The sequence below is a fragment of the Flavobacterium sp. WG21 genome, from assembly GCF_000335775.1.
GTDB lineage: Bacteria > Bacteroidota > Bacteroidia > Flavobacteriales > Flavobacteriaceae > Flavobacterium > Flavobacterium tructae.
This window is the reverse complement of the sequence record NZ_AMYW01000018.1, coordinates 1-57,671: the sequence shown is the minus strand read 5'-3', so window position 1 is coordinate 57,671 and position 57,671 is coordinate 1. Positions and strand designations below refer to the sequence as shown.

Genomic DNA, 57,671 nt, shown 5'->3' with positions numbered 1-57,671 from the left:
CGTATCCCGTATTCCACAATGTAGTGAAAGAAGTGTTCGATACGTCATATCTGTCCGGTTCTGTATACTGAACTTTAGCCCAATGCTGCACAAATAGTAACGATGCATTAAAATTATTGTCGGCTCCCCAGTACAAATCGGCTCCCTGCTTTAACGTGCCTGTCAATAGATAAGGCGCTAAAGGTGTTTCGGTTGCATTTGGATTTTTATTAATATCATCCAGAGTGTCACTACAAGAGGTAAGTGCTACCGCAAATAGTGTTATATAAGCTATTTTTTTTAGCATGATTTCGCGTTTTTAGAATTTAAGATTAACATTCAGACTGAAGTTTCTCGTAGTTGGTAAGGACAAGCTCTCCAATCCCTGAGCATTTCCGGTGTTAAAAGCGGTTTCAGGATCAATGTTTGGTGCATCTTTGTAAATAAATAAAAGGTTTCGGCCTACCGCAGTGATACTTGCTCCTTCTAGTCCCAGTCTTCTGGCAAATTTCTTATTGAAATTGTATCCCAGTTTTATTTCTCTCAGTTTTACGAAAGTCGAACTGTAAATATAGGCTTCACTAATATTGTAAGATGCTTTATGAAACTCCTGCGCACTAATCACCTGAGTATTTGGGGTTCCATCGGCGTAAACTCCGTTAAATAGAACTCCGTCATCATACACCGTTACCCCATTTGGTGCTCCACCACTGGTTACTAATGTTTTTGGATTGGCTGTACTGTTGCCAGGGTAGTAGTAATTTAAACCTCCGTTTGCTGCATCGCGACCAGCAAGTGTCTCAGCCAGTACTCCGGTATAAGTACCTGTTCTGTTGGTTCCCGAAAAAATATCTCCGCCCACACTGGCATCGATAAGAAATGAAAATTCAAGATTTTTATAGCTCAAAGTGTTGGTTACACCTGCTAAAAAGTCCGGAGTATAATGTCCCAATACTCTTTTTTGAGGATCGGCTTTCGGTAATCCGTTAGCTCCAACTACTATATTTCCGTTTGCATCACGTTGATACGCTGTACCATAAAGTGCTCCATAAGCCTGTCCTACCGACGCCAGTACATCAACACCTCCTGATGTACCAATAGTATAGTTTTGGATTTGTTTGTCATAATCCAAAATCTTTACTTCACTGATGTTTTTTGAATAGTTAACTCCTACATTCCATTTAAAATTTTCGGTTTGAATCGGAGTTCCGTCTAACTGAACTTCAATACCACGATTGTTTATTTTACCCGCGTTGATTAATTGCGAATTATAACCACTTGAAGCCGTAGTTTTTATTTCTAAAATTTGGTCAAAACTGTTCGTATTGTAGTAAGCTACATCTAAGTGCAGTCTGTTTTTCCAGAACGAAGATTCTATACCCAATTCCGTAGAACGAGTGGTTTCCGGTTTCAGGTTCTCATTCAGTTTTTTCTTCGCTGAGGTTTGAATAGGGTTTCCGTCAAATGCAGTTTGAAAATCGTAAACCGTAGACAATTGATACGGATCTGCATCGTTTCCTACTTCAGACCAGCCTCCGCGAAGTTTTAAGAAATCAAGTGTGTTACTTTTCAGATTGAAAGCATCAGAAACTACAAAACTACCATTGAAGGAAGGGTAAAAATAAGAACGGTTGCTGCTTGGTAATGTAGACGACCAGTCATTACGGGCAGTTACGTTTAAATAAGCATAGTTTTTATATCCAAACTGTGCTGAAGCATAGGTGCTGTACACTCTTAATCTTGATAGTGAATTCGACGAAGTCAACGGATCTCTTGAATTCGTTAAGGTATACAAATCCGGTACGGCCAAACGTGGTGCTTTTTGATAATTATTGGCATCACTGTGGTTACGAATATTGAATCCAGCAAGAGCATCCACACTAAAGTCTTCGTTTAGTTTTTTGGTATACGTAAAAATCCCTTCTGTATTTCTTTCGTTTACCGTGTAAGCATCTTCTGCATAGGATCCAAATGGGGTTCCGTTTGTACCATACTTAATGGTGTATTTTCTACGATCGTTGTAATAATCAACTCCGGTACGGAATTTAAAATTAAGTCCGTCGATAATTTTAGCATCCAAATGAATATCTCCTATTATACGGTTACGTTGTTGGCTAGTGGTGTTATAATAGGCATTCCAATAGGGATTGCTGTAATAGCTGTTGTTCCAGTTTACCTCTCTGTTGTTCTGAAGCTGATCGATATCTACCTGGCGTCCGAACCAAAGGAACTGCAGCATCACACCAGCGGCACGGTTACCTTGCGGACCACCCGGAAGTGCGGGTGCATCAGTCACAATATAGTTAGCCGTTACCCCTACTTTTATGTTTTTAGAAATTTGGTAATTTGTATTAACCGTAAAGTTTGTTTTATTTGTTTCACTGTTAGGTACTGTACCCAATTGTTTTTGATTGTTTATTCCTAAACGAAAATCTGATTTTTCATCCGATTTAGCGATGGATACGCTATTATCGTAGGTAATACCAGTGTTGAAAAAGTCTTTTACATTATTCGGATGTGCTACAAAAGGTACCGCAACACCATTAGAATAGAACTGTGGAATAAGACGACCGTCTAATTTAGGCCCCCAGCTTTCATCAACTCCATCATTGATTCCGCCACCTTTACCGTCTACATAACTGAACTTTCCGTTTGATCCTTGTCCGTATGAATTTTGAAATTTAGGTAAAGTAGCCACCTGAGAAATTGTGATTCCGGAATTAACGCTTATCCCCAACCCTTTTTGACTTTTTCCAGATTTTGTTGTGATAAGCACAACTCCATGTGCAGCACGTGATCCGTAAAGAGCGGCAGCATTAGGACCTTTTAATACACTTAGGGATTCAATATCCTGTGGATTTAAATCGGCAATAGCATTTTTAAAATCACGAGTGGTACCTCCGGTACTTCCTAGTTGTGAGTTGTCTACAGGAACTCCATCGACCACAAAAAGCGGCTGATTATTTCCGGAAATAGACGTTTCACCACGAATGATGATACGCGAAGATCCCATATCACCCTGCGAATTGGTAATACGAACACCGGCAAGTTTACCACTAAGGCTGTTTAGAAAATTGGTTTCTTTTGTGTCTGACAATTCCTTGCCCTTAACTGCCTGCGTGGTATATCCCAGAGATTTTTTTTCTTTTGTAATACCAAGTGCCGTAACCACTACTTCTGACAATGCATTCTGTTCCTGAGTAAGAGTAACCACAACTGAATTTTCATTGGCTGTAACTTCCGCTTTTTTATAGCCCAAATAACTTACAATTAGCGTATAAGGAAGTTTTTGCCCGGTTTGAAAGTAAAATTTACCGTCCATATCCGTTACAACCCCGTGAGTAGTTCCTTTAATGTTTATCGAAGCTCCAATAACGGGCTCCTTTGTAACAGCATCGATTACAGTTCCTTCGAGTTTCGACTGGATTAAGGGTTTAACTTCCTGTGCTTTAATACCTGCGGAAATTAACAAAATACATAATCCTATATATCTGTTTAATTTTTTTTTCATTACTTTGTTTTAGTTTAATACATAAGGTGCCCCGAAGTCGGATTTACTCTGCTCGTGCTTTCCTTATAGAGATGTACAATTTCTTTAAGCTTCACCATTTCTGTTCCCGCAGAAATGGTTCTTTTTTTAACAGCTATGCATTCGTTTCTTCATTTTTTATTATTTTGGATTACTATTTTTTTAATGTGTCTGTATAAAAGATTTCAATCTCAAAAAAGGACTTCGTCTCACTGAAATTATAGCGTTAGATTAAAAATCACATTATTGTCTGACTACTTTTAAAGGAAACTTATCTCCTATTAATTCTTATTAGTTAAAAACAGTAGTTACTATTCTTCTCTTTAATCTTCACTAATCTGATAATTTTATACTCTACTAATTTGATAGAACAAAAATAAGTTAAAATAACGAAAGCCAAAATTTTAACTCTTTTTTTTATATAAAAAATGTTAAATAAATCAACCTTCCAACGATAAACAACTTAAAATAAAATAGTTAACAAACAACTGTTTTTCCACTTCTGTGTAGGATTTTTTCTAAAGTGATTCTGTAAAGTGCATTATATTTTATACTTTCTTAAAAAATTACTTCTAACACTTTTATTTAATGTGCTTCAAAATAAGGAACAGTGAAGTAAAAGATGTAGTATATAAACGTTACATTTAATAAACCGGACAGGTTTCAAAAACCTGTCCGGTTTGATATAAAGAAATAAAAAAATGAGACCACCTTTTTGCTTAGGCGTCTCATTAGAAGTTATTAGCTGTTATTAGTCAATTTATAACTTTATTCAATTGGGTATAATCATCAAGAATTAATTATACCCAACAGATAAAGATTTTTTTTCTTGGCACGAGTAACAGAGCATCCATTGATGTCCGAACTTATCCGTAAGATTCCCGAACAAAGCTCCATAAAAAGTCCTTTCTAACGGTTGGGTAGCCTGACCGTCTTTAGATAAGTCAGCATAAACTTTTCGTGTTTCTTCTTCACTGTCAAACGTGAGCATCATCGAGAAGGCATTTCCTTTTGTCAGGTTTTCGGGAGCCATATCCGATCCCATAATGGTAAGAGTGTCGCTTTTAAGAGTGGCGTGCAAAATACATCTTCTCATTTTCTCCGGCAGCTCTTCCCTTATTGGTGAATCGGCTATGGTTTGCAGTTCGAGTTCGCCACCAAGACATGCTTTGTAGAACAACATCGCATCTCTGCAATTACCGTTAAATGTTAAATAAGAATTAAGCTGTGCCATTTTAATAGGGTTATTGTTGTGGGATTTTCGCCAGATCCATATACAGCACTTCCCAAAGGTGTCCGTCTAAATCTTCGAAACTGCGCTGCTGCATAAAACCATAGTCTTTCGGCTCTGCAGTTTCTTTACCTCCTGCTTTTAAGGCATTATTGATCATTTCATTCACTTCGTCTACACTTTCTACTGACAAGGAATTAATTACCGAAGCTTTCTCGAAAGCATTACCGATTTCTTTATTGATAAACTCACTGAATTTATTATGAGTCAACAACATCACATAAATTTCTTCGGTTAGAACCATACAGGCTGCTGTAGCATCTGTAAATTGAGGATTATTTGTAAATCCGATTGCTGTGTAAAAAGACATTGCTTTTTGTAAATCTGCTACCGGCAGATTGATGAAAATTTTTGTTGCCATTTTGTGTGATTTTTTAATTGTTAATTGATAGTACAAAGATGGAGCAGAAATCACAGAATCCACCTACACAAAAACGACAACAAAAAGGGCATTTACGACAAACTATCTTTATCTTTGAAATTGCATTGAAATCAATTGTTGTATTGCAATGATTCCGGTAAAGTGTTGCATTCAACAGTCAACCAAGTAAAATCAAGGGCTCAGCAACAGTCAGTCAATTATAAATCTTTAACGTAGTTTGATCTAACCTATAAAAAACCATGATAAAAAAAGTAAGCATTCTTGTTCCTGAAAGTTCGGTTCTGCAGGCAATTGCAGATCCGCAATACTTATTTTCGGCTGTAAATCAATTTATGACCGCCTCCGGCAAAAAATTATTGTTTGATGTACAATTAGTAGGTTTAGAGAAAGAAGTAAAGCTTAATAACGGATTGTATTCCGTTAATACGTCTCAGCTCACAAAAGATATTACCGCCACTGATTTGATTGTGATTCCTGCCTTATTTGGAGACATGAAAGCTGCGATTGCTCAAAATCAAGGACTATTACCCTGGATCAGCGAACAATATCATAAAGGTGCCGAGATTGCATCATTATGTGTTGGAGCATTTTTGTTAGCTTCCACTGGTCTGTTAAACGGCAAAAAATGCTCTACCCATTGGGGATTTCAAAATGAGTTTAGAGAAATGTTTCCCGAAGTAGAAGTCATAGACGGAAGTATAATTACCGAAGAACATCGTCTTTATTCCAGCGGAGGTGCCCATTCGTACTGGAACTTATTGCTTCACTTGGTCGAAAAATATACCGACAGAGAGACGGCTATACTTGCCTCCAAATATTTTGCCATCGATATCGACAGAGACAGTCAGGCTTCTTTTGCTATGTTTCAGGGACAAAAGAATCATAACGACGATGCCATTAAACAGGTTCAGAATTTTATTGAAGATAATATTCAGGAAAAAATCACCATTGATGAATTGGCCGAAATGGTATTGCTGGGAAGAAGAAGTTTTGAGAGACGATTTAAAACCGCAACCAACAATTCAGTTTTAGAATACATCAATCGGGTGAAAATTGAGTACGCCAAAAAAAGTTTCGAGACCAGCCGTAAAAATATCAATGAGGTAATGTATGATGTAGGTTATACCGATACAAAAGCATTTCGAACCATTTTTAAAAAAGTAACAGGATTAAATCCGTTGGAATATCGCAATAAGTATAATAAAATGGCGGTTAGCTGATTACTTCTACTTCTTGTCAATCCCTTAATTTAACACATAGAAAAACAGTTTTTTACTCTAAAAAAAGACGTTTCACTTGCTTTGAGGCTCCCAATAGTTACTTGCGAAAAATTGCTACAAAAAGAATTTTAAAATAGCCCCTAAAAAAGCGACGGTCGTAAATTAAAAAATCACTATTTTTAACTAACCTTCAACCCTTTTCTATGACCGATAAATCACAACTTCGCAGTTCTATTTTCAGACACCTTGACGGCCTGGCTGTTGCTCCGGTTGCAATTGCGCTACAAAATCATAAAGTTTTAGAGTATATCCTAGATCAAAAGCAAGTACAACTATCGCAGTTAGCTACTACTTTTAAAGCAAATGAAGGTTATCTGAATGTGGGTTTGAGAATTCTGGCCTCTCAGGGCTTTTTAGAATATGAAGTAGATAATCGTACACAGGAAATAACCATCATCACAAACGAAAAAACAGAAATTGCTTTTTCGCTGTTTCATCTCTATCAGGATGTTGTTGATTTACTCCAATTCTCCGGGCAGTTTCATCCACGACTGTTTGACGACGTACCCTTTGAAAAACTCAATCTTATTTTTGAAAAATATAAAAAAGGATATGGAATATCACCTTCTGATGATCCTTTAAAAAACAGTCTACAGGAACAGGTTTTAAAACACGTCGAAGGACATTTGATAGGTCCCACGATTGTACGTTTGGCCATGAAAGGAATGTTTCACAAATACTTTATGGAGACTTCTTTCCAACCCGAAGAGTTTCATAAATCTCCTGAAAACTTTAAAAAAATACTGGACTTTTTTGTACATCTTGGATGGTTTTTGGAAAAAAACGGCAATTATCAGTTTACCGAAACCGGTTTGTTCTACGCTAAAAGAGCCAGTGCTTACGGTGTTACAGTTTCTTATTTACCCACCTTTGCCAAAATCGAAGAATTGATTTTTGGTGATCCTTCAGTTTTAAGAATGATAGCGGATGGTGAAAATGAAATTCACGTAGATCGCGAAATGAATGTTTGGGGAAGCGGTGGTGCTCATGATACTTATTTTAAAGTGGTGGACGAAATTATTGTCAGCCTGTTTAATTTACCAATCGAACAGCAACCTAAAGGAATACTTGATATGGGTTGTGGTAATGGTGCTTTTTTACAGCATATTTTTGAAGTTATCGACAGGCAAACTTTACGTGGAAAAATGCTTGACGAGTACCCTTTGTTTTTGGTTGGTGCCGACTATAATCAGGCAGCTTTAAAAGTAACCAGAGCCAACCTTATTAAAGCCGATATCTGGGCGAAGGTGATCTGGGGCGATATTGGAAACCCTCAACTGCTTTCGGAGGATCTGAAAGAAAATTATAATATTGATTTGAGAGATTTGCTTAATGTAAGAACTTTTCTAGACCACAATCGAATTTGGACAGATCCCGAATACATCAACAAAGATAGAATCAGTACGTCTACCGGTGCATTTGCTTACAGAGGGAAAAGAATCAGTAACAATCTTGTCGAAGACAACCTTCTCGAACATTTACAAAAATGGTCTCCTTATGTACGTAAATTTGGCTTACTACTGATTGAACTGCATACGATCAATCCCAAACTGGCAGCCGCTAATATCGGAAAAACTCCTGCAACGGCTTATGATGCTACTCATGGCTTTTCGGACCAGTATATTGTGGAGATTGACGTTTTTAATAAAGTCGCAGCAGAAGCCGGATTATTTCCGGATCAATCGATTTTTAAACGATTCCCGGATGCCGATATCGCTACAGTAAGTATCAATTTATTGAAGGGGAATTAAAAACTAAAACTCAAAATTATTATTGTTTTTAACTTTTTGAGTATAATTCATTTTAACGCATAGGAACTTAGATTCAACATCTATAAAAAAGCATTTCGGCTCATTTAAATACACCTAATATCTGGTGGAAGAAATGTATTTTCTTTTTTTTCTTTTAGATTAAAATCTATGTTTCTATGTGATAAATCATTTTTTATCGATTAAACGCAACGCGATATTTAAATATTTTTTTAGTCGTTTAACATAATTACCCCCTCAGCCTTAGAATTCTTAGTTACATCAATAGTTGTAGTCTGGAAAATTACTGCTCTTTACCTCTATCCCTTATACATAAAAGAGTCTCTTCAATAACAAAATATCTGTCTAATTGAAGTCCTTCAGAGTATTGAACTCTTTGTACTTCTTAAAAATTAGATAAACTACTACAAAACAGGTATTTATACGTAATTTAAATCTGCTTAGTTATTGTAATTTTATTCTTATTAATCAGATTCAACACTGCACTACAGTATCGTCTACACGCCTTCTACAATTTATTTTGTTCGAACATTATATTGAAAAAGTACTACTGTAATTCTCTCTTCACGCCTCAATTTTTACGATAATCCAATCCCTTTTTTTGAATTATTTCAAACTGACCTATCCATATGAATTACAAATCCATATACCAACAATTATCTATTTATTAACCCCTTAAACCACAAACAATGAACTTAAAAGAAAAACTTAACGAAATTGGCCAAAAGCCGGACATGATTTTAATTATTACTGATGAGCAGCGCGCTACTCAACATTTTCCACCGGGATGGGAGGAAGAAAATCTTCCCACACTGACTTTTCTAAAAAAGAATGGTTTTAGTTTCGACCGTGCATTTTGCAATACCTGCATGTGCTCCCCTAGCCGTTCGACCTTATTTACAGGTTTATACCCTGCGAAACATGGCGTAAGTCAAACGCTAACCGAAGGTGGTCTATTGTCGCCTCAGGAGCCTACACTTAGCAATGCACTACCTAATATTATGAATACTCTTTGGGCCGATGGATATGATGTGCAATACCGAGGAAAATGGCACATGAGTAAAGGTGTTGCTCCTAATGGAACTAAAACAAACTACGAAGATTTAACGGCTGCCGATATTTCACTCTTTGGGGCTATGGGCTGGATTTCTCCCGATGCCGGTGAAGATGTGAACCCACTTAATTTTGGGGGTGGCTACGCCAATCACGACGCCAGATACACTGCCGAGGCTATCCAATATCTAAAAGAAGTGAGAGCACAAAGAGCTGCTGGAAATCATAAACCCTATTGTTTGATTCTTTCACTCGTAAATCCTCATGATGTATTGGCTTATCCCAATACAGCAGGTACATCAGGATATCATCCGGACAGCTGGTCAGGTAGAGAAATAGGACTTCCTGCTACTGTAAACGAAAATTTACTGGAAAATAAAAAACCTATGGCTCAGGAACAAATTCTGATTAATATGGCTTTAACTCTTGGAGCGATCAATAGTACCGAAGATAAACTGAATTATATTAATTTTTATGGCTATTTGTTAAGTCTTGCCGACAAACAGTTTGGCTACCTGATCGACGAATTGTACAGAGAAGATGAACACGGCAAAAAACTAGCCGATTCAGCCTTAGTTACAATGACATCCGATCATGGAGAAATGGGACTCGCTCATGGCGGATTACGTCAGAAAACTTTTGTTGCTTATGAAGAAGCTTTAAGAGTTCCGCTTGTCATATCTAATCCGATATTGTTTAAAGATCATCCTGTCAAACACTCTATGGCTTTAGCAACCTTAGCAGATATTTTTCCAACTTTTATTGATATGGCCAACATATCCAATCCACCAACGGGACTTGCTGGTACCAGTTTACTGCCAATAATGCAGGACAACACTCCTGTTCAGCACAGTATTTTGTTTACTTACGATGATATCAAAGCAGGTTCTAACAGTACCTGGACAATCGTAAGAGCTGCGAATCGCATTCGATGTATCAGAACCGAAAAATGGAAATTCGATTATTACTTTGATGCCGCTACGGCCTACTTCAAACAGTATGAGTTGTATGATTTAGTTAATGATCCGTTGGAAATCACAAATCTGGCCTACGATCCGGCTTATAGTGAAATCAGACACGAATTAGAAGAGCAACTGCATCAGCTGGAAGTAGAGAAACTTTGGGTGAATGCGCCAAAAGATGTTTATAGTACGACAACGTTTAACTAAAAACAGTTGCAGGACACAGTTCCAAAAAAGTATAAAACAATAACCCGTTGGGTGATTTCCCAACGGGTTAAAACAACAATCAAAAAAGAAAAATTATGTCAGAAAATATAAATCTGGAAGTCAATACGGCAAAGTATACGGATTTCAATTATCCTAATGGCGGAGAAACCAGCATACAAGGCGTAAGAGGCGTAACAGGATCTGAAAATGTATACATTTCAGGCAGTTTAATAGGCCTTAATGATATTGTTCAGGGCTTAATTTATGAAGGACCACTTAATGGAAGCGGTAATCAGGGCAAATGGAACATTGTAAATTTTCCAAGTACACCAACAGCAACGGTTATCAATACCTCTTGTTACGGTCCTAATAACGGACATCAAGGCAAAGTACAAATAGTAGGCTCCTATAAAATATCTGCCTCTTCGGGTAAAGCTCCAAGCGGAAATCTTGGTTTTTATTACGAAGGTCCGGTAGATGGTTCAGGAACCTGGATTCAAGTGTCGCCAAATGACGGTAATACCAATAATGTATTTGTTCATAGTATAATGGGCGGAATCGCTGTTGGAAATTATGATGTAGGGAACGACAAGAATGGATATGCATTTCTGTATGATGTTGTCACTAAAGAATACATTGATTTTAAAGTTCCGGATTCCTTAACGACTACTTTGTACGGTATCTGGCACAATGGCGATGATCATTATACTATGGCAGGCGGTTATTCGAGTGCTAAATTAGGGGAAATAAGCCAGGCTTTTCTGGTCGATTATAATTCCAAAACAAAGCAAACGAGTAATTTAAAATCGTTTAGTTATAAGAATGAAACGATTTTGTCTGTAGTTACACATTTTGAAGGTATCACTGCATCCAAAGACAATGGCTATCATATGCCGTCTGACTGGATTAGTGTTAACGGAAAAGATATGGGAGCTTCCTTTGTTGCCGTAAATCGAAATTCAGATGGCACATTTGGAGAAGCCAACTGGGTAGATATTGATTTTCCGAATGCTGACAGTACAAGTGCTAATACTGCTTATCAAAATAGTATTTTAGGTGTTTATACGGTCAAAGATGATTCGGGTACCGTAACAGTCTCTTCGTATGTTGCAAAAGTTCATCCTTGAAAATAGAGTAATAATCATCTAAGTTGAAAATTTTAACGCGAAACACGCGAAGAATTTTAGCTGCATACACTTAGAAAAACAAAGTTCGCAAAGCTATATCTGAACAAAGCTTTGCGAACTTTATGCTTTTCACATAAAACCTTGTGCATAAAAAAACTTAGCGTACTTTGCGTTAAATGTCAAAGTCTGCAAAGCTTTTCTTTTATAAAAAAAGAAATCGCCTCAAGTTTTACATTGAGACGACTTCCTTCAATTTTATACACTCATTAAAGTAATAAGTATTTCACTCGAAAAATATTAGTTTTTAATTATTTTTCTGGTAACTACTTTTCCATTTTCAGAGATAAACTGAACGATGTAAATTCCCGGAAGTTGTTTGGAAATATTTACACTAAATTCTTTTTGTTTATTTGTTTTTTCTTCAAAAACAACTGTATTGAAAATACTTGTTATTTTTAATGTTCCCTGCTCCTCACTATTGACCGCTATTTTAAATACTCCGTTTGTTGGATTTGGATAGATGGCAACAATACGAGATTCAGGAGCTTCAACAAGTGACGTGGCGCCAGCTTTAGCATTCGGTTTAGCTTTTACCAGTGCAAAACGCTCTCCTCCTTCAAGTTCTCCGCTTTTAGCATCTTCCTGAACAAGGTCTAAGGTAATTTGCTCTTCTATAGGGAAATCTTTTGCCACTTTGAAATCAAATGTGATTCCGAAAGTTTCATCGATATCAATAGGCAGGTTTGCTATGGATGCTTCTCTGGAAGTAATAAGGATCTTATTTTTATCTAAAATCTGTACGCCTTTCAAACTTCCATTGGCCAATGCTCTTTCAAATAGTTTTGGATCCAGTGTAGCTTCAACTGTACCGCCCAAATCAAAGAAATTATTCTTCAACTGTTCGTTAAATCCTCTGTCTATAAATCTCACGTTGATATTTTTAGATCTGATTCCTCTGATGAATACCGCAGTTGGAGGGACAAAATCAGTCGTATTCAGGTTGTAAACACTTAAATTTTTCCAGGCAATATTGTTGTTGTTTTTGGTATTTACACCTATACCCACATTAGTTTGTTCATTAAACATCGGATCTTCTGATGATTCTATTCTTGCCGCTAAACAAAAGTGATGTACATCGTAAGTGAAATCAGCAGGATTTGGTGGATACCAAGGAATCACTACTGTAGCATTTCCACCTGCAGCAATTGCCGGGATAGCTACCTCTCCGATATAATCACCATGCAATACAGATCCTACATAAAAATTAACAAAATTGGTAGGCCATGTTAATCCTGAAGAAGCTTTTGCAAAATACAGTTTCACTTTTCCGGATGCACTGGCAACGGTTCCTTTATTAGTAACTTTAACGTAAACTCCGTTTGGAGAACTTAATTTAAACTCAGGATTTTCATGTGCAGTTCCTCCATCAATAGTTTGTCTTACCCAAATATCATCACTGATCCACATAGGTCCTGAATCCGGATTTGGTTGTAATCCCACATCAAACGGTCTGTCTTTGATGTAAAGATCCGGTACGGTAATTCCGGTTACTACTGTTGAGAAATTCTGACTTCCATTAACCAAACTTCCTTTGTGAGTTACTGTGATAGTATATGTTCCCGCTGCGCCAACAATTCTGATGCGCTCAAAAGGATCTCTGGTATTGTCTCCCAATCCGTTTGTTGTTGCGGTAAGCAATCGGTAGGGAAAATTAGTTCCCGCCCCATTAGTCACACGAATGTCTAAATCGTTTATCAATTTTGCTGTACCAATATTTGGTGTACTTCCTGAATAAGCAACACCGGCAGGATCTGTCCATGAAATAGAAGCAATTAACGGATTAACTCCGTCTGAAGTTACCGACAATGTATAAGTACCACCATTCGCCAGTGTACTTTCCTGAACAATAGACGCTGTTCCGTTTTTTGTAATGGTTTCCGCAGCAAACTTTGCGTTCAATAAACCCCATCCAAAAATAGCATCAGGACCAACAGCTCCTGCATCGTCTGCGGTATGGAGCGCCAATCCTTTTAGAGTGGCAGCACGCATAAAGTTTCCGGTCAGATTTTTATAATGTTGTTGTAGCAAAAGTAGTGTTCCGGTTACATTTGGAGCTGCCATTGAAGTTCCGCTGGCATTACCATAACTGCTATTGGTTAATGGTGTTACCGGATTTGTAAGTGTAGCTGTCGAATAAACAGAGGCTCCGTTTCCGGCAAGATCCGGTTTGATTCTCAAATCATCTGTAGGTCCTTGACTGCTGGATCCGCTAATGGTAACACTTGTTAAAGCTCCTGTTGAACTTATCACAGCGTCATTAGCATTAGCAATCACCAGATTGTTTTTAGAGGTCGAAAATCCTGTAAGTTTATCATAAGCGGTAAAACCACCTAACGGACTTGTATTTGCAGTGTTATCTCCGCCATCATTTCCGGCTGATTTCACCTGCAGGTAGTAAGGAGCATTAAACATCAGATTGTCCCAGTCTCTGGCAGTAGTTTGATAAGCACCAAACTGCCACGGAGCGATCAGAACTGTTCCAGCAGAATTTCTTGTAGCCCATCCATAAGAATGATTGGAGATCAACATTCCGTTTGCCGCTGCTGTAGTGGCTTCAGACAAATCGTTAGTCCATTCGTTCGTTCTGGCATTTCCCTGAAAGGCCATTCCTTTAGATGCCGCTACAGTACCTGCCGCAACAATAGTACCTGTAACGTGATTGGCGTGTTGGCTGTTGTTACTCCCGGCAACAATAGCAGTAACCCCATCGTTAATTGACACTCTTCCGCCAAACTCATTGTGAGTAGGAAGTGTAGCACCGCCATCCCAAACATAAGCCGTCATGTTTTGTCCGTTAAGGTTCAGTCCTAAACCACCACCAGAATTCAAGTAATTTGCCCGAGTGGATTTTGCGGCATTTACATTTTCAGTAGCAAAATAGATAGGCGTTTTGCCATCGGCACTTACATCAACTAATTCGCTTGTGGTTCCATTTTTATTACTAAATGAAGTACGCCAGCCATTAGTTTTCGCAAGATTACTGATTCTTTGTTTCTTCTGGTCCGCCTCGGTTTGGTATCTCTGACTCAGAGACTGAAGTTCAGATACGTTACTTCCGGACCTAATTTTTGCAATATCATTCTGGGTTTGTGCGTAAGTGGCTCCACAGACACACAGCAACATAATTTTGTATAAATTTTTCATATAATTTGATTTAAGGGGTGAATCATTCTTTATATCTCAAAAATCTTTACAACTAAAAAGGAGGGCTTCTGGTTTCCATAATTTGAATGGTTTAAAGGTTAAATAATTGGTAGAATATTGTAAGATTTAACATTGCAGTAAGCGTATCCATGAAAGTGCTATTTACCTACAAACTTACTATAGTTTGTAGGATTTTATTTCAAACACAACAAAACTCGCTAAACTAAGCGAAGCAGAAAAGAGTATAAATACCTGATTTAAAGATAATTAATAAGAAAGAGTTTTTATAGTACAAAATCTTCTGAACCAAAATACAATTGTAAGAATTACAGTTCTTAAGGGTTGATTTCAGATCGACTCCCTGCTCTTGCCCTTTCAGAGCACTACTCCTGCTTAACTTATATCAGAGTGCGTTGCACCATGCCGGTGCTTTTGTGCTTTCAGCCTTTATTACCTCAAAAAAAACCTCCAGAATCAATTGATTCTGGAGGTTAAAAAATTTAATCTCACTTTATTAACTAAACAGTACGATTGATTAAAACCATTAAGGATAATACTTGCTCTTCAAATAATTATTGATATTATTCCTTGCCATTTGATCCCATAGCGAATTTCCATTTTGAAGCTTGGCATTCGATGCATAATTTCTAAATCCCTGCACCGCAACTTGTTCCAAGCTGTCTTTCTCCGTCATAAAATAATCGGTACCAAACAAAATTTGATTGCCATAAGATTTATTGGCCTCATCAAAAAACACTTCATAAAGCGCATTGTTTTCTTTTAAAAGACATTCTGCTACATCATATGATATATCTGTATAAACATTTTGATGCTGAGACATCAAGTTTTGTATCTGACAAAACCAGTTCTTTCTTAACACCCCGTATGGATTGATTTGATTGCTCTCTTTATTTTTTCCTTGTGTTACTTGTATTTGCTTCACTCCACCAAAATGTGCAAAACATATTTTAAGGTCTTTAATGGTATTCAACATAGACTCATACGAATGTGGCTCAAGAAAATAAGAGCAGCTACTTCTACAGCTTTTTCGGTCGTTTCCATTAAAGAGATTTCCGAACAAACCTCCTTTCTCCTCAATAAATTTCGGTACTGTATTCGGTGCTCCATGTATATTTCCAGTATACGGGTCAATGGGATTTAGATTACGTTTAATATAATCTTTATCATAATTATAAATTCCACCCAAATAATAAGTGTGTGTCATTATTGGAACACCATTGTCGGCAGCCCATTCCATGGTCTTCCTAAGTTTTGCGTCAAAAGCATAATGTCCGGTACTTGGATACATTTTTAGTCCCTGAAACGGATATACATACGTTCCGCCCACTTCGATTTTAGTTTCGAAATAACGCTCGACCGTTTTCTGAATTTCGGCTCCACTGCTTTTCCATCTTGGATCAAGTCCGAAAAAAGGCAAAATATTCGTGGGGTATTTTCTTTTGATATCAATCACTTCCTCTATTTGTCCCTCGAAACCGCTAACAGATCTGCCAACACCTAAATATTCTAAGTTTTGACATAGCGTAATAAACTGAAATGTTTCGTTAGGGTATCGGGACATTAAATCTTCAAAAATATCAGTCTGGTATTTACTTTTACCAATTTGAAGGAAGGTAGCATATCTTTTGGCCATCCCTTTATTACTGCTTGCCAACTGTCTGATCAGCCAGGCACCAAGGTCGGTGTTCGTAAAATTATCAACTCCTTTTGCCAAAAATGGAGGCATATACAATTCCAGGAAGTTTTTTGGCGCATTATTCATGGTGAATATATGCGTATGAGCATTTTTGTAATTATTTTCCATAATCTATACTTCTTTAATTACTGTTTGTGCTGTAGAAGTTGCTTTCTTCAAAATATCAAACCAAAACGGAGCTCCTAAACTTGCCGCAAAGGCCGAGATAATGATCCCCAGTATTTTAAGCAGAATACAAGAGAAGGTGAAACAATCTTTTTCTGAACTGCTTTTCACATCGGCACATTGCGCTTTTTTCCACCCAATAGGCAAATCTAAGTTGGTTTTTAAACTATCTATTTGTTTGGATAAACCCTTAATATCTTTTTTGGTTGAATTTAGGGCTGCAGTATCAGTTGCTGTAGCTTGTCCCGGCGTACCATATTTTGCGCTGAGTACTTCTAATTGCATCTTGTTCTTCGTATAATAATCAATCATGGCGGTTCTTGCCGTTGGATTAGTATCATAATACTTGAACAAAACGATACTGTCAATATTAATGATACAGCTCACCAGAAGCCCGATAATAAACAAGCGCTTTCTGGAGAGTTTTTTATACCATACACTGGTTCGGTCACTAAACTGATCAAACCAAATGGTGACTTCTTTAATCAATTCTTCATAAAGGACCTTTTCTACCGTCCCATTTACCGAACCGGAAGCTCTAATTTTGGCTTTGTTCATGGCATTTTTCAGCATCAGAATCAAATCACTTTGTCCTAAATAAGTAATCGCAAATTCAAAATTATTCAGCAGGTCATTGCTGTACTTCTTCTCATGATTTACCTCATCGTCCTGTAACAGTATTTTGGCCGCCTGAGCATTTGCAACCGTATCCACCAGCACTTCTGCGAGAGTTTTGGAAGTAATTTCGGTTGGAGGTGCTTTTTCCGATTTCGTCAATAATCTGATATTGCTGTTGTTGTACATTAACAATCCCCAATTGATCTGATTGGAAAAATCAAATAGCTTTTCAATAATTTTACTTCTGAAAAACCGACCTCTTTCACTTTTTATTTGTACCGTTAGTTCAAGAATCATACTGCACAATAAGGCAAATAACGCCCAGCTTATGATCAGTGAAATAGCGACCTGAACAATAGTGGAGGAAAAAAAACTGATGTCCATTATCTCTGAATTTTAAGTTTTGCTTACTCTTTAAAGGATTTTTAGCATACTCCTTATTGGATGACCTTGGAAAGTAAAAATTCAGCTCTTAACTATGAAAATAGCTAAAAAACTTAGCCGCTTACATTCCATTTATTAGCCCGTAAACTCCCAACAAGTATAAGCAAAAAAGCACAATTATTAATAAGTAAATACACCTGTTTTAGTATGTCTGATGTCATAATTTAAAATCCGATATCTTTATTTTGTTCTTTAACGGAGCGTGACTATAAAAATGTGAGATGTAAGATACAAACCATAAACTAAAGATAAAAACACGTATTTTTACTTTTAGCAGACCGCTCTAAATACCTTACTTTTGAAAGTATTGATTTATAAATGATAAAACCTACCGAAATGACAGACTCACTAACTGTTCTTGAAAAGTTATGGAAACGCACTTTACAGCCGGACGGTTCAACCGTTCAGACTGATGACGAAACCTGGAATGCAGAAATTAAGGCTTTGTTCCAATTGGGTATTGGTATGGAAGACACTTTACAGTATTTGTATTTTGAAAAACCTGATTTTGATACTTTTAAAATATGGATCAGTAACAGAAAACGAAATATCAATTATGAATCTGAAGGTATTACCACTGATGTTCTCTCACAGGAAGATCTCGAATTCTGGAATGAAAACGGTTATGTGGTTCTAAAAAATGCTATTTCGGAGAAAGATTGTGAAGATACACAACGTGCCATTTGGGATTTTCTGCAAATGGATCCTTTTAAAGAAGAAACCTGGTACGAAAGACACGAAGATCAAAAAGGCCTAATGCTTAATTTTTCAGATCATGAGACTTTAAACCGAAACCGTTTTTCAACGAAAATTAGAAAAGCTTACGAACAGCTTTACAACACTGACCAGATTTATAAAACTATCGATAAAGTAAGTTTCAACCCTCCGGAAACCAGAGATTTTACCTTCTTGGGAAGTCCGCTTCACTGGGACATGAGTTTAAGACAGCCCATTCAGTTTGAAATACAGGGACTACTCTACCTCACCGACTGCGGACCAGAAGATGGTGCTTTTCATTGTGTTCCCGGATTTCATAACAAAATAGACGATTGGTTAAACAACCTTGATCCGAATGTCAATCCCAGAGAAGAAGCTATCAAAACATTGAAGTCGGAGCCCGTGCTCGGAAAAGCAGGTGATTTTATCATCTGGAACAGTGCATTGCCTCATTGTGCCACACCTAATAAAGGTCAGAACCCACGCATGGTGCAGTATCTTACCTATTTACCAAACGATCACAATATTGCAGGAGAATGGATATAGACGTTTTCTCCTAATGGCAACCTCGCTAATCTCATTTCATTTCGAAATGAGATTTTTTTTTAACTCTATTGTCAACAGAACAGCTCAGCTGTCACACCATTCAAAATCCAAAACAGATAGTATTTAAAATTTTCAAAAGCTATTTTCTATTGTTTTAAGACGATTTTGTACTAACGGGCACTTAAATCACCCGAAGAAGTCACCGTATTTTATGCTTTTTCACCTCTTTTATTTTGTTAAATTTTTCTTAAATACAGAACTTAACTTACTTATTCGTTAAATATCTAAAAGACTAATAAACAATTAGCTAAAACCTTTTAGCTGAAGTTTAAATTCACATTGATAATCTTTTACCTACTTAATTTCTATCCATTCTGTAAAAAAAATACTATTACTATATTATTAATTATTATTTTTACACAGTCTAAATAAGAATAGTGATATAATAATCCTCTTATTCCTTTAGACAATGGATAACACAAAGAATGAAAAACAAAAATACCAACGCCTCTGTCCAAAAAACAATACTAACTTGTTTGCTTGTTTTGTATATAAGTTTTGTTCAGGCTCAAAACAGTTCCGATTTTAGCGGTTTTGTCTATCATGCCGGAAATCCGCTTCCAAAGGTTCTCGTAACACTGGAGTCTTCAGGCAAGTCAGTAGTATCAGATCGTACAGGGTACTTTTCATTTAGCGGTGTATCCAATGGAACCTACAACATCAGAATCACCACTATGGGATTTAAAGATTACATCCGACAGATTGTTTTGAATGGCTCCGCTATGAAGCCACTGCACATTACTATGGAGCCGGGTATTGATCTGAATGAAGTAAGCGTAAAAGGCCGTTCCAAAAAGAATAATCCTGAAAGTCTTGTCAATGCTCAGTATAGTGCGATGCCCGTAACCATAATTGATCGTAAAACCATAGAACTAATGGGCAGCCGAAGACTTGATGAGGTTTTAAAAGAGCAAACCGGAATCGCAATTGTCAACAATATTAGTGGTGGAGCACGATCTGTAGGCGTTCAAATGCAGGGCTTTGGCAGCGAATACATCATGGTCCTTATTGACGGTCAGCCTATGGTTGGACGCAACAATGGTAATTTCGATCTTTCGAGAATCAGTGTGTCTAACATAGAACGTATTGAGATCATAAAAGGAGCATCTTCCAGTCTTTACGGCAGTGAAGCGTTGGGCGGTACCATTAATATTATTACCCGACACGGCGTAGTTGATCCGCAGCTACAGACTTCTGTAAGTTATGGTTCATTGAACATTCTTGATGCCACTGTAGAAGGTGAAACTCCATTCGCACAAAATAAAGGAACCGCCAATATAGCGGCAAATTATTATCGAACCGACGGTTTTAATACCAATTCAAAATACATTAAAGGCACCACTTCTCCACCCTACGACAATTATAGCTTACAGGGAAGATCACGCTATCAAACCGGTGCTGAAAGTTATTTAAATTTAAGCGGTCGTTACGGTCTGCGACGTTCTTTTATGCAAAAGGATTTTGGTCTTGGACACATTTCCGGAGATCATCAGGACGAGCAGGATCTTAACCTTTCACTTTCGCTCGATCACCGTTTCAATAGTAACTTAAGAAGCATTACGCGATACTACCTCACTCATTATACTGCCGATATGAGTGTGGCCTGGCAGCAAAGCAATAATGCTGTTAGTCAGGATGTTTTTAAACAGACGCTTCACCGCGTAGAACAACAATTCTCCTACAGCAATAATAATTCATACCAGCTTGTTGGCGGGATTGGCGGAAGTCTGGAGAATATGAACGATAAATCGCTGAATGGGGTCAATTCTCTACAGACTTTTTTCTCTTATGTTCAGGGCGAATGGTCTCCTGTTCAGAAAGTAAAAGCTGTAGGCGGACTCCGTTACGATCACACTACTAATTTTGGCGGAAGACTCAATCCCAGTTTTGGATTACAATACTTCATTACCCCTAAACTGACTTTTAAAACAGGTATCGGAACAGGATTTAAAGCTCCTGATTTTAAAACCAATTATCTGGTGTTCTTTAATCCTAACGGAAATTATCTGGTTATTGGTAATGCGGTTCTCGCTCCTACACTACAGCAGTTAAAAGAGGACGGTCAGATTAGCGAAATCAGGCAATATGTGCTCAATCAAACTGCAGGAAATCTTCAGGCCGAAAAAAGTACTTCGTACAATGCAGGGTTAGTTTTGGAACCTTCCAAAAAGTTTAAAATAGAAGGAAATCTTTTTTATCATAAAATAACCAATCAAATTAATAGCATTCAGGTCGCTACAGGAACCAATAATCAAATTATTTATACGTATCAAAACCTGCCGAAAGCTGTTAACAAAGGATTTGAAATTGCTTTAAAACTCAGTCCGATAAAAAATCTGGAAATAAGCGCCGGTTATCAATATTTAATTGCTAAAGATCTTAGTATCAAAGACAGTATCAGTGCAGGTAAATGGCCTTATAGCCAAAACATACATGATCCTGCAACCGGAAATTCGTATAAACCCCGTCCGTCTGATTACTGGGGTATCGAAAATCGTTCCCGCCACATGGCCAATACCTCTATTTTCTATCGCTACAATCCGTGGAAACTTAATGCAAATATCAGGGTTAATTTTAGAGGTAAGTATCCTTTCGGAGATCGAAACGGCAATCAATTCATTGACCAATACGACATTTTTGTGAAGGATTATTGGCTTACTAATGCCAGTATAGAAAAACAACTGTTAAAAGACCATCTCAGTATTCGATTTACAGCTGATAATATTTTCAACTACACCGATCCGCTAATGCCCGGACAGCCCGGAAGAATAGTACTTGCCGGCATAAGCTATCGTTTTTTTAAAGATCAATAAAACTATAATTTACATTAAATATTTCATCATGATAACAAATCATATATTCAAAAAATGGCCTTTAGTACTACTTATTGTAGGTATGAATTTTATTTCCTGCAGCAGTACTGACGAAAATCCTACAGCCACTCTGACGGATGGCAAAAGCACCATAGTTTCAGATCTTGCCGGAGATACCGGAGCTGCTATGAGCAGTGACACAAAGGGCAAGGAAAAAAGAGGGTTTCATACTTTTCTTTTTCGCTTTAGCGATCAGAAACAAATCTGGCTGCATACAAAAGCAGATTCTTTACAATTCATGAAAACAAACGACTGGGACATTGCTTTTACAGGGCCTTACAATAGTGAAGTTTTTATAAACAATACAAAATACCAATACAATCCCGGTTACGGTGGTCCGGCAAAAAATACAGCGGTAGTGTTATTGAAAGAGGCTTATAAAAATGTCAATCAGGCGCCTTCAGATACTGATTTTAACAACAGTGAAGTCACTAAAATTGGATGGTCTTCCTCTGAAAGCTCTACAGGTTGGTTTTATTACAGCCTGAGCAGTCATATCATGCAGGCTATTCCGGATCGTACTTACGTGCTGCGTCTGCCTAATGGAAAATATGCAAAGCTACAACTCATAAATGCTTACAAAGGCAATCCCCCTGCTGTAACTGATTTAAACTGGCCTGCTCCCTATTTTACTTTCAAATACTTTGTACAGCAGGACGGGAGTAAAAATTTAAATACCAATTAATTTAATAACATGACAAAAATCAAAACCCTAACCCAAAAAATGCCCGGAATCCTACTGGCCGTTTTTCTTCTAACCGTTTTGTTTACAGCCTGCTCAGCAGACGAAAATAAGGCAACCGATCCGAAAACCGAAATTCCTTCAACAGGTTTATTTTATAAAGTAATACAGGTAAAAAACTATCAAGGGAGTACTTCTGATGCAAATCCTACTGCTCCTTCAGCAACACTTTATTACAGTCTTGAAGAAAACAAAGCTGTAGAGGGATCTTATAAAAAAACCCGAAAATGGGATCTGGCTTTTGGCGGACTTTACGCGAGCTTTTTATCCGGAAACAATGGCAGCAACTCACAAAACAACGGCTCTCTTGCGGGAGGTATAGGTGGAATCACGATTGTAGCCAAACCTTTTAATGAAGTTATCGATATTCCTGCAGACAGTCAGTTTAAAACCGGAATTGACCTTATTGGTACTGATGACGCGGGCTCATTTGGAAACGGAACAGGATGGTACTTGTATGATTTTGGAGGTGAAGTGGTATCGGATGGAAAGAATCCGCAGAAAGCACACGTGGCCTATGCACTTGGGGAATCGCTTAAAATTGCAAACGGTACTGTAATTCCGGCCAGAACGATTATCCTGAAAACCGCTAACGGTAATTACGCAAAAATCAAAATGATATCTGTTTATAAAGATGTATACAGCGCTAAGGATTGGTTTAAAGACACCCCGCACATGTATTACACTTTTGAATATGTAATGGTACCGGCGGGAAGTACCAAATTTGAAATCCGATAACCAATTTAATTCACATGAATACTAAAATTACCCCATTAAAAACAAACTTATTCACTTCAGCTTTTACCCTACTTACTCTGTTAACGGGATGCAGCAGTGAGGAAGAAAGATGGACAGATGTAAAAGAAGCACCGATTACAGAAATAGTTACCGGTCTGGATGCTAAAAGAATTGTATCTTTTCGTGTAACCAATCCGGGCACCACTCAGGCCATTCATAGTGCTGTAAATAATCTCAAGAAGACCATTACAGTTTACCTGCCTTCCTATTATGAGTATCAATATCTTGAAGCTGCCATAACATTACCGGCAAATACCACTATTTCTCCTGCCGCAAAAGAACTTATACCTGTTTTTAGCAAAACTCCGGTAACCTATACCACAAAAGCGGCAGATGGAACAACAGCGGTTTACACGGTGAATGTTGTCATACAACAGCCTAAATTAGTCGTAAATGAAGTGTCAAGTCCAACAGAAACTTTCTCGATTAGTACTGATAGTCCGCTTACGGTAAAAGGGCAAAACTTCCTGCCGTCTTATGAGGTGACAAAAGTGTTTGTGGTAGACGCGCAAGGCAACAAAAAATGGCAAATGAAACAATACAATGAAGGTTTGGATATTGGAAATTTTTATGTCATGTATGTTTTTGCAGATGCTGCCAATACAACTATACCACTTAAACCTGATACTGATTACTGGTTAATGATGGAAAGTTACAATCTGTCAGCTACCATGAAATATCCGTTCAGGATCACCAATTAAATTTAAGAAAATAAAAAATGCCTGTTTACACTGCGAGGGTAATGAAAGAAGCCAATTAATCTATCAAATATAAATCATTATGAAAAAAATAATTCTATCAATTTTAGCAGTGGCTGCTATTTCATTTACATCTTGTAGTACTGACGAACAAAATGCCGAAACACAAGCGGTAGCAAAAGAACAATCGCAAGGATCAAATTTAACTAAGAAATCTGCTTTAGCTCTTTGTACAGTTACTTCTACCTCTGTTACGGTAAACAGAACTGCTGCACCATCTTCTACCTATACGAACTGGACTCCTGTTGCGGCTGCAATTGGAGGTGTTAACGTTCAATGGGAAGGTATTTACGGAGGTTCAATCCGTCCGGTAGGTAATGCCGGTAAATGGTATGTGGGTACTGTTAACTTAAATCAGACTTGTGATGACTGGGATAGCTGGAACTCTGCTATTGTAGTTAAAAACGCATCTGGTAACGTAGGTACTTCACCGGCAGATCCGTACAATGTTTTAGGATACAACGGAACTATATCCGGAGCAAATTATGGCTTAGGATACTACTCTTACAACATCCTTACACATGTTATGACTCCTGCAAAAGCTATTGTAATCTGGAGAACTAATTCTGGTACAAATTCACAATCAGTTACGAGTCCTGCATCAGCATTAGAAGCTTACCTGGTTAAGGTAACCAGCATTACTCCAGGATCTTCAAACAGTACTGTAAACTATAACTGGACTCAGGTAAAATAATTAACAACAGCGTAAAAAAGAACATGGGAGCACGAAATAGATAAAAGTAACTGCAGCAAATGCTGACCGGCGATCGACTGCAAAATACCCTATTCCCTAAATCATTCCCCCATGACCACAAACGGCTCTGTAAAATTACCGTAAGCATTGTAAAACAGGCATTTTAAAAAATAATAGCCCGCTTATTCAATAAGTAGCAAAACTAATAAATAAAATCAAGTAAAAATTACATAGACAACACAATCATGACTAAAAGAATACATAATCCTGTCTTTTTATACCAAATGACCCTGCTTTTTATGGCATTGGCATGTGTTTCGTGCGAAACGGAGTATATCGACAAGGTAAATACTATTCCGGCCGATGTTATAAAAGTTCCGGGTTACACCCATATTGAATCTTTTACCATCAAGGATACTGAAAATAATGCGATTAGTGCAGCTCTGACTGAGGAAAATATAGTAATTACCTGGAGCAATCATATAACACTTCCTGAAACGGTTAAACCGGAAATCATTCTGGGTACCGAGGCTACTATCGCTCCGGCATCTGGTGCAGAGGTCGCTTTTAAAGACGGTACTGTTTATACCGTTACATCAAAAGCAGGTACTACAAAAAAATATACCCTAAAAATAGATTTCAGACAAAAGGAACCGCGAACATGGACTTCAACTCAGGAAGAACCGTTAGCCAAAGGTTTTATGGCAAAAATGACCAATCGTGGTACGAGCGATCCGGCGATCATCAATGATTTATGGATGAGTCTTAAAGATACCAGAGTTTACTTTGTATCTGTTGCCGATCAAAAAACAGAATACACAGCAGAAATCGTGTACTTAGGCAACGGTGAAACTGCGGCGCCTTTTCTTGAATATGGAGTATATTACTTTCTTCCGGAAAATATGCCGCTGGGATTATATGATCTTCGTATTAAAAATGGAGCTTACACCCTTCAGAATGCCAGTGTAGAAAACAGATTTAAGATTGAAGTAACAGAACCTGACTATTTCAAAACAGAGAGATTTGGTTTTCCAACTACAAAACGTTCAGGAGAAACTCTTGAAGTACGAGGCGGTTTATTAAATGAACTTACTGCAGTAGAAATTTACAATACCAGTAACACTGCTGTCACCTATCCTTTAGAAATTGTAAGTCTTACTTCTTATAAAGCTGTACTGAAAATTCCGGCCGCAGTTCCTGTCGGAGCTTACAACAGAATGAGATTTAAAAGAGGTGCTGCAACCTCAAATCTAAGTTATGCCGTAACTGTGCAATAGTTTTAAAGCTTTAATAATTGAAAATGCAAAAGCCTTTAGCTGCCCTGAGCGCTAAAGGCTTTTTTAGTATTACTTGATTTAGTTTTTTAAGACTGTCTCTTGAGATACAATGCGGCCGACTCGCTCATCGTAATTAAGGAAGCTCCCAAAATCACAATGTCTTTTAGAACCAGACGCCCTCTGCCTGACAAATAAGGAAAGCCATATTGCTCATCCGTTAAATGCGGCACCCAACTTTCGGGTGTAGTTACTAAAAAAGATAATGTCCCTATAGTCAGTATAAAAACCAATATACTTCCGATCAGACTTGCCAAAGGTGCCCATTGATGAATCGCTACCAGAATCCCTATTCCGATTAACAAAATTCCAAGTCCATTGGCAAACCCATACGTATTGTTGGCGATCTGCCATTCGTGGTTTTCGGTAACCAGCTCCCCTTCTTTATTGACAAATTCCTTGTACTCAGAGGGCTGATTGTAAAAGAAAGACATAAAAGGGCTGTTAGCTACAAAAGGTACGATTCCGTCTGCTTCGTAGGTAAAGAACTTAAGTCCGCCAATCCATAAAAAAACAATTACGATTCCGGCACGTACTGCTTTTTTTCCCAACTGATCTAAATTTGCAATTGTATTCAAAATGGTATTTTTCATTGCTGTAGTTTTTAAATTTTTTGTTTTTAAATAACACAGCAAAACTACCTTTCGAAGGTTTGGCAAAGAATGGACGAAAAAGGATATTAACTAGACAAATCTGCCACAATTGAAATTCCGGTTGTTTTTCGAAAGGTTTGCGGAGAAATGTTTGTTCTTTTTTTAAAGACCCTGCTAAAATAGTATTCGTCCTGAAATTTCAAAGCAAAAGCAATTTCTTTAATACTCATTCTGGTCAGGTGCAGGTGTTTCTTAGCTTCAAGAATTTGTCGTTCCTGAATCATTTGCGTTGGAGTTTTATGGAAGCGTTTTCTGCATTGCTTGGTAAAATTATTAGAAGTCATCGCTAATAAGGACGCATAATCACTTGGTTTGTGAAGGGTCAGAAAATGCTCCTCCAAAAGTAGCCTAAACTGATCCATTTTTTCATCTTTTTGAAGTTCCTGCTTCTCGATGCTGTTCATTTTGATACTGCTCGATTTGGCTAAGAACAACTGAATATAAGCTCTCAATACAATCTCGGAAGGAGTTTCCTGCTTTAGTTCATCTGTAATCTGATCCATTAATTGTGCATATAATTGATGCTGGTCAACAGTTAATGGTATAGAAGGCTCTAAATAAATATTATTGAAAAGTAAGCCATTACAAGCAACTTCATTTCTATGATATTCAATACAATAGAAGTCGCCATGAAATTGTAAAACACTATATTTAAGAGGTTTATTTTCTTTTATATAAATAGATTGTTGAGGTGTTGAGAACAAAAGAACCGGGCCTCTAAAATGAAAAGAGGCAAAATCAGCATGAAAAATTCCCTCGCCTTCACTAACGAACAAAACAGTATACTCGCTAAACTGAACAGGTTTATTCAAAACAAAATGTTCTGATTGATCTGTTCCTAATAAAAATGTGCCCTGTTGGGAGAATACTTTATTCATTTCAATAATTTTAGTGCTTCTTTCTCTTTTTACAAAATTAAGAATGAATTCTGTTTTTATAACATCAAGCCTCTGTAAAACCATCCTAAAAATGAATAGTGTCTTTCCGGAATGTTATCCTATCCTCAATTTTTAATATTTTCTTAAAATTTTAAGAATCCTTTATTTTGCAAATGCCTATATTTGACCCATATCAAATAGAAGTTGTCTTTACAGACGACAAGCTACAATTCTTTACTGCATACATGAAACCATTAAAGTTCATAGGTATTATTTTGCTGTTCTTACTCCCTTTTTTAAGTGGAGGAGAATCTGGTAAACATACTGCTGAACTTACGATTTGTCAGCTTCAGGAAAACTTCACTGCTTCAGAAGTACCTCAATTTTCGTCTTCCGCTTTGGTTAGTCCCAAAGATCTTGACATTCATTTCATTGTCAAAAAGAAAATCAAACACCGTGCTACAACTTCAGACAGCAGTACTTTAAAAACACCGTACTATACCAAATTAGTACCATTCAGAATTTTCAAAAATCGCTTAATTTATGGTATGGCCACTGTCTACCAGATTCAGCGTCATACCCATCTGCACCTGTACCAGTTATTCTAGGTCATAATCCGTTTCATTTTTATATTCCTCTTATGCAATGCACTTTCTGTGTTTTATTGTAAAAGACAGCTTGTGATATAAAAATATTTTATCCAAACGTTACTGCTCTCTAAAAGCAGTAGTCGTTACAATATCCCTTATTTAATATTTAAATTATTCACGACTCCCTGCAAATCAATGTTGGGGAGCACCTTCATTTATATACCCCTATTTAAAAATTCATTATGAACACTACAAAAAATCAATTCTTGTTAATTGTTTTATCTGTTTTATTTCTGAGCTCTTGTGGAGATAAAACCAAAAAAGAGACTTCGAAAATCAAGACACTGCCTGTCTACAAAGTCACCTTGCAGGACACGATCGTTTCTAACCGTTTTGTGGCTGATGTGCACGCCAAAAACAATGTAGAAATACACGTTCGCATTCCCGGATTACTGGATAAGGTTTATGTGAGCGAAGGACAAAAGGTACATAAAGGACAACTGCTCTTTAAAATTAGTGATGTCGAGCTACAAATACAATTACTAAAAGCTCAGGCCGTCTACAAAAGTACCATGGCAGACCTTAGAATTGCCACAGTCGAGCTTGAGCAGGCACAAACCCTGTTTAACAAGAAAGTAATCGCCGATAAAGAACTGGAACTTTCTAAAGCCAAATATGAAGCCGCTTCTGCCAAAGTTGCCCATGCAGTTGCCGAACGTAAAGCAATTAATCAGCAGATTAGTTTCACCACTATCAGAGCTCCTTTTGACGGAACGATCGATCGTATCCCGTTCAAAGAAGGCAGTCTTGTAGAGAATGGCTCTCTACTGACAACCGTTTCTCAACTGGATGATATCTACGCTTACTTCTCAATCCCTGAAAATATCTATTTCCAAATGATGACCGACAAAAGCCTGAACAAACCTGGAGGCGATATTACATTAGAATTACCAAATGGGGTCGTTTACAACCAAAAAGGCGAATTAAGAACTGCCGACGGTGAAATTGACCGACAAACAGGTTCTATTCAGTATAAAGCAAAATTTCATAATCCGCAAGGTTTTATCAAACACGGAACATCGGGAAAACTAATTATATCAGAACCTAAAAAGAATGTGATTCTAATTCCACAGAAAGCTGTTTTTTCGATTCAGGACAAACAGTTTGTATTTCTCGTGAACAAAGAAGGAATTGTAAAAATGACCAACATTAGTATTGGAAGTACGCTTGACGATGTGTTTATCCTCAACAAAGGATTAAAAAGTGATGACCTAATTGTACAAGAAGGAACTCAATCACTGCGGGACGGTGACAAAATTAACATCCAAAACGCAAGCTTATAGTTCCTTATTAATTAGTATCAAAAAAATATAAAATGATAGAGTTATTTATCAAACGAAAAATACTATCGCTAATCATTTCGGTTATGATAGTGCTCCTTGGTATACTGGCCTTGTTTCAGTTGCCTATTACACAATTTCCTGATATTGTTCCGCCATCTGTAACGGTAACGGCTAAATATACAGGAGCCAATGCCGAAGTTTCGGCCAATGCCGTCGCACTGCCCTTGGAGCGCGCTATTAATGGTGTTCCCGGTATGACCTACATGTCAACGGTCACTTCAAACGACGGTCTGACGCTGATACAAGTCTTTTTTGAAGTCGGAACCGATCCGGATCTCGCAGCCGTAAACGTTCAAAACCGTGTGACTACTATACTCGATGAGTTGCCGGAAGAGGTAATTCGTGCCGGAGTAACGACCGAGAAAGAGGTGAACAGTATGCTAATGTATCTGAACATTACGAGTACGGATAAAACTCAGGACGAGCAATTTATCTTTAACTTCACCGATATCAACATTCTACAAGAACTAAAACGTATTGATGGTGTTGGAAGGGCTGAAATTATGGGACAAAAAGAATACTCAATGCGGGTATGGCTTGATCCTCAAAAAATGCTCTCTTATGCTATATCAGCAAATGAGGTAATTGCTTCTCTTCAAAAACAAAACATCTCTGCTGCACCCGGTAAAGTAGGTGAAGGTTCCGGACAATTGGACAATCAGCTTCAATATGTGATCAAATACGGAGGAAAATTCTACGAACCCAAACAGTATGAAGAAATTCCGATTCGTGCTAATTCAGATGGAACCATCCTAAAATTAAAGGATATCTCTAAGATCGAATTTGGATCGATGAGTTACGGAATGGTTTCTAAAACCGATGGTAAACCTTCGGCTTCTATTATGCTAAAACAACGTCCGGGTTCAAATGCTTCTGAAGTAATTGCCAGCGTAAAAGAAAAGATGGCCGAACTTCAAAAGACTTCGTTCCCTCCCGGAATGGATTACAATATTGCTTACGATGTATCGCGCTTTCTGGACGCATCGATCGATGAGGTTTTAAAAACACTCGTCGAAGCCTTTATTCTGGTAGCCTTTGTAGTTTTCATTTTCCTGCAAGACTGGCGCTCTACTTTAATACCGGTTTTAGCCGTACCAGTAGCGCTTATTGGTTCGTTTGCTTTCATGTCGATGATGGGCTTTTCGATCAACCTGCTAACCTTATTTGCTTTAGTTCTATCGATCGGAATTGTGGTCGACAACGCCATTGTAGTAGTCGAAGCCGTCCATGTTAAAATTTCCGAAGAACATATGGCTCCACTTCCGGCAACAATAAGTGCCATGAAAGAAATTACGGGAGCTGTTATTGCCATAACCATAGTAATGAGTGCTGTGTTTATTCCTGTTGCCTTTCTTAGCGGTCCAGTTGGAGTTTTCTACAGACAGTTCTCTTTAACCATGGCGATTAGTATTGTAATCTCAGGAATCAATGCACTTACTTTAACTCCTGCGCTCTGTGCTATTTTGCTTAAACCTCATAATCCGGACGAGAAGAAGACTTCTTTACTGAATCGTTTCTTCGACGGTTTTAATAAATGGTTTGATAATGTAACCGCAGGTTATATCAGAATACTGGCCAAATTTGCAGACCGTACTACCGTTACAGCCGGATTATTGGTTTTATTCTGTCTGCTTACCTGGGGAACCAGCAAATTTGTTCCGGGTGGTTTTATTCCTTCTGAAGATCAAGGGATGGTTTATGTAAGTGTGACTACACCTCAGGGCGCCACTGTAGAACGTACTGAAAAAGTACTGGATGAGGTTACCCGATTAGCCAAAGAAATTAAAGGTGTCGACAACGTGACCACTCTTGCCGGATACAGTATTGTAACCGAAATTGCAGGAGCTTCTTACGGAATGGGAATGATCAATTTGAAAGACTGGAACGATCGCGATATCTCGGTAAACGAATTTATCACCAAACTGGGAGAGAAAACAAAGAACATTTCTGATGCTCAGATTGAGATTTTTGCACCGCCAACGGTACCCGGTTTTGGAAATACGAGTGGTTTTGAACTTCGCTTACTGGACAAATCCGGGGGAACGATTACTAATACCGATGCCGTAACTAAAAATTTCATCAAGGAACTAAATGCTTCGCCTGAAATACAAAACTCTTTTACCAGTTTTGATGCTACTTTCCCCCAATATTTAATTCATATTGATTACGATCAGGCTGCCAAAAAAGGAGTTTCGGTAGACAATGCCATGTCGACTCTGCAAACGATGCTGGGTTCTTTTTATGCCACCAATTTTATTCGTTTCTCACAAATGTATAAAGTAATGGTTCAGGCCAGTCCTCAATTTAGGAAGAATCCCGAAAGTATTCTGGATATGTACCTTAAGAATGATGCCGGCGAAATGGTTCCGTTCTCTACTTTCATCAAACTGGAACGTGTGTACGGTCCCGAAGTTTTAACCCGATACAACATGTACATGTCGGCTATGATCAACGGAGAACCTGCTGACGGATATAGCTCCGGTGAGGCAATTGCCGCTGTAGAGAAAATCGCTGCCGAAAAACTTCCGAGCAGGTTTGAACTGGAATGGTCGGGTATGACGCGTGAAGAAATTCTGTCCGGCAATCAGACGATTTACATTTTTGCTTTATGTATACTGTTTGTCTATTTACTTCTTGCTGCCCAATACGAAAGTTTACTGCTTCCGTTTCCGGTACTTTTAAGTTTACCTGTAGGGGTGTTCGGATCGTATCTAGCGCTTTTAATGGTTGGACTCGACAATAACATTTATGCTCAGGTAGCACTCGTCATGCTGATCGGATTACTCGCCAAAAATGCCATTCTGATTGTAGAGTTTGCAATGGCGCAAAACAAAATCGGACGAGATATTACCGAGGCTGCCATCGAAGGAGCGCGACTGCGTTTCCGACCTATTTTAATGACTTCTTTTGCTTTTATTTCAGGACTGATTCCTTTATGTATCGCCTCGGGTGCGGGAGCCGTTGGTAACCGATCGATTGGTACCGCAGCCGCCGGAGGAATGTTCATCGGAACGGTGTTTGGACTTGTTATCATACCGGGTCTTTATATACTGTTTGCCAAATTTGAAAAAGCACTGAAAAAATAAATACAATAATGAAAAAATCAATAAATCAATATAAAGCAGCTACTGATCAAAACTATAAGTTTAAGTCATTTTCACTCTTACTGGTAGCCGGAATTCTGTTATTGACAGCTTGTTCTGCTCCAAAAGTTAATGATAATCTGACTGCTAAAACACTGCCCAAAAATTTCGATGTTACTTCAAAAAAAGCTGCTGACAGCGGAACTACTTTTGTTCCGCTGCAAACAGCCACTTATTTTAAGGATGAAAAATTAGAACAATTATTAGACAAAGCCATGGCTCAGAATCCGGATTATTTAATCATGGAACAGCGTATTCTAATAGCCAACTCGCATCTGAAAGCAGCTAAACTGGCTTTATTGCCTTCATTGGATTTTCAGGCCGATGCTTCGGGAACTCGTTATGGAAAATATACCATGGAGGGCGTTGGTAACTTTGATACTAATTTGTCTCAAAATATATCCGACAGACAACGAATTGCAACGGGTACTACTCCTAACTTTTTTCTGGGAGGAAAAGTATCCTGGGAGGCTGATATATGGGGAAAACTAAGCAATAGGAAGAAAGCGGCACGTGACCGATATTTTGCCTCTCAACAAGGAATGCGATTGCTGAAGACTAAATTGTTAGGCGATATTGCAGAGCTGTACTACGAACTGGTAGCCTTAGACAAACAAGCACTAATTTACAAGCGAAACCTTGATACCCAACAGCATGCACTGCATATCGTTTCGGCACAGCGATCTGTTGGAAAAGCCACAGAACTTGCTGTACAACAATTCAATGCGCAAAACAACAATATATTGGCAGAGGCAGAACAATTAAATCTTAAAATCGATCAGGCAGAAAAGGCGCTACTTACGCTGCTTGGAGAATACGGCGGAAAAATCGAAAGAAACACTGATTTTTCATCGGGTTATCTTAAAGTCTTAAATCAAAAAATAAGTGTAGACTCTATCATACACAAAAGACCCGATGTATCGGAAGCTTACTTTGAATTGAGGGCTACAAATGCAGATGCCAAAGCGGCTCGTGCAGCCTTCTTTCCAACTCTAAATTTAGGCGGATATGTAGGAATGAACTCTTTTTCTTTTACTACTTTTTTTGACAGCGGTTCGTTTGCCTGGCAATTATTAGGCGGAATCACTGCTCCGATATTCAATAAAGGACAAATCAAACAGGAATTTTTTACTGCCAACCGAAGACAGGAAATTTCTTTTCTACAATATCAAAACACTATTACAACCGCTTATAACGAACTAAGTGCTTTACTGCACCGAACTGAAGCTTTTGAAAATGTGCTGAAATACAAATCTAAAGAGATTGAACATCTTGAAATTGCTGTAAATGTTTCCAATGATTTGTATCTGAGTGGTTATGCCAATTACCTTGAAATCATCAATGCGCAAAAAAACAAATTGCAGGCCGAACTTGATTTTGTAGAGATTCAGTTGAAAAATGCAAATGCACAGATCTTACTTTACAAAGCTTTAGGAGGTGGGATGTGATAAACATTCTGTTTCAGGTTTCAACTTGAAACTTGAAACTTGAAACCTGAAACCTGAAACTTAGAACTTAGACTTTGGACAAGCTTTTTTAAAACAAAGAACCCCGTTTCTGTACCGAAACGGGGTTCTTGTTTTTTATGCATTATTTATCGTTTACTGTAAAAGTATTATTTGTAAAACGAGATTGTATCTGTTAGGTTTTCTCTGTGTATAAAAGCTGTAATAAACTCCTGGACTTCGTTAGTACTTTCAGATCGTGTTTCAAAAGAGTTAATATGAAATTCATCATCCTGATCCAGAATATGTATGATTTCTGTATACCCTTTAGAAATTAAACTTCCTTTAAGTTTTATAATGTTCAACTGTTGGCGACCATCTAATTCCTTGCGAACTTTTAGTTTTATAGCTTTTTCCATAATAGATGTTTTAAAATGACAAACCTTTAACCTCTACTCAAATTTAAATATTATTCTTTTGAATGCTTGTTAAAAAAATAAACATAAGCTATTATTTATCAACAAACTATAAACAATTGATTAACAAGTTGCCACAGTCCTGATTACTGGAGATAAAAAAATCGTTCGTCGAAAACTATTTCTACTACACTTTTTGTTTTTTTGAAAGTTAAACGCCTTAATTTCAGTAATAAAATCTGTTTTTCTACATTTTAGAATTATTTAAAAATTCAAAAAAGGTCCATTACAACCTATTTTAATGCTTTATACAAGATCTCAACCGGATGTTGTGCTTTTCTACCCGTACCATCAGTAATCTGATGCCTGCAGCTGGTACCTGAGGCAGAGATTAGAGTGGCTTCTTCTTCAGAACGAATGGTTGGAAACAAAACCAACTCGCCAATTTTCATCGACAACTCATAATGTTCTTTTTCATAGCCAAAAGACCCAGCCATACCACAGCAACCACTCGGAATGTTTAGAACCGTATAATTTTCGGGCAAAGCCAGTATTTTTTTAAGAGGCACCAATGACGATAAGGCTTTTTGAAAACAATGTCCGTGCATGCGTACACGTTCCTGCCTATCGGTAAAATTACTTGAAGAAATTCTGCCCTCCTCCAGTTCTTTTGCCAAAAATTCCTCGATCAGGAAAGCTTTTGCAGCATAGTTTTTTGCTTTCGCTTTTAATTCTCCTCGGCATAAATCGGGGTATTCATCTCGAAAAGTCAAGATCGCTGAGGGTTCAATTCCGATCAGAATACCATCCTGTGGAATCGCCTGCTCAAAATCTCTAATGTTTTGTTCGGCAATTTCACGGGCCTCTTTCAGCATTCCTTTCGAAAGATAGGTTCTGCCGCTAATCCCAATTTTTGGAATTTCGACCTGATACCCCAAACGATTCAGTAATTGTACCGCGGTCTGCCCTATTTCGACATCATAATAATTTAAAAATTCATCATTGTACAGATATACTTTTCCGTTACTAAAATCCCCTTTTTGACGATACGTTTTCATCCACTTGGCGAAAGTAATTTTATGCATCAAGGGCAATTTTCTTTCTGTAGCAAATCCTGTTGTTTTTTTAACCACATTCCCCAAAGCTCCTTTTGTGGATAAATTATACATCCACGGAATCGCGGCAAACCATTTGTTTATTTTGGGAGTATTCCCGATAAGTCTGGAACGAAATTTCACTCCATTTTTATCGTGATATTGTTGTAACGTTTCAGCCTTTAATTTGGCCATATCCACATTCGAAGGACATTCTGATTTACAGCCTTTACAGCTCAAACACAAATCCAAAACGGCAACAAGATTGTCATCATCAAACTTGTTAGCCTGGGTAGAGTTGGTTATCGTCTCTCTCAGCATGTTTGCTCTGGCGCGCGTGGTATGTTTTTCGTCCCGTGTGGCCATATAACTCGGACACATGGTACCACCGCTTTTTTCGGTTTTTCGGCAATCTCCGGATCCGTTACACATCTCAGCAGCACGTAAAATTCCATTGTGTTCCGAAAAATCAAAATAAGTTTCCGGCATCGGGGTATCCTGTCCGGCAGTATACCTTAAATTTGTATCCATCGGTGGTGTATTCACGATTTTACCGGGATTGAAAATACCCCATGGGTCCCAGGTTTCCTTAATCTGAACAAACAATTGATAGATTTCCTCGCCTAACATCAGCGGAATAAATTCCCCTCTAAGCCTTCCATCTCCATGTTCACCGCTTAAAGAGCCTTTGTATTTTTTAACCAAATGTGCAATGTCTGTCGCAATAGTTCTGAAAAGCGCCGTCCCTTCTTCCGTTTTTAAATCAATAATCGGACGAAGATGCAATTCTCCTGTTGCCGCATGCGCATAGTGCACACAATTTAGATTTCGCTTTTTTAAGATCGCATTAAAATCTTCGATAAAATCCGGTAAATCGTTTACATCTACTGCTGTATCTTCAATTACGGCAACCGCTTTGGCATCACCGGGAATATTAGACAGCAAACCCAGTCCTGCTTTACGCAAAGCCCACACTTTATTGGTATCCTCACCATAAACAACTGGGAAATGATACCCTAAATTTTTAGAACGAAGCAAAGCTTCCATTTCTTTGGCAATGGCGTCAATTTCTTCAGGAGAATCTCTTAAAAATTCAACGGCTAAAATTGCCTGAGGATCTCCCTTTACAAAAAAACGATTCTTGCTTTGCTCAATATTTTCTTTTGTACATTCCAGAATATAATGATCGATTAACTCCACGCTATCCGGTTGAAATTTTAAAGCCTCAATATTGGCTTTAAGTGATTCATTAATGCTTTCAAAATGAATGCACACCAATGCAGAATAAGGTTTTAATGCGTCGACCAAATTCAATTTTATAGCAGTCGAAAAGAACAAAGTTCCTTCTGATCCTGCTATTAATTTACAGAAGTTGAATTGCTCTTCTGAATCTTTAAAAGGCATTGTATCGGCCAGTAAATCTAAAGCGTAACCGGTGTTTCTTCTTGGAATTGATTTTTTAGGAAAGTGATCTTCAAACAAAATTTGGTTTGATGCTGACGATAGTATTTCTTTGACCTGAACATAAATGGCCTGTTCCAATGGACTTACGACGTTAATTCCGTTACATTTATCTTCAAATTCAGCATTGGTTAACGCGCCAAATGTGACTTCGTGACCATCGGCCAAAAAGCCTTTGATTTCAAGCACGTGTTCGCGGGTCGATCCATAAATAACGGATCTTGCACCGCAGGCATTGTTACCCACCATTCCGCCAATCATACAGCGATTGCTCGTCGAAGTTTCAGGTCCGAAAAACAACTTATAAGGTTTCAAATGAAGGTTCAGTTCATCACGTATAACTCCGGGCTCGACCCATGCCGTTTTAGCGATCTCATCGACCGATATAATTTTGGTAAACTCCTGCGAAATATCTACTATGATTCCGTTCCCCACAACCTGTCCCGCCAACGATGTTCCGGCAGCACGCGGAATTACACTGCTTTTATACTCTCTCGCAAAAGCAATGATCTTCTGAATATCTTCCTTTGTTTTTGGAATAGCAACTGCGAGCGGCATTTCTTTATAGGCACTCGCATCAGTTGCATAAAGCAAGCGCATGGTATGATCGTAGAATAATTTACCTTCTAATTGTTTTTCGAGACTTTCAAGAGGAATGGTAGCCTCAGAAAGAATAGTATGGTTATTCATTTTAATACTTTATATTAAGTAAAGTGTCATTTCGAGGAACGAGAAATCACAAGCGGGATCCCGTTCAGAATGGAAACTTCTTTGTCGGGTTTCTAGTGTGATTTCTCGTTCCTCGAAATGACAATATTGTGTGTAATCGTTATCTACAATTCGCTTAAAGCAATATCTAATAATCGCACCATTTCATCAGCATTTTGTTTGTTGAATGTCATAGGAGGTTTTATTTTCAAAACATTGTGCAATGGACCATCTGTGCTTAATAAGTAGCCATGGGCTTTCATTTTTTCTACTACAATATCTATTTCGGGAACAGCAGGTTCCATGGTTGATCTGTCTTTTACCATTTCGGCACCAATAAACAGACCATGTCCGCGAACATCACTAATAATTGGATATTTCGCCATTAATTTCCTAAGACCATCCATTAAATGATTTCCGGTTTCCAGAGCATGCTGTTGCATTTCTTCTTCCTGAATCACATCCAATACGGCCAATCCTGTAGTCATCGATACGGGATTACCGCCAAAGGTGTTAAAATACTCCATTCCGTTGTTGAAGGCATCCGCAATTTCTTCCGTTACAATCACCGCAGCCAGAGGATGTCCGTTACCAATTGGTTTTCCTAATACCACGATATCCGGAACTACATTTTGTAATTCGAAGCCCCAAAAGTGGTCTCCGATTCGTCCAAATCCAACCTGAACTTCATCAGCAATACAAACTCCTCCGGCAGCTCTGACATAATCATACGCTGTTTTTAAATAATTTTCCGGTAACGGAATCTGACCTCCTACTCCCAATAAGGTTTCACAGATGAATACCGCAGGAGCTTTGCTCTCTTCTTTCAAGTCCTCTATTATTCTTTGCACATCGGCAGCATATTTTTCTCCCGCATTGGTATCACCATATTTATACGGGCCGCGATACAAATCAGGATTAATCGCTTTGTGTATCCACGGCATTTGACCAAATCCACCTTTACTGTCAAATTTATACGGACTCATTTCCATTGCAACGGTAGAAGTTCCGTGGTAGGCATGATCTAATACAATAATATCTTTTTGTTTGGTAAAATGACGGCTCATTCGAATCGCCAGATCATTGGCCTCACTCCCCGAGTTAACAAAGTAACAAACACTCAGCTTTGAAGGTAAGGTTGCAGTAAGTTTTTCGGCATAAGCTGTTATAGCGTCATTTAAATATCGGGTATTGGTATTTAAAGTGGCAATCTGTTTCTGCATTTTTCGAACCACGACCGGATGACAATGTCCCACATGCGAAGGGTTATTGACACAATCTACAAAGGTTCTTCCCTTATCATCGTATAAATATTGCAAAGCACCTTTTACAATTTTTAACTTATCCTGATAACCAATGCTTAAATTACGTCCTATTTTCTTTTTTCGAACTTCCAATAAATCACTGTAATCGTCAGTAGTAATTACTCCTTCAAAACCACAGGCTTTTCTAAAAGCATCCTGCGCTTTGATTGGATTAATCTGAATCAGTTTAAACAATAAATTCCACGCCGGTTTTTCGGTTATAAAATGGTGTTCGTTGTTGCTGTCTAATGAGGCATTATAAGCGGATTGTGTTACACTGATACAAAGTCTTCCGGCAATCAGATAATACAATACATCCAATTCCTGCTCGGTTAAAGCATACGATTTATGGTACCCTTCAACGATCAATGCTGCAACCGCCAGCGGATCTTCTTCATCCAGCATCGCATACGTACAGGCTATCGCTAAATTGTTGATTAAAGCGGTATAAACCATATCGCCAAAATCGATTAAACCACTAACACGATTGTCCTGTACCAATACATTATAATCATTGGCATCGTTATGTACATAAGCATGACGCAAGCGATGCAATTGAGGCAAGACTTCTGTATCAAACTGCAATAGGAAATAGCCAGCAATACGCCTTTTTTCGTGATTTAGAATATATTTTAAATTGTCCGCTGCTTCACTCGCACGACTGATGTCCCAAGTATAATTGCGATGCATGGCAGGATGTGAGAAATCCTGTAAAGCATGATCCATCTTTCCTAAAAAGCTCCCCAGGTCATATTGTAATTCTTTTGTTTTAGCTTTTTCATCCACCCAAAAAACACCTTCCAAAAAGTTCAGTATTCTGATATAGTACGTTTGAGAATTACCGACAATTTTAGTCAGTTCTTCTCCATATTTATTGATACTGAAATGCTGAAAACAACTTGAAACAGGGCTCTTTTTTAGATGCTGAATGATATTAATCTGCGCTTCTAAAAAAGGAAAAGGGTGACTTTCGTTTGAAACTTTTAGAATGTACTTTTCATTCTTCTCATTTGATAAAAGAAAGTTCAGTTCGTCATATCCATTTAATGCTTTTACGGTAACGGTTAATCCGTAATGTTCTTTTACTAAATCCTGAATAGCTGCTTCTGAAAAAATCATTGATACTATATTAAATTGTTTTTATTTTATTTTTTAGTCGCGACCCCGAGCGATAACGAACGGACGAAGTAATTCACGAACTACTGTACGCAAGCCACTTAAAAAATTCGTGAATTAGTGGCAGACTTTTACTTTATTTCCAAATAATCGCCTGAGCCGGTTGTAAAGGATTTTGTCCGACCAATATTTTACTCCCCTGAGGAATTGCTAACTGTATCGGCTCATTGGTATAATTTACTCCCGTATAAAACCCGTCTCTCCATTCTACAAAAACTCCTTTTGGCAAATCTTCGATAGCAACTTTGGAACGTTCGTAAACCGATCTCACTACTCGTCTTTCCAGATCACCATCTTTACTCTCTGCTCCTACATACGTAACCGTTCCTTTCCCCAGTTTTCTCGTAATTGCTGCTGCTTTTCCCTTATAAAACTGATCAGCATACGTTGCTAAAACTTCTGTTCCTGGTTTCGGACTTAAAACATCTGCCCAGGTATTCCATTTATAAGTATTGTTTCCGGAACTTATGGTTCCATTTACATCCGCTACAAGCATATCAAAAAAGTCTACATCAGCACCAATTAACGGAACGATTGGCGCACTCCATTTAGCCTCAAAGAAATGTCCGTTTTTATCTTTCTGACCGGTACGGCAGGACAAAATCAGGTTACCACCATTTTCTACATATTTCGTCCATTTTTCTACCAATTTCTGATCGATCAGCTGATAAGCCGGTGCTACAATAAACGGATAAGCCGAAAAATCATCTTCTTCTGTAATAAAATCCATTGGCGCCCCAGTCGATTTTACTGCTGAAGTATAGGTATTTCGATGTCTCCACGTACTCCAGAACTCCGTTTGTTTTTGGTTCTCCAAATCCCACAGATTCTCATGACTCCATAAAAATCCTGTTTTTCTTTTGGCAAGATCAGCAGGAAGTACCGCTTTCGGATTGTACTCTTTTCGAAGCAGTTTCATATCTTCGATTGACTGTACAAACTCTTTTCCTCCCGTAGTCAAGGTTACGCCATCCGTACCTACGATTCCGTCGTGATACATTTCACTGCTTCCCAGTGGATGTCTGTATCGATAAGTGCAGGTGAAAGAGCAGCCTCCTCCAAAAGCTTGTGAAATCCACATATGAACGGTTCCCGGAAGCAATTGCGGATTAATACTCGCCCAGTTCACTTGTCCCGGCTGCATTTCCATAACTCCCGTAACCCCATTAATCGATCTGTAATAATCATTGGCTTCGGATATTTTATTCGGGTGCCCCATTCTAAAGTTCTGACCTCCTAACTGATTTCTCCCACTCACCGGATACATAGTGTAGGTGGCAAAATCCATCTTATCGGTTCTTCTTGGGTCTGCACCATAAACTACATTCGTATAATTGGTCGTAATCCATTGCTTTGGATCAACATATTTTCGAAGTGTTTCTGCCTGTAAATTCAAATATTCGGCTTGTGAATCTGCCGTGAATCTTTTGAAATCTAATATGGCATGCGGACTCAATTTGTCTTCAAAATAAATCTCAGCATTTGGAATAGCAATCTGTTCGAAGTTGTTATAGCGAATACTCCAAAAACTTCCCAGCCACTCGGCATTCAATTTTTCGATTGTACCGTATTTTGCCTTTAACCATCTTTGAAATCCTTTTTGCGCAGATGGACTAAAATCATCCGGAGCTCCCGGCTCGTTATCCACTTGCCAGCCCATAATGTTTTTATTCTTTCCGTATCTTTTCCCAAGTTCAGTCACTATCTTTTCGACAAATGCTCTGTACTTTTCATTTGAAACCGATTGATTGGCTCTGTTTCCATGCTCTCTGCGACGTCCGCTTGCATCTACCAGATAAATTTCAGGGTACTTTTCCCCCATCCATGCCGGCGGAGTTGGTGTTGGGGTGCAAAGAATCACTTTTAAACCTTCTTTTTCGGCGATTGCCAAAGCGTCATCCAGCCATTTAAAATCATACTTGCCTTCTTCCGGTTCCATATACGTCCAGGCAAATTCGGCAAAATGTGTAAACTCAAATCCCAGTTTTTTGATGTTTTTTAAATCGCGTTCCCATTGCTCTCTTGGCCATTGTTCCGGATAATAGTAAACACCGATCTGCATCAAATCTGGTTTTGAGAAAAAACGCTGTGGATCTTTTTTTTCTGTCGCTGTCGTTTTTTTACTTTGAGAAAAAATGGTTGTTGTACTACAGCCCGCAATAAGCAAAGCCGTTGCAACTATTTTGGTAAGTGATCTGTTGTGGTTGAACATAATTTGTACTATTGGTGTTAATCAAATTTAGATAGTTATTTTAAGCTGTCGGATGCAAATTGTAAATTTTTATGAAACACATAGAAACATAGGTCATATTCTTAAAAAAGAAACACGTTTCTCTCACATAGCTTATGTGCATTAAAAATAAGTGAAACGTCTTTTTATAACATTTATAATCTATGCTCCTATGTATTAAAATATTATAACAACTTATATACTACTTATCTTCTAAAAGCAGCATTAAATAATGGGAAGCCGACCAGCTAAAATTGTAAGCTTCTAGTCCTCTTCCGGTAATGGGCTGGTAGTTTTCTCTGATAGAAGTTCCTTTGTCTAAAACTCCTTCGGCATTGTAAATTAATTTATGAGCCAGTTCGTTTGCTTCTTTCACATAGCCGTACTTTTCCAATCCGTTTATACCAAAATAACTTTGATCAAGCCAGACCGGTCCTCTCCAATACCCATTGTCCGGTTTGAACTTTGGATGATTGGCTGCCAGTGTAGGTAAAGGAACAAAAGTGTTCAGACTGGCCGTATCAAGCATGTTTTGTTTGGCTAACTGTGCTTGCTCAGCGGTAGCAACTTCTGCCCAAACAGGCAAATATCCTTCACACCCCATTGCTTTTATCAAGGTTTTACCATCGATAGTTGTATCGTAAAACCAACCTGTAGCAGCATCCCAAAACTGATTTTGAATTTTAACTTTCAAAGCAGTACTTTCTCCCTTCCATTTTTTCGATTCTTCAGTTAGTTTTAAAACTTCTGCCATCTTCTGCAAATAATTTTTCTCGGCATATAAAAAGGAATTTAAATCTACACTTTCCTGATCTAACGAAAAGGCTTTTTCTCCATTTTTCAGAATTTTACTGTCGTCAAAACGAACGGCATTATCCATTCCGCTTTCCCATTTTGCTGCAATCACAGTTCCGTCTGTAGAACCAAATTCACACAAACCATCCTGATCGTGATCGCGGTCTTTGTACCACCAATTGTGATATAATTTCAACTTCGGATAAAACTCTTTTATGAAATTAATGTCTTTTGATTTTTCATAAATTTTCCAGATGGCCCAGGCTGCAAGCGGTGCTTTAGTATTTCGGTAATTGTTTTCTTCGAGAAGATTGTTTCTGTAAATACAGTCCGGAATAAACCCGTTTGGCTCCTGATAATCAAACAAAGCACGCATCTGATCTTTTGCCAGTTCTGAATTGTAATTAGCAACTGCAACGGCGTGTTTCCAACTGTCCCACGCCCAGAAACCATGAAACCATTCGTAATTGTAGCTCGGAAAAAGTCCACCGTGTTTCAAACCTTCGGCAGCAATTCGGGTATTGTTTTGTAAAGTCAATAGCAGTTTAGCAATCAAATTAGAGTAAACTGCCTCTTTGTAAATATTTTTCTTCCTGGCAATTAACTGCACCAGTTGATTTTCTTTTTCTTTTTGTGTGTTGTTTAGTAAGGTATTGAATGCTGTTTTAGCAATGTTTTCATTTTCGGTTTTCCAGGAATACTGAGAAAAAATGAAGGTTTGAGAAACCACTATTTCCTTAGTTTCATTTGGTTTTAGAACCAGTTTCTCTGTCTGAGCTTTGTACCCCTGATTCGTAATTTCAATTTCAGGAGTGCTATTCAAAAACTGAATGTACCCTGTTGCTGTGCTTTTAGCTGAAACAATTTTTAAAGTTTTATCTTCTTTTGAAAGTTTTAAATCATTTAAAAAAAGTGTTGAGTGGTAGGACGGAAAAAGGGTTACTGTTTTTCCTGATGTGTTGGTAATGCTTGTTTTTTGTAAAGCCGAATGACCGGACAAATAAACCAACTGCTGTTTTACCGTTAACTTTTCGTTTTTAAATGACTGTTCCAAATGACTGTTGTAGCTGTTCTGGTTCACCAGTGTATTTTTCCATTGAATGGCCTCTTTTTTGTTTTCATCCGTAAGCTCTAAAGAAACAAACGAAGGACTTAACCAGACACCATTTTGTTCTGTCATTAAAAAAGGCCCGGAAAATCCGGCCTGTATTACAGATGGTTCTAAAAATCCAAATCCAAACCAAGCCCCTTTATCTGAAAACGCCAGTGATTTTCGATCTGTCGCATTTAGGGGGTTCCCTTTATAGTTTATGCTATTTTGGGCCGCTTCTAAATTTGGATATTTCTTCTGAGACCAGCCTGATTGAACTATAAAAAAGGACGCAAGAATAAAAAGTATTTCCTTTTTTCTCATGTTATTTTGTTTTTATGATGTGTTAGAATTGATAAAATGAAGTCAGCACAAACAATCGCTGCCTTACTTATCAGATAAAAAGAATAGCCCGAAAATTAGGCTATTCTTTTTAAAGTTATATCAATTTCATTTCTATTTTAATCCAATATTTTCATATTATATCGGTATTAAAATCAATTCATTGAATTAATTTGTTTGTAATTCCGTTAATGGAATTGGGTAAAAATTGTTTTTTGCTGCATCAAAACCGCTACGTCCTACTGCATCAAGTGCTGCTTTCGTTTTTCCCCAACGACGTAAATCATAAAAACGGTAGTTTTCTAATGGAAATTCTATGATTCTTTCGTGTTCAATCTGAGCTTTAACAGCTGCTGCAGTTGTTCCGGTCATGGCTGGCATATCAGCTCTTTCACGAACTTTATTGATATACGGAATAGCTTCTCCGGTACGCCCTAACTCATTCAGTGCCTCAGCCTGCATCAACAGTACATTCGCATATCGCATCAAAGGAATGTTGATTGCCGTAAACTCCTGATTCATTTTGTCCTGAGTACTTGGAATGTATCTGCGGTATACCGGTTTGTCCTTTCCTTCAAACTTTTCATCATAAGTAGTGCCTAATACCAAAGGATTATTGGCATCATTAAAATAAGGATCTTTAAAGAAAATAGTACTGTAAAAACGCGTATCATAATTTCCTGTCGTCGCAATTTTTCCTTCTTTTTTGAATTCGTTTACCAACATAGGGCTTGGCAAAATTTCGTCCCATCCGCCAAGTTCTCCCGCTGCCATCCAATAATGAAGAGCATTACGGTAGAAAGCACCGTTAGCAGTAGTTTCAGAAAATTGCAATTCAAAAATAGACTCTTTACTGTTTTTTACGGTACCGTCAAACATCGATACATAATCTTTAACTAACTCATACCCCTGAACTTTATTCAATGCAGTAAGCGCTTCGTTTAAAAAAGCTTGCTTTTGAGCTGTTTCTTCATAAGCTCTGGTTAAATATGCAAATCCAAGGTAGCTGTTGGCTGCTCCGCTTGTTGCACGTCCTGTTTTATCAGAAGTTTGCTTCGCAGGAAGTATGTCTGCCACCGCTTTAAATTCTTTTGTGATAAAATCCCAGGCCTCCGATCTTGTCGATAACGGAACATTTAAATCGCTTTCTTTGGTTACGTATTTATCTCTAACATAAATTTTATCCCAGTTCAAAAGCAATTTCATGTGGTAATAAGCACGTAAGAAACGAGCTTCCGCCTCAATTTGTTTACGGTCAGCATCTGTTATGGCAGAAGCCGGAACCTTTGGTAATTTATCAATCACCTGATTGGCATTACTGATCCCTCTGTAATTAATTTTCCAATAACTGGTAAACTGACTATTCCCGTTCGTATAAGTAAAAGTTGAAAGTTCCACCCAGTTTTGGTAGTTCAAAGCATCGCTTCCCAGTTCGTTGATGTCTTCACGATAGGCTTCTACCGGCCATTTTATTTCGGCAAAAGACCATTCGTTGGTAGCGCATTCAAGCTGTCCGTAAGTGGCCGCTAAAGCAGATTCGGCATCGGCCTTATTTCTCCAAAAATTCTCTGAGGTCAATTGGTCTGGAGATTGCTGCTCCAGATAATCACTACAGCTTGTTATAGTCAGCAAACCTATAGTGGAAAATAATAAAAATATCTTTTTCATGATGATGTCTTTTATAAAATAGAATTAAAATATATACTGAATACCCGATACAAACGATCTTGTAAATGGATACACAAAACGATCAATACCGGTATTAAGTACCGAAGCACGTGAAAACTCAGGATCAATACCTGAATAATTGGTGATCGTAAATAAATTCTCTGCACTGATATAAATTCTAAGCTTGTCTATTTTTGCTTTGCCTAACATTTTGCTTGGTATCGTATATCCAAACTGCAATTGACGCATTCTTATAAAATTTCCACTTTCCAGAAAACGATCTGACTCACGACTGTTTCCGTTAGGATCCTGTAATACTGCTCTTGGAATATCACTACGGTTATCCGGTGTCCATGAGTTTAATGTAGAAGTTAGCATATTAGTTCCTGAACTCATAGACTCGTAAAAATAACGGTTTCCGTTGTACAATTTATTCCCCCAGCCGCTTCCAATCAATGCTGAAAAATCAAATCCTTTGTAGCTGGCTCCCAAAGTAAGGTTAACCTCAACTTTTGGTAATCCTGTTCCGGAGTAAGCTTTGTCATTATCGTCAATAACTCCGTCTCCGTTTATATCTTTAAAACGAATATCACCCGGCTTTGCATTTGGCTGTAATAAAACACCGTTTTTATTATGAGCATTTACCTCCTCAACCGATTGAAAAATACCATCTGTTTTGTACAAATAGAATCCACTAATTGGACTTCCTACACGTGCCTGAGTTGGAAAATGTTCGTCACCAAACTTTAATCCTTCACCATAAATGGTCTGACCTTCATTTGCTAATGATATTACTTTGTTTTTAAGAGTTGTAAAATTCAACCCTGCATTGTATTTGAATTCATTAACCTGATCGCGATAATTTACTTCAAATTCAAAACCGCTGTTGCTAATCTTCCCTACGTTAAGAATCGGATCATCCACTCCGGCAGATGGAGCCATTTTTTTCGTAATCAACAAATTATCCGTCACATTGTGATAGTAGTTCATCGAACCGCTGATTTTTCCTTTCAAAAGAGTATAATCAATACCAATATTTTTAGAATCTGTAGTTTCCCACTGTAAGTTTCTGTTTTCTAATGCAACCGCAATACTTCCCGGCCAGGGATTACTTCCAACTCCCTGTACATAGCCTGAACCTAGCTTGTTACCTGTATTAATTAAGGTATTAGCAGAATAGTATCCTAAAGCAGCTTCGTTACCCAATTGTCCCCAGCTGGCACGTAGTTTTAAAGTAGAGATAAAAATATCTTTCGGGAAAAAATCTTCCTGCTCGATTTTCCATCCTAAGGCGATAGATGGGAAAGTTCCCCAACGGCTGTCTGCACCAAACTTAGAAGAACCGTCTCTTCTAACGGTCATTTGCAATAAATAACGATCATTATAAGAATAGTTTAACCTTCCGAAGAAAGAAACACGATTGTATTGAAACTTTGAACCGTCTGCAGTATAAGTCCCTCCTCTTCCGGCTCCGATAGTTTCAAAACCCGGATCAAGAAATCCTGACGGACGGTCGATAGAAACCAACTGTCCATTTTCTACAGTATAATCAGTTGTTTTTCCTTCAACACTTACCTGATTCCAGTTGGATGCCTGACTGTTAAAAGTATTACCCAGCATTAAACCAAAAACATGTTTTCCGAAAGTTTTATCGATAGTAATAATGTTATCTAATATCTGCTCATTCCAAGTTGTTCTCAACTCCGATTGCAAGGGATAAAGATGTACCTCTTTTGGATTAGCAATAAATGGAGGAAAATGAGCGGTTTGCTGGTTATTTTTCACACGATAAGAATAGGCCAATTTATATTTGAACCAAGGTGCAATATTGGCCGTTGCAGCAATATTAGCTGTAATATCCTGCCCTACATTATTACTTTTTCTAAAATGCTCTTCGGCAACCGGGTTCGTTCCGGCCGGCAAACCATTTTTGTTAGTCAATCCATAACCGTATTGTTCATTATCATCATAAACCGGAACTAACGGAGACATTGTATAAACTTCTTTCAACTGAAAGTTAGGCAATGCATTTTGTGTTCCGATATAAGCCATTTTTCCATCAATATCAAAAATAGATTTTTTGAAACTTACCCTTGCACTTCCTGTTTGAGAACCAAATTGATTGTCGATAATAATTCCTTTTTGCTTTACAAAGTTTCCGTATAAAGCAAATTTAAAATCACCTTGTCTTCCCTGAACTCCCAAACCGTAGTTTTGTGTAAATCCGGAACGAAAAACTTCATCCTGCCAGTCTGTATTAACATCAGACGGAGCCGTTATATAAGCCGGAAGCGCTTTTGGTGAAGTTGCATACTTGTTATACTCATCATACATTCTTTTATGAACTGTGCGATATCCGTCAGCATCCAATAAATCTAATGTTTTCGATGGATTGGTGATACTTAAAAAAGAGCTGAAATCTATTTTTACACCTTCTTTTTGTCCATTTTTAGTGGTTACGATAATCACACCATTTGCAGCAACAGATCCGTAAATAGCAGCCGCAGCACCATCTTTCAATACCTCCATCGATTCAATATTGGTTGGATTTATCGTATTAATATCTCCCTGGAATCCGTCAATAATATAAAGTGGTTCTGTAGCTCCAAAGGTATTTACCCCACGGATTTTTACGCTCACAGAGGCACCTGCCACACCACCGCTTTTCTGCACGTTTACCCCCGCTACTAAACCCTGAAGTGCTTCAGAAGGGCTTGTTGTCGCTCTGGTTTCTAAACTTTCTTTTTTAACAGTAGAAATAGCTCCCGTAACGTTGCTTTTCTTCTGAGAACCATAACCAATAACGACTACTTCATTCAGTTTATTGGTTTCTTCCTGCATGGTAATATTAAGTTCACCACGATTGTTTACGGCCTCACTTTTCTCTATAAATCCCATATAAGAGAAAACAATAACCGGATTCACAAGACTTGATGAATATACCAAAGTATAATTTCCGTCAATATCTGTTGCAGCATTGTATTTAGAGTCTTTAATAGAAATACTCACACCCGGCAGCGTATTGTTCTTGTCATCAGTAACTTTTCCGGAAATGGTCTTTTGTGCTTGATTTGCTTGCGCAAAATTGATGTTTGGCAACCACAAGCATAACAATAAAGGAAGAAAATAGAACTTCCTAATGAGTAGTTTTTTCATTTTGGTAATGGTTTTGGTTAATTAAAATTTCGCTTTTTTTAGTTTTTTTTATTTGTAGGCAAGCACTTTATGAGACATTCGATTACAGAACTGCCTTATAAAGTGCGGTATTCTCTTTGATTTGACTTTTAGAAAAACGGTTGGTATTCGTTTATTTTATAAGTCAAACTTTATTCCTTGTGCTAATGGCAGACTAGTAGTATAATTAATGGTATTGGTTTGTCTGCGCATGTACACCTTCCAGGCATCGGAGCCGGATTCTCTCCCACCGCCTGTTTCTTTTTCTCCGCCAAAAGCACCGCCAATTTCAGCACCGGAAGTACCGATGTTGACATTCGCAATACCACAGTCAGAGCCTGTAACCGATAAAAATAATTCGGCTTCTCTTAAATTATTAGTCATGATTGCTGAGGATAAGCCTTGTGCTACACCATTTTGAATAGCGATCGCATTCTCGACAGTTCCTGAGTATTTTAATAAATATAAAACCGGAGCAAAAGTTTCGTGCTGTACGATTTCAAATGAGTTATCAGCCTCTGCGATAGCAGGTTTTACATAACAGCCGCTTTCGTATCCCGAACCTGAAAGTACACCACCTTCAACCAGAATTTTTCCTCCTTCGGCTACTACTTTTCGTAGCGCCTGCTGATACATTTCAACTGCCTGAGTATCGATCAACGGACCAACATGATTCTTTTCGTCCAACGGATTTCCGATGCGCAGTTGCTTGTAAGCAGCTACTATTGCATCTTTTACTTTGTCGAATATACTTTCGTGAATGATTAAACGACGTGTCGACGTACATCTTTGTCCCGCCGTTCCAACGGCACCAAAAACAGCACCGATAACCGTCATTTTAATATCAGCATCCGGAGTTACAATGATGGCATTGTTTCCTCCCAACTCCAATAATGATTTTCCTAAACGTCCTGCAACTACCTGCGCTACAATTTTTCCCATGCGGGTCGAACCAGTAGCCGAGATCAAAGGAACACGTGTGTCTTTTGTCAATAACTCTCCAATGGTATAATCACCATTGATCAAACCTGAAATACCTTCCGGTAAATTATTCTCTTTGATAACCTCACTTATAATATTTTGACAAGCTATGGCACAAATAGGCGTTTTCTCTGATGGTTTCCAAACGCAAACATCTCCACAAATCCAGGCCAGAGCTGTATTCCATGCCCAAACAGCCACCGGAAAGTTAAAAGCCGAAATAATTCCAACTACTCCCAACGAATGATACTGTTCGTACATACGATGTCCCGGACGTTCTGAATGCATTGTTAATCCGTGAAGCTGACGAGAAAGTCCAACTGCAAAATCGCAGATATCAATCATTTCCTGTACTTCACCATAACCTTCCTGCAAAGATTTCCCCATCTCATAAGAAACTAATTTTCCTAATGCCTCTTTGTGCACACGTAACTTTTCCCCAAACTGGCGAACAATTTCCCCACGCTGCGGTGCTGGCATCAATCTGAACTGTTTGAAAGCAGCTGTTGCAGCCTCCATCACTTTTTCATAATCTGCAGCAGTTGATGTTTTAACTTTTGCAATCAATTGTCCGTCTACCGGAGAATAACTCTCCAAAATTTCTCCTCCTGAAAAATGATTCACTCCAGTTGAAGTTCCCTCATTAACTTCTTTTATTCCCAATTGGCTTAAAGCTTCCTTTATTCCGAATTGTAATTCTGTTACTGCCATTATGACTTTTTTAAAATAGGTTGTCCAGTTTTAAACTATAAAAAACTGATTATGATAACGATAACTATACTTATTTCCTGTAATTATTTAGCCTCCTGCAGCTTTACATCTGTACTTTCAAATATTTTATCGGCAGACGATGCAACAAATCCCTGATACAATTCGCCATTCGCCATTGGATAACGGAGGGCAAACTCATAATAACAAGATGGAATTTCTAAAGCACCCTCATCAAAATCTACTGCATACAGATCAGCAAGCGTGCTCGATTGCTCTAATAATTGCTCCGGAGTTCCTTTGATTTTTCCACCGGAAGCATTCAGTTTCCATCCGCTGTTTTCCAAAAAAGTATTAAGTTCTTCTAAGGTGTTAAATCCTTTTAAAGCATTAGTACTAATTGTAAAGTGATTGGCTCTGAAACCGTAAACATACATCCAGGCCGCATACTCCGATTCTTCTAATAAAGATTTATAGATAGCCTGTGAATTCCCTTTCCATACCGATCCGCTTAAAACTAATTCAGCATCGTTAAATAAGTTCTGATCACAACTGTTCAGGATATTCTGTACTGTTTCCTGTAACTCAGAAGAACATTTTTCTAATTCCAGCTCCGAAATAAAAATTCTTGGTGCATCTTTATCGGTAGCGTGCTCATAATGTCTGGCAAAAAGTTTTTTGCTTTCAAAATTATACTCTCCTTTTGCTTCATAACCAACATTCAGGAAAGGTTTTTCTAAAACCTCAATATTTACACGTTTATCATTAAAAGTACGAATCGCTATATGGTCATTTTTTATCTCTTCTCCTCTTTCTTCCAGTAATTCATGTATTCTTCTTGCAGATGGGGTAATATTGGCATATTGCTCCCATAATTTCATAAGTAATTGATTTTTATCCATTTCCGTTTTGTTAAAATAGTGTGATTATCACACAAATTTATATATAAAAGTGTTATTATAACACCTTACTTTTACGTTTATTTAAAATTCGACATTTCACATCATTTTTTTTGTAATTTTGACACTTATAAAATCATTTTTAACTTAAGAATTGTCAAAATAATAGAAATCTCTAAACTACGCCAAACCATGCCAAGTATCAAGAAGAATGAAAATACTGACTATTTAGACCGCGAAATCATACATAAACTAAGTGAAAATGGAAGAATCTCTTTTTCAGATCTTGCCAAGGAACTAAACATATCCAATTCATTGGTACATTTAAGAGTTAGAAAATTACAGGAATCGGGAATTATTACCGGTTTTTCGGTAAAATTAAATCCTAAAGAAATTGGTTTTGAAACCACTACTTATACAGGAATTGTGACTAAAGAAGCACGATTTTCCTATTCTATTGCCGAAAAATTAAAAGAAATTCCAGAAGTTGTAGAATGCCATTGGGTTTCGGGAAAGTATGCCTTATTTATTAAAATTGTGGCAGTTAATAATGAAGAGCTTCGCAAAATTTTATACGAGCAAATTCATCAAATTGAAGGTGTAGGAAGCACCGATTCGTTTTTCTCTTTTGGATCGGCATTTGAGAAAAACCTGCCGGTATAACCATTTATGCCAGCAGTAAAAGGTTTAAAGTTATCCGGGTTTACATTAGAAAAGCTGTTTTCTAAAACTTAATTTGAGAAAACAGCATCTGTTCTAAAAATACTTATTTACATTTTTCAATCAAATCCTCGGAAGGGTTTCTTCCAAAAACTTTAAAATATTTTTTTGAAAAATAATCTACTCTGGTGAAATTAAGATCATAGGCCAACCGAACAATAGAATCATAAGATCCGCTACACAATAATTGATGTGCCAGAATAATTTTTTCTTTTTTAAAAAAATCATTTGGTGTAACACCTTCAATTTCTTTAAAGAGTCTTTTGTATTTACTAGTCGACATATTGGCAACTTTTGACAACTCTCCAATTCCGGGGAATTTATTTTTTAAATTATGCAGTAAATACTTTTTAGAAATCTCCATGCCGGTCAGGTCTGTTTTTTTTATCCTGCACGAAGGCAAAACAGCATCTGAATACCGCTGAATAAAGTTTCCTAATAATTTTAAAGCTACTCCTTTGAGATAGAAACTGGAAAATTGATTTAAAACATCCTTATTCTTTATCGAATCGATCAGTATTCTACTATTGCTGTCAATAAGATCGTGAAAACAAAGTTCTTTGCTTTCAAATTTATCTTTTAGTTTGTGAACATACATTGGACGAAGTAATTTCTGATCCACGATTAAACGCATTGTAAATATCCTCTTTCCGGCTGTATGTTCATAAATATTTTCTATGCTATTCTTCCATACAAAGAGTCCCAAATTCGCTAAAGAGCCTACTTTATAACTAATATCGCGAATCTGAATCCAGTTGATCTCTTCGCTAAGATCAAAGTTTATGATATACAAATCATCATGACTTGCCTGCTGTTTAATTCTTAAAGGTGCTGTTAGTACTAAATCTAATAAAAGTAATGACATCCCCGGAATGACTTCAAGAAAACACGCATACCCTTTTCCGACATTATCGGGAATCATCATAATCTTGTCATCAATTAAATGAACTCCCGTCTTCGCTGCCAGTTCTTTAAACCAGAGCGAAGATAATCCATAACGATATTCGAATTTGTTCATATTACTTGTTGAGCAAATACTTTCGGGGACATATGGTACCTTTTTTTAAAAGCCATTCCAAAGTAAGCGGCATTGCAAAAACCAAACTGTTCCGAAATTTGAGTTACCGATAACTCTTTTTGTTCGAGAAGTTCTTTTGCTTTGTACAATTTATTGTTCATGTGATACAATTGCGGGCTCGTTTTAAGTACTTTTTTAAAGACATATTTAAATTTTGAAGGAGACATATTCACCTGATCAGAAAGCACCTCAATACCCGGAAAACTTCCTTCAAGGTTCTCATTTAAAATTCTTTCCGAATCTATAATTTTTAATAAGTCATTTTCTTTAATTTCTAAATTCTTGCTTTTATCTACCAAAACAGTTTCCAAAAGATCCGAGATTAACAAATAAACCGTTGCAGCTAAATCTAAATCGAAACTGGGACTTCCTACTTTTTTTCGACGCAGTTCTGTTAGATGAGCATAACTATCAGGGCTCATTCTTCCAAATTTTGCCAGAATATTATTTTCAGTCTGAAAGAAATTGTGAATCCTTTTCTCTCCATTAGTAAAAGAATAAAATAAATCTTTTCGAACAAACAGGCACAAAGCAAATGTTCGGCTTCCTTTTTTTACTAAACTTTCCAATTGTAATGTTCCATCAATAACTGATAAATCAAATCCCGATCTTCTCAGAGCGTCTGAATTATTTTTTGAGGAGACCTTAATTTCCCCCACATCAGTCAGATCATAATAAATCCCAATGAAATTATCCTCCTTACTTTTCTGAACTATTAGCAAATCCGTATTGTATTCAATATCAAGATACAGTGCGGATATACCCTCTCTACATTTAAAAAAATAGCGGTTTCCTGTCTGTATATGGGGTGAGGCTTTAATAAAGTTACCTTCTGCCTTGCCTTTGAGCTGTTTGGCCAATGGCTCAACCCAATTCAGACTGGAATCGTATTGACAGACAATCTTTTTCATAAACAATAAATATAAGCCGTTAGACGAATCTTGATAAAATATATTGCGATACTAAATGTTACACCTATGCAACTGAATTGATGCAAAGCCCCAATTCTAATCTCATTTCTGCTTTAACTTTATCACAATCAAGAAGAAAAACATCTTTAACTTTCTTCAGTTTCAGTTTCATTCTACCATCCAGACAACATAAAATAAGAGGAACTCCTCTCCTATAGAGTTGCATCATATCCACTAACTCATTATCACTGTATATCATAAAGACTACTACATTATAGCCTTCTACTGAGTCATCAAAATTTCTAGTATTTTTATATGAATCGAATTCAAAATTGTTCTTGAACTCGTACTTTAAAAATTTGCCAAAATACCTTTGACTGTCAAACACTAAACCTTTTTTCTTTTCCATAACTGATGCCCTTTCAATTTAACTTCTATTAACAATAAAACTTTCTTTAAATTAACTTCACTTCTGAAATTCTAAATTGCATTTCTACAGTACAAATTTATAATCATAGAAACTGTATAAAGGTCAATTGTAATAATGAGTAGTAATCTTGAAATAAATGGTCAATTAAATGGAGAAAAGGTTTCTCTTTAATAATTATTTTCTTATTCTTATCCTTTCCCTATACTTTTTTAGCAGTAAACTGTATTATGCCAAAACAAGGTCAGTCAAGTTTAACCATAAACTTGACTGACTTGCGATCTCAACCATATTGTTGTGTTTTATCTTTACTTATATCAATAATAAAGAGTAATAAACTATCTAAATCAATTAATTGCTCCTCTTGTTTTAGTTATTTTTTATATAGAGATAACCTGTTTTTTCTTTCATTATACCATTAGTTTCATAACGCAGAATATAAAAATACGTTCCTGTTGGTAACCCACTGCCTTTACTAATCGTATATTTTCCTTCAGATATACCTCGGAAAACATTATTGTTATTTCCATAATTACTGGTTTTGAAAACCGGAATCCCTGTTGAGTTAAAAATCTCAAGTGTATTGTTTGGATACTGTTGTAAACCATCAATTCTTAAATAATCGTTTGTACCATCTCCTCCCAATGAAAGCGCATTGTAGACAACAACTTCTTTAATTTGAATTGATGCTTCTGCTTTCACATTAGTTGCGTTAGAATCTTCAGGATCCGAAGATTTTAAATAGGCTACATTCAGATAATCACCCGATCCTTTTACTATTGCAGTAACCAAAAGTGTATAACTTTCCTGAGTTCGTACTATTGGCAATGTCCAAACTCCATCAATAACACCATAATTTCCGGAAGAAACCTGCGATGTTACATAATCATATCCTGATGGAAGTTTATTGCTGATAATTATATCTTTAACATCAATTGCTCCCCGATTCTCTACTGTAATGGTAAAAACGACCTGCTGTCCAATATCCGGTGTAGGATTATCAACTGTCATTTCTAAACCAATATCCAATGAATCTTTCAGAATAACTTTAACTTCTAATCGTGTCGGACTCTCAATACTGCCGTCTTTTATTGCGCCATAATAGGTCTTTCCATCTGTTAACGCTGTTTTTGGATCAATTACGTTGCCTCCGGTTGGGGCATCGTACCAAATTACTCCTGTTTCATTAGTAACCAAATTCGAAATGGTCGGATTGCTTGATTTCAAAAATTCCTGTGTCGGATCATTTGTCGTTGGTGTTTTTGGATCTTTTAGTTTAACGTTCACTTCCAGACGGGTCGGACTCTCACAAGTACCTGCTTTTAATGAACCATAATAAGTTTTATCATTTTCTAAAGCAGTTGTTAAACTCACTATATTTCCACCTGTAGGCGCATCGTACCAACTAATACCTGTTTCATTGGTTACCAAACTTGCCACTGTCGGACTACTCGATTTCAAAAATTCTTGTGTACTGTTAGCCGTGGTTGGTGTCTGAGGATCACTAATCTTTACTGTTACAGCCAAACGTTTCGGGCTCTCACAAGTACCTACTTTTAGCGAACCGTAATATGTCCTTCCGTTTACCAAAGCTGTTGTTGAACTCACTACATTTCCCGCAGTAGCGGCATCGTACCAAATCACTCCTGTTTCATTGGTTGCCAGACTCGCAATTGTAGCATTCGAAGATTTACAGAATTCCTGTGAACTGTTAGCTGTGGTTGGTGTCTGAGGATCGCTGATCGTTACTGTTACTGCCAATCTTGTTGGGCTCTCGCAAGTACCTACTTTTAGTGAACCATAATATGTTGTTCCGTTTACCAAAGCGGTTGTTAAGCTCACTACATTACCTAAAGTAGCCGCATCGTACCAATTAACTCCTGTTTCATTGGTTACCAAACTTGCCACGGTAGCATTACTGTTTTTACAAAATTCCTGTGCTGCAGTTCCTGTTGGTGTTTTTGGATCGCTGATCGTTACCATTACTGCCAATCGCGTTGGACTTTCACAAGTACCTACTTTTAGCGAACCGTAATAGGTTCTTCCGTTTACCAAAGCCGTCGTTGGTATTACTACATTACCAGCTGTTGCGGCATCGTACCACGTAACTCCTGTTTCATTGGTTACC

The 57,671-nt window shown here is 37.6% G+C and carries 38 protein-coding genes (1 of these 38 running past the window's edge); 16 read left to right on the top strand and 22 right to left on the bottom strand.

The genetic code is table 11. The features are described from left to right. From C245_RS0113795 to C245_RS0113780, 4 genes are all read right to left on the bottom strand, one after another. Window positions 1–286: the 5' portion of a SusD/RagB family nutrient-binding outer membrane lipoprotein gene (locus tag C245_RS0113795; RefSeq protein ID WP_017497190.1), read on the bottom strand. Its footprint begins 1,139 nt before the window's first position; only the first 286 of its 1,425 coding nucleotides appear in the window; the start codon lies at window positions 284–286; its stop codon lies off the left edge, out of view. A gap of 12 nt (window positions 287–298) precedes the next feature. Continuing rightward, window positions 299–3,490 carry a SusC/RagA family TonB-linked outer membrane protein gene (locus tag C245_RS0113790; RefSeq protein WP_017497189.1) on the bottom strand — a complete coding sequence of 1,064 codons (3,192 nt, stop codon included), beginning with the start codon at window positions 3,488–3,490 and terminating at the stop codon, window positions 299–301. A gap of 814 nt (window positions 3,491–4,304) precedes the next feature. Further along, the gene (locus tag C245_RS0113785) at window positions 4,305–4,742 is read right to left on the bottom strand and encodes a VOC family protein (protein ID WP_017497188.1); all 438 of its coding nucleotides are present in this window, start codon (window positions 4,740–4,742) and stop codon (window positions 4,305–4,307) included. Window positions 4,743–4,752: 10 nt separating this feature from the next. Beyond that, window positions 4,753–5,160 (bottom strand): VOC family protein, encoded by a 408-nt coding sequence (locus C245_RS0113780; RefSeq protein ID WP_017497187.1) that lies wholly within the window; start codon window positions 5,158–5,160, stop codon window positions 4,753–4,755. A gap of 260 nt (window positions 5,161–5,420) precedes the next feature. Here C245_RS0113780 and C245_RS0113770 point away from each other — a divergent pair, with 260 nt between their 5' ends. The 4 genes from C245_RS0113770 to C245_RS0113755 all read left to right on the top strand — a co-directional run bounded on the left by C245_RS0113770 (window position 5,421) and on the right by C245_RS0113755 (window position 11,579). Beyond that, window positions 5,421–6,401, top strand: a complete 981-nt coding sequence (locus tag C245_RS0113770; protein ID WP_017497185.1) for a GlxA family transcriptional regulator — start codon at window positions 5,421–5,423, stop codon at window positions 6,399–6,401. A gap of 203 nt (window positions 6,402–6,604) precedes the next feature. After that, window positions 6,605–8,212 (top strand): class I SAM-dependent methyltransferase, encoded by a 1,608-nt coding sequence (locus C245_RS0113765; protein WP_017497184.1) that lies wholly within the window; start codon window positions 6,605–6,607, stop codon window positions 8,210–8,212. 707 nt (window positions 8,213–8,919) lie between these two features. Further along, complete coding sequence (locus C245_RS0113760) at window positions 8,920–10,452, top strand: sulfatase-like hydrolase/transferase (RefSeq protein ID WP_017497183.1); 1,533 nt, start codon at window positions 8,920–8,922, stop codon at window positions 10,450–10,452. Between the two features lie 95 nt (window positions 10,453–10,547). Further along, on the top strand, window positions 10,548–11,579 hold the full coding sequence (locus tag C245_RS0113755; protein ID WP_017497182.1) for a hypothetical protein: 1,032 nt from the start codon (window positions 10,548–10,550) through the stop codon (window positions 11,577–11,579). Window positions 11,580–11,876: 297 nt separating this feature from the next. Here C245_RS0113755 and C245_RS23735 read toward each other — a convergent pair whose 3' ends face one another. The 3 genes from C245_RS23735 to C245_RS0113740 form a co-directional block, all read right to left on the bottom strand. Further along, entirely contained in the window at window positions 11,877–14,783 is a 2,907-nt protein-coding gene (locus tag C245_RS23735) for a S8 family serine peptidase (protein WP_017497181.1), read from the bottom strand. A gap of 544 nt (window positions 14,784–15,327) precedes the next feature. Further along, on the bottom strand, window positions 15,328–16,608 hold the full coding sequence (locus C245_RS0113745) for an amidohydrolase family protein (RefSeq protein WP_017497180.1): 1,281 nt from the start codon (window positions 16,606–16,608) through the stop codon (window positions 15,328–15,330). A gap of 3 nt (window positions 16,609–16,611) precedes the next feature. Beyond that, window positions 16,612–17,667 (bottom strand): hypothetical protein, encoded by a 1,056-nt coding sequence (locus tag C245_RS0113740; RefSeq protein WP_017497179.1) that lies wholly within the window; start codon window positions 17,665–17,667, stop codon window positions 16,612–16,614. Window positions 17,668–18,063: 396 nt separating this feature from the next. On the opposite strand from C245_RS0113740, the gene C245_RS0113735 reads away from it, so the two are divergent. The 7 genes from C245_RS0113735 to C245_RS0113705 all read left to right on the top strand — a co-directional run bounded on the left by C245_RS0113735 (window position 18,064) and on the right by C245_RS0113705 (window position 26,192). Beyond that, window positions 18,064–18,990 (top strand): phytanoyl-CoA dioxygenase family protein, encoded by a 927-nt coding sequence (locus C245_RS0113735; protein WP_157495865.1) that lies wholly within the window; start codon window positions 18,064–18,066, stop codon window positions 18,988–18,990. Window positions 18,991–19,475: 485 nt separating this feature from the next. Beyond that, on the top strand, window positions 19,476–21,863 hold the full coding sequence (locus C245_RS0113730) for a TonB-dependent receptor (RefSeq protein ID WP_017497177.1): 2,388 nt from the start codon (window positions 19,476–19,478) through the stop codon (window positions 21,861–21,863). Window positions 21,864–21,891: 28 nt separating this feature from the next. Continuing rightward, window positions 21,892–22,608 carry an HmuY family protein gene (locus C245_RS0113725; protein ID WP_017497176.1) on the top strand — a complete coding sequence of 239 codons (717 nt, stop codon included), beginning with the start codon at window positions 21,892–21,894 and terminating at the stop codon, window positions 22,606–22,608. A gap of 9 nt (window positions 22,609–22,617) precedes the next feature. Continuing rightward, the gene (locus C245_RS0113720; RefSeq protein ID WP_017497175.1) at window positions 22,618–23,403 is read left to right on the top strand and encodes an HmuY family protein; all 786 of its coding nucleotides are present in this window, start codon (window positions 22,618–22,620) and stop codon (window positions 23,401–23,403) included. Between the two features lie 14 nt (window positions 23,404–23,417). Next, window positions 23,418–24,164 (top strand): hypothetical protein, encoded by a 747-nt coding sequence (locus tag C245_RS0113715; protein WP_017497174.1) that lies wholly within the window; start codon window positions 23,418–23,420, stop codon window positions 24,162–24,164. 79 nt (window positions 24,165–24,243) lie between these two features. After that, on the top strand, window positions 24,244–24,915 hold the full coding sequence (locus C245_RS0113710) for a hypothetical protein (RefSeq protein ID WP_017497173.1): 672 nt from the start codon (window positions 24,244–24,246) through the stop codon (window positions 24,913–24,915). 245 nt (window positions 24,916–25,160) lie between these two features. Beyond that, window positions 25,161–26,192, top strand: a complete 1,032-nt coding sequence (locus tag C245_RS0113705) for a hypothetical protein (protein WP_157495863.1) — start codon at window positions 25,161–25,163, stop codon at window positions 26,190–26,192. An 86-nt stretch (window positions 26,193–26,278) separates the two neighbouring features. Here the strand turns inward: C245_RS0113705 and C245_RS0113700 are convergent, their stop codons facing one another. Continuing rightward, window positions 26,279–26,842 carry a DUF417 family protein gene (locus tag C245_RS0113700; protein ID WP_026110059.1) on the bottom strand — a complete coding sequence of 188 codons (564 nt, stop codon included), beginning with the start codon at window positions 26,840–26,842 and terminating at the stop codon, window positions 26,279–26,281. Between the two features lie 86 nt (window positions 26,843–26,928). After that, window positions 26,929–27,780, bottom strand: coding sequence for an AraC family transcriptional regulator (locus C245_RS0113695; RefSeq protein ID WP_051041445.1), 852 nt, complete (start codon window positions 27,778–27,780; stop codon window positions 26,929–26,931). A 173-nt stretch (window positions 27,781–27,953) separates the two neighbouring features. On the opposite strand from C245_RS0113695, the gene C245_RS0113690 reads away from it, so the two are divergent. The 4 genes from C245_RS0113690 to C245_RS0113675 all read left to right on the top strand — a co-directional run bounded on the left by C245_RS0113690 (window position 27,954) and on the right by C245_RS0113675 (window position 34,364). Beyond that, window positions 27,954–28,388 (top strand): hypothetical protein, encoded by a 435-nt coding sequence (locus tag C245_RS0113690; protein WP_232424365.1) that lies wholly within the window; start codon window positions 27,954–27,956, stop codon window positions 28,386–28,388. A 224-nt stretch (window positions 28,389–28,612) separates the two neighbouring features. Next, the gene (locus C245_RS0113685; protein ID WP_017497168.1) at window positions 28,613–29,713 is read left to right on the top strand and encodes an efflux RND transporter periplasmic adaptor subunit; all 1,101 of its coding nucleotides are present in this window, start codon (window positions 28,613–28,615) and stop codon (window positions 29,711–29,713) included. Window positions 29,714–29,745: 32 nt separating this feature from the next. After that, window positions 29,746–32,859: an efflux RND transporter permease subunit gene (locus C245_RS0113680; RefSeq protein WP_026110058.1), complete on the top strand. Its 3,114-nt coding sequence runs from the start codon at window positions 29,746–29,748 to the stop codon at window positions 32,857–32,859. Between the two features lie 8 nt (window positions 32,860–32,867). Next, window positions 32,868–34,364, top strand: coding sequence for a TolC family protein (locus tag C245_RS0113675; RefSeq protein ID WP_017497166.1), 1,497 nt, complete (start codon window positions 32,868–32,870; stop codon window positions 34,362–34,364). Between the two features lie 167 nt (window positions 34,365–34,531). Here C245_RS0113675 and C245_RS0113665 read toward each other — a convergent pair whose 3' ends face one another. The 9 genes from C245_RS0113665 to C245_RS0113625 all read right to left on the bottom strand — a co-directional run bounded on the left by C245_RS0113665 (window position 34,532) and on the right by C245_RS0113625 (window position 52,410). Further along, entirely contained in the window at window positions 34,532–34,780 is a 249-nt protein-coding gene (locus tag C245_RS0113665; RefSeq protein ID WP_017497164.1) for a hypothetical protein, read from the bottom strand. Window positions 34,781–35,070: 290 nt separating this feature from the next. After that, entirely contained in the window at window positions 35,071–38,022 is a 2,952-nt protein-coding gene (locus C245_RS0113660) for an FAD-binding and (Fe-S)-binding domain-containing protein (protein ID WP_017497163.1), read from the bottom strand. Window positions 38,023–38,165: 143 nt separating this feature from the next. Then, window positions 38,166–40,463 (bottom strand): aminotransferase class III-fold pyridoxal phosphate-dependent enzyme, encoded by a 2,298-nt coding sequence (locus tag C245_RS0113655; protein ID WP_017497162.1) that lies wholly within the window; start codon window positions 40,461–40,463, stop codon window positions 38,166–38,168. Window positions 40,464–40,596: 133 nt separating this feature from the next. Further along, window positions 40,597–42,732, bottom strand: a complete 2,136-nt coding sequence (locus C245_RS0113650) for a beta-galactosidase (RefSeq protein WP_017497161.1) — start codon at window positions 42,730–42,732, stop codon at window positions 40,597–40,599. 220 nt (window positions 42,733–42,952) lie between these two features. Further along, window positions 42,953–44,959, bottom strand: coding sequence for a trehalase family glycosidase (locus C245_RS0113645; protein ID WP_017497160.1), 2,007 nt, complete (start codon window positions 44,957–44,959; stop codon window positions 42,953–42,955). A 186-nt stretch (window positions 44,960–45,145) separates the two neighbouring features. Next, entirely contained in the window at window positions 45,146–46,645 is a 1,500-nt protein-coding gene (locus C245_RS0113640; protein WP_017497159.1) for a RagB/SusD family nutrient uptake outer membrane protein, read from the bottom strand. 24 nt (window positions 46,646–46,669) lie between these two features. Beyond that, entirely contained in the window at window positions 46,670–49,801 is a 3,132-nt protein-coding gene (locus tag C245_RS0113635; protein ID WP_051041444.1) for a TonB-dependent receptor, read from the bottom strand. Between the two features lie 156 nt (window positions 49,802–49,957). Continuing rightward, the gene (locus tag C245_RS0113630) at window positions 49,958–51,511 is read right to left on the bottom strand and encodes an aldehyde dehydrogenase family protein (RefSeq protein WP_017497157.1); all 1,554 of its coding nucleotides are present in this window, start codon (window positions 51,509–51,511) and stop codon (window positions 49,958–49,960) included. Window positions 51,512–51,594: 83 nt separating this feature from the next. Further along, window positions 51,595–52,410 (bottom strand): DUF1338 domain-containing protein, encoded by an 816-nt coding sequence (locus C245_RS0113625; RefSeq protein ID WP_017497156.1) that lies wholly within the window; start codon window positions 52,408–52,410, stop codon window positions 51,595–51,597. Between the two features lie 189 nt (window positions 52,411–52,599). On the opposite strand from C245_RS0113625, the gene C245_RS0113620 reads away from it, so the two are divergent. Continuing rightward, window positions 52,600–53,070, top strand: a complete 471-nt coding sequence (locus C245_RS0113620; protein ID WP_017497155.1) for an Lrp/AsnC family transcriptional regulator — start codon at window positions 52,600–52,602, stop codon at window positions 53,068–53,070. A gap of 103 nt (window positions 53,071–53,173) precedes the next feature. On the opposite strand, the gene C245_RS0113615 is transcribed toward C245_RS0113620, so the two are convergent. The 4 genes from C245_RS0113615 to C245_RS0113600 all read right to left on the bottom strand — a co-directional run. Then, a complete protein-coding gene (locus C245_RS0113615; RefSeq protein WP_017497154.1) occupies window positions 53,174–54,145 on the bottom strand; it encodes a helix-turn-helix domain-containing protein in 972 nt (323 codons plus the stop codon). Next, window positions 54,142–55,116 (bottom strand): AraC family transcriptional regulator, encoded by a 975-nt coding sequence (locus C245_RS0113610; protein WP_017497153.1) that lies wholly within the window; start codon window positions 55,114–55,116, stop codon window positions 54,142–54,144. Before C245_RS0113610 ends, C245_RS0113615 begins: the two co-directional genes overlap by 4 nt. 64 nt (window positions 55,117–55,180) lie before the next feature. Then, complete coding sequence (locus tag C245_RS0113605; RefSeq protein WP_017497152.1) at window positions 55,181–55,525, bottom strand: hypothetical protein; 345 nt, start codon at window positions 55,523–55,525, stop codon at window positions 55,181–55,183. Between the two features lie 387 nt (window positions 55,526–55,912). Then, window positions 55,913–57,671: gliding motility-associated C-terminal domain-containing protein (locus C245_RS0113600; protein ID WP_017497151.1), on the bottom strand; the 1,759-nt coding region annotated here is incomplete at its 5' end.

What these genes read in the sequence shown, in the direction of transcription:
- C245_RS0113725 (WP_017497176.1), top strand. Translation starts at nt 21,892, where the DNA reads ATGATAACAAATCATATATTCAAAAAATGGCCTTTAGTACTACTTATT.
- C245_RS0113610 (WP_017497153.1), bottom strand. Translation starts at nt 55,116, where the DNA reads ATGAAAAAGATTGTCTGTCAATACGATTCCAGTCTGAATTGGGTTGAG.
- C245_RS0113655 (WP_017497162.1), bottom strand. Translation starts at nt 40,463, where the DNA reads ATGATTTTTTCAGAAGCAGCTATTCAGGATTTAGTAAAAGAACATTAC.
- C245_RS0113710 (WP_017497173.1), top strand. Translation starts at nt 24,244, where the DNA reads ATGAAAAAAATAATTCTATCAATTTTAGCAGTGGCTGCTATTTCATTT.
- C245_RS0113730 (WP_017497177.1), top strand. Translation starts at nt 19,476, where the DNA reads ATGAAAAACAAAAATACCAACGCCTCTGTCCAAAAAACAATACTAACT.
- C245_RS0113735 (WP_157495865.1), top strand. Translation starts at nt 18,064, where the DNA reads ATGACAGACTCACTAACTGTTCTTGAAAAGTTATGGAAACGCACTTTA.
- C245_RS0113650 (WP_017497161.1), bottom strand. Translation starts at nt 42,732, where the DNA reads ATGTTCAACCACAACAGATCACTTACCAAAATAGTTGCAACGGCTTTG.
- C245_RS0113640 (WP_017497159.1), bottom strand. Translation starts at nt 46,645, where the DNA reads ATGAAAAAGATATTTTTATTATTTTCCACTATAGGTTTGCTGACTATA.
- C245_RS0113715 (WP_017497174.1), top strand. Translation starts at nt 23,418, where the DNA reads ATGAATACTAAAATTACCCCATTAAAAACAAACTTATTCACTTCAGCT.
- C245_RS0113675 (WP_017497166.1), top strand. Translation starts at nt 32,868, where the DNA reads ATGAAAAAATCAATAAATCAATATAAAGCAGCTACTGATCAAAACTAT.
- C245_RS0113635 (WP_051041444.1), bottom strand. Translation starts at nt 49,801, where the DNA reads ATGAAAAAACTACTCATTAGGAAGTTCTATTTTCTTCCTTTATTGTTA.
- C245_RS23735 (WP_017497181.1), bottom strand. Translation starts at nt 14,783, where the DNA reads ATGAAAAATTTATACAAAATTATGTTGCTGTGTGTCTGTGGAGCCACT.
- C245_RS0113620 (WP_017497155.1), top strand. Translation starts at nt 52,600, where the DNA reads ATGCCAAGTATCAAGAAGAATGAAAATACTGACTATTTAGACCGCGAA.
- C245_RS0113700 (WP_026110059.1), bottom strand. Translation starts at nt 26,842, where the DNA reads ATGAAAAATACCATTTTGAATACAATTGCAAATTTAGATCAGTTGGGA.
- C245_RS0113790 (WP_017497189.1), bottom strand. Translation starts at nt 3,490, where the DNA reads ATGAAAAAAAAATTAAACAGATATATAGGATTATGTATTTTGTTAATT.
- C245_RS0113660 (WP_017497163.1), bottom strand. Translation starts at nt 38,022, where the DNA reads ATGAATAACCATACTATTCTTTCTGAGGCTACCATTCCTCTTGAAAGT.
- C245_RS0113615 (WP_017497154.1), bottom strand. Translation starts at nt 54,145, where the DNA reads ATGAACAAATTCGAATATCGTTATGGATTATCTTCGCTCTGGTTTAAA.
- C245_RS0113755 (WP_017497182.1), top strand. Translation starts at nt 10,548, where the DNA reads ATGTCAGAAAATATAAATCTGGAAGTCAATACGGCAAAGTATACGGAT.
- C245_RS0113685 (WP_017497168.1), top strand. Translation starts at nt 28,613, where the DNA reads ATGAACACTACAAAAAATCAATTCTTGTTAATTGTTTTATCTGTTTTA.
- C245_RS0113745 (WP_017497180.1), bottom strand. Translation starts at nt 16,608, where the DNA reads ATGGAAAATAATTACAAAAATGCTCATACGCATATATTCACCATGAAT.
- C245_RS0113680 (WP_026110058.1), top strand. Translation starts at nt 29,746, where the DNA reads ATGATAGAGTTATTTATCAAACGAAAAATACTATCGCTAATCATTTCG.
- C245_RS0113705 (WP_157495863.1), top strand. Translation starts at nt 25,161, where the DNA reads ATGACTAAAAGAATACATAATCCTGTCTTTTTATACCAAATGACCCTG.
- C245_RS0113770 (WP_017497185.1), top strand. Translation starts at nt 5,421, where the DNA reads ATGATAAAAAAAGTAAGCATTCTTGTTCCTGAAAGTTCGGTTCTGCAG.
- C245_RS0113785 (WP_017497188.1), bottom strand. Translation starts at nt 4,742, where the DNA reads ATGGCACAGCTTAATTCTTATTTAACATTTAACGGTAATTGCAGAGAT.
- C245_RS0113690 (WP_232424365.1), top strand. Translation starts at nt 27,954, where the DNA reads ATGCCTATATTTGACCCATATCAAATAGAAGTTGTCTTTACAGACGAC.
- C245_RS0113740 (WP_017497179.1), bottom strand. Translation starts at nt 17,667, where the DNA reads ATGGACATCAGTTTTTTTTCCTCCACTATTGTTCAGGTCGCTATTTCA.
- C245_RS0113665 (WP_017497164.1), bottom strand. Translation starts at nt 34,780, where the DNA reads ATGGAAAAAGCTATAAAACTAAAAGTTCGCAAGGAATTAGATGGTCGC.
- C245_RS0113765 (WP_017497184.1), top strand. Translation starts at nt 6,605, where the DNA reads ATGACCGATAAATCACAACTTCGCAGTTCTATTTTCAGACACCTTGAC.
- C245_RS0113760 (WP_017497183.1), top strand. Translation starts at nt 8,920, where the DNA reads ATGAACTTAAAAGAAAAACTTAACGAAATTGGCCAAAAGCCGGACATG.
- C245_RS0113605 (WP_017497152.1), bottom strand. Translation starts at nt 55,525, where the DNA reads ATGGAAAAGAAAAAAGGTTTAGTGTTTGACAGTCAAAGGTATTTTGGC.
- C245_RS0113780 (WP_017497187.1), bottom strand. Translation starts at nt 5,160, where the DNA reads ATGGCAACAAAAATTTTCATCAATCTGCCGGTAGCAGATTTACAAAAA.
- C245_RS0113625 (WP_017497156.1), bottom strand. Translation starts at nt 52,410, where the DNA reads ATGGATAAAAATCAATTACTTATGAAATTATGGGAGCAATATGCCAAT.
- C245_RS0113645 (WP_017497160.1), bottom strand. Translation starts at nt 44,959, where the DNA reads ATGAGAAAAAAGGAAATACTTTTTATTCTTGCGTCCTTTTTTATAGTT.
- C245_RS0113695 (WP_051041445.1), bottom strand. Translation starts at nt 27,780, where the DNA reads ATGAATAAAGTATTCTCCCAACAGGGCACATTTTTATTAGGAACAGAT.
- C245_RS0113720 (WP_017497175.1), top strand. Translation starts at nt 22,618, where the DNA reads ATGACAAAAATCAAAACCCTAACCCAAAAAATGCCCGGAATCCTACTG.
- C245_RS0113630 (WP_017497157.1), bottom strand. Translation starts at nt 51,511, where the DNA reads ATGGCAGTAACAGAATTACAATTCGGAATAAAGGAAGCTTTAAGCCAA.